Genomic DNA, 52,231 nt, shown 5'->3' on the forward strand with positions numbered 1-52,231 from the left:
CGCCCAGGTCTTCCTGCAGGTGGTCCAGGCGCGTGGTGCCGGGGATGGGCACGATGTCGTCGCCCTGGTGCAGCAGCCAGGCCAGCGCGAGTTGCGCCGGCGTGCAGCCGGCCTCGCGCGCCAGCGCCCCGAAGGGCGGCAGCAGCTGCAGGTTGCGTGCGTAGTTCCCGGGCGCGAAGCGCGGCATCGGCCGGCGGATGTCCTTGGCGTCCAGGCCGTCCACGTCGGTGAGCGTTCCCGTCAGGAAGGCGCGCGCCAGCGGGCTGAAGGCGACCAGGGCGGCGCCGATCTCGCGGCAGGCGGCCAGCACCGCGATCTCCGGGTTGCGCGTCCACAGCGAGTACTCGGTCTGCACGGCCGTGATCGGGTGCACGGCGTGCGCGCGGCGCAATGTGGCGGCCGAGACTTCCGACAGGCCGATGGTGCGCACCTTGCCCTGCTCGACCAGGCGCGACAGTTCGCCCACCGAGTCCTCGATGGGCACCTGCTTGTCCCAGCGGTGCAGGTAGTACAGGTCGATCACGTCGGTGCGCAGGCGGCGCAGGCTGTCCTCGCAGTTGCGGCGCAGCGCGGTGGGGCGGCCGTCGATCACGCGGCGGGTCACGCCGTCCTCGCCCTTCACGCCGGCCATGCCGCCCTTGCTGCACAGGGTGATCTGCTGGCGATGGGGCTGGAGCACGCGGCCCACCAGCTCCTCGTTGGCGCCGAAGCCGTAGAGCGCCGCGGTGTCGAACAGCGTCACGCCGGCATCGAGTGCCGCCAGCAGCAGGCGCTCGCCCTGCTCGGGCGGGGGCGGCGTGCCGTAGGCGTGGCTCAGGTTCATGCAGCCCAGGCCGATGGCCTGGACGGTGAAGGGTCCGATCTGGCGTTGTCGTTGCATGGCCGGCACTATAGGGCGGCAGGTGCCCGCGCGAGAGGTGCCGGCGCGGGAGGCCGTGCCGGCATTGGGGCGAACGTTCAGTCGTGCGCAGCGAACTCGCCGCGCCCCCCGTCCTGCAGGGCGCGCAGCGCGCTGTCGCGGAAGGCCGTGGGCGTCACGCCGGTGTGCTTGCGGAAGAAGCGCCCGAAGTAGGCTTCGTCCACGAAGCCCAGGCGCGCCGCCACCTGCTTGATGCTGCTCACGGTGTACACCAGCTCGCGCTGCGCCTCGTGCACCACGCGGGCGTTGATCACGTCCAGGCTGGACATGCCCAGCACCTCCTGGCACAGCCGCGTGAGCTGGCCGGCCGTGACGCCCAGCGCGGCTGCGTAGGCCGTCACCGGCAGGTGCTCCCGGAAGCGCTCGTCCACCGTGCGGCGGAAGGCCTCGATCTGCTCGGCCTTGCGCGTCAGCGGATGGCCCGGCGCGGCCGGGCCTTCGCGCTGCAGGCGCGCGATCTGCACGGCCAGCGCCGTCAGCAGCGCCAGGGCGGCGGCGACGTGGCCGGTGTCGCCCTGGCGGTGTTCGCGCTCGACCGCGAGGAACAGGGGCATCAGCTGCTCCAGCCCCTCGGGCGCCAGCGGCGTCACGCGCGGCGTGCGCACGGTCTGCACCAGTTCCGGCATGACCAGCGCGGCCAGCGACTCCAGCGGGCGCTGCGCGGCCGTGATCACCGGGCCGTTGGTGTCGGGCGTGAAGCGAAAGCCATGCACGGTTTGTGCGGGCACGACGATCAGGCAGGGCGAGGCCATCTCGATGCGCGCATGGTCCAGGTGCACGGTGCCGCCGCCGCTGGTGAGCATCAGCACCTGCACGAAGGCGTCGTGCGTGTGCGGCTGGATGTCCCAGTTGTAGGGCTTCGAGCGCTGGGGAATCCACTCGAAGTCGAAGGTCGACAGCCAGGCCGGCCGGGCCTGGTCGCCGTAGAGCGCGTAGTTGGGGATGGCGCGTGCCATGGGGTGTGCAAGGGCGCGGAAAAGGGCCGGACGCCCGGCCCGGGCTTCTTGCGCGAATTGTCCGGGCCTTGGCTGGAATCGTCAAAGGCCGGCGCGGCACCGGCCACCAGAATTTCGCCACACCACATTCCAAGCATCAGGAGACAGCTTTCATGACAGCCACCCCATCCTCCGGCGGGACGCACTGGCTCGGCCTGGCGGGCGAGGCCTGCGTGGTCAGCGGCGCGGGCAGCGGCATCGGCGCCGCGATCGCGCGCGGCCTGGCGCAGGCCGGCGCCCGCGTGGCGCTGCTCGACCGCGACGCCGAGGCCGGCGAGGCACAGGCGGCCGCGCTGCGCGCGCAGGGGGCCGCCGCGCTGGCCGTGCCTTGCGACATCGCCGACGCCGCGGCCGTCGCGGCGGCCGCGCGCACCGTCGAGGCCGAGTTCGGCACGCCGTCGGTGCTGGTCAACAACGCCGGCCTGTTGCGCGCGGGCGCGCTGGCCGAGGTGGACCTGGCGCAGTGGAACGAGGTGCTGTCGATCAACCTGACCGGCTACCTGCTGTGCGCGCGCGCCTTCGGCGCCGGCATGCGGGCGGCCGGGCGCGGCAGCATCGTGCACGTGGCCTCGATCGCGGGCCTGTTCCCGCAGACCGGCAGCGGCGCCTACAGCGCCAGCAAGGCGGGCGTGCTGCTGATGTCGCGCCAGCTCGCCGTCGAGTGGGGGCCGCAGGGCGTGCGCAGCAACGCCATCTGCCCCGGGATGATCCGCACGGCGCTGTCGGCGAAGTTCTACGAAGAGCCGGGCTTCGAGGCGCGCCGCGCGGCCGTCACCGCCAGCCGGCGCATCGGCGAGCCGCAGGACATCGCCGACGTGGCGCTGTTCCTGGCCAGCCCGCGCTCGGGTTACGTCAACGGCGCCGAGATCGTGGTCGACGGCGGCATGTCCAGCATGCTCATGGACATGGTGCCGCGCCCCGGCTTCAACTGAACACAAGGAGACACAACACATGGAACAGCAGCAAGAGCGCGATCTCATCGTCGTCGGCTCCGGCGCGGCCGGTCTGACCTGCGCCATCACCGCCCGCAAGCGCGGGCTCGACGTCGTGGTGCTGGAGAAGGAGCCGGTGTTCGGTGGCACCACCGCCCTGTCGGGCGGCGTGCTGTGGATCCCCATGGGCCCGCACGGCCGCCAGCAGAACCCGGCCGACACGCGCGAGGCGGTGCGCACCTACCTCATGCACGAGAGCGGGCGCTTCTACGACCAGGCCGCCGCCGATGCGCTGATCGACAAGGGCTCGGAGATGGTCGAGTTCCTGCAGCGCGAGACGCAGATGCAGTTCGTGCCCACGCTCTACCCCGACTACCACTGCGACGCCCCCGGCGGCGCGCAGGTGGGCCGCTCCATCCTGGCCGCGCCCTACGACATCCGCGGGCTGGGCCCGGACATGGCGCGCCTGAAGCCGCCGCTGGAGACCATCACCTTCATCGGGATGATGTTCAACTCGTCCAACGCGGACCTGAAGCACTTCTTCCGCGCGACCAAGTCGCTCACCTCCTTCCTGTACGTCGCCAGGCGCCTGGCCACGCACGTGAAGGAGCTGCTGCTCTACCGGCGCGGCGTGCAGGTGACCAGCGGCAACGCGCTGGCCGCGCGGCTGGCGCGCTCGGCGATGGACCTGGGCATTCCCATTGAGACCTCGACGCCGGTGCGCCAGCTGGTCGTCGAGGGCGGCCGCGTGGTCGGCGTGCGGGCCGAAGGGCCGGGCGGCACGCGGCGCCTGCGCGCGCGCCACGGCGTGGTGCTGGCCTGCGGCGGCTTCCCGCACGACCTGAAGCGCATCGCCCAGGCCTATCCGCACGTGGCGCGCGGCGGCGAGCATCTGTCGCCCACGCCGAAGAGCAACACCGGCGACGGCCTGGCCCTGGCCGAGTCCGCCGGCGGCGTGGCCGACATCCGCTATGCCGACAGCGCGGCCTGGATGCCGGTCTCGCGCGTGCCGCTGGGCAACGGCCGCGAGGGCGTCTTCCCGCACCTGCTCGACCGCTACAAGCCCGGCGTGATCGGCGTGCTGAAGAACGGCCGGCGTTTCACCAACGAGTCCGAGTCGTACCACGACGTGGGCGCCGCCCTGGTGCGCGCCTGCGAGGGCCAGGAGGAAACGGTCATGTGGCTGGTCTGCGACAAGGCCTGCCTGGCCAAGTACGGCCTGGGCTACGTCAAGCCCGCGCCGATGCCGCTGGGCCCGCACCTGCGCAGCGGCTACCTGCTGCGCGGCGCCACGCTGGCCGAGCTGGCGCGCAACGCCGGCATCGACCCGGCCGGCCTGGAGGCCACCGTGCGCGCCTACAACGAGCATGCCGTGCGCGGCGAGGACCCGGCCTTCGGCCGCGGCAAGAGCGCCTTCAACCGCTACCTGGCCGACCCCGAGCACGGCCCCAACCCCTGCGTGGCGCCCGTGCAGCAAGGCCCCTTCTACGCCGTGCGCGTGGTGATGGGCGACCTGGGCACCTTCGATGGCCTGCAGACCGGCCTGACGGGCGAGGTGCTGCGCCGCGACGGCTCCGCCATCGCCGGCCTGTACGCGGTGGGCAACGACCGCGCCAGCATGATGGGCGGCAGCTATCCTGGGGCCGGCATCACGCACGGGCCGAACATGGTGTTCGCCTACGTGACCGGCCAGCACATCGCCGACCGGGCCGCCGCACCCGGCACCGCCGCGTCCGCCATTCGCACCGAGCAAGGAGTCCCCGCATGACCGTCATCGCCACCGCCCCCGCCCGTCCCTGGGTGGACCACCGCGTCTACACCATCGCGCTGCGCAAGATGCCCGAGTTCCTGCAGGTGTTCAACGAGCTGGCCATGCCGGTGCTGCTGGAGACGCTGGGCCACCCGCTGGGCTTCTGGACCAGCGTGGTCGGGCCGCAGAACCAATTCACCCACCTGTGGGCCTACGAGGACCTGGCCGACTACGAGCGCCGCTGCCGGGCGCGCGACACGCACCCGGACTTCCCCAAGTACCTGGCCGCGTCCGGCCACCTGATCACGGCGCAGGAGACGCAGCTGATCCGCGCCGCCGCCATGCCGGCCTGGGTGGCGCCTTAAGCGGCCATCAGCGCGCGCAGCGCCGGCGTGACCTCGGGCGTGACGCCGAACCACGCCGCGAAGCCCGGCCGGGCCTGGCTCAGCAGCATGCCCAGGCCGTCGGCGGCCGGGTTGCCGCGCGAGCGTGCGGCCGCCAGCAGCGGCGTCTCCAGCGGCGTGTAGACCACGTCGGACACCATCGCCGTCCGCGGCAGGCGCGCCAGCGACAGTTCCAGCGAGGGCTTGCCCTGCATGCCCTGGCTGGTGGTGTTGACCAGCAGCGCTGCATCCTCCAGCAGGGCTTCGCGTTCGGACCAGTCGTGCACCGTCGCCACCGGCCCCAGGCTGGCCGCCAGCGCCTCCGCCCTGGCGCGCGTGCGGTTGGCGATGCGCAGCGCCGGCACGCCCTGCGCCACCAGCGCGGCGCCCACCGCGCGCGCCGCGCCGCCGGCGCCCAGCATCACGGCCGGGCCGGTGTCGGCGCGCCAGCCGGGGTGCGCGTCGCGCAGGCCCTGCAGCCAGCCCTCGCCGTCGGTGTTGCGGCCGAGCAGACGGCCGTCGGGCAGCACGACGATGGTGTTGACGGCGCCGATCAGCCGCGCCATCGGCTCCACCTCGTCCAGGTGCGCCATCACCGCCACCTTGTGCGGGATGGTCACGTTGCAGCCGGCGAAACCCAGCGCGCGCAGGCCGCGCACGGCCTCGCCCAGCCGCTCGGGCGGCACCGGCAGCGGCACGTACGCGCCCGCCAGGCCATGTTCGGCCAGCCAGTGGCCGTGCAGCCGCGGCGAGCGCGAATGCGCCACCGGCCAGCCCATGATGCCGGCCAGGCGGAACGTTGCGGTATCGCTCATGCCGCGTCCTCCGCAGCGGTGAAGTGGGCCGCGTCCATCACGCGCAGCGGCTCGGCCACGCGCGGCGCGAAATCCATCTGCGCCAGCACGTCGCGCGCCAGGTCGATGCCGGGCGCGATCTCGAACACCTCCACGCCCTCGGCCGTGAGCCGGAAGCTGGCGCGCTCGGTGAGGTACAGCACCTCCTGGCCGCGCCGCAGCGCCTGCGGGCCGCTGAAGGTGATCTGGTCCACCCGGCGCACCAGCTTCCGCACGCCGCCCTGCTGCAGCACGCGCATGCGGCCGTCGCCGGTGGCCAGCTTCACGCCCTTGGCCGCCAGCGTGCCGCAGAACACCACCTTGCGCGCGTTCTGCGCGATGTCGATGAAGCCGCCCGGGCCCACCGTCACGCCGCCCAGGCGCGAGACGTTGACGCTGCCTTCCTCGTCGAATTCGCCGAAGCCCAGGAAGGCCACGTCCAGTCCGCCGCCGCCGTAGAAGTCGAACTGCGTGGCGGCATCGAGCATGGCCGTCGCGTTGCGCGCGTAGCCGAACAGCACGCCGTCCATCAGCGTGCCGCCGTAGGTGCCGTGCTCGATGGTCTGGTAGATGCGGTGCTGTTCGTCGCGCGCCGCGATCAGCTTGGCCACGGCGTCGGGCACGCCCACGCCGTAGTTGATGACGGGCCGCGCCTTGCCGGTGTTGAACAGCTCCACGGCCGCGCGCCGCGCCACCGCCTGGCGCTCGCCAAAGGCTTCCTGCGCGGCGGCCCGCTCGCGGGCGTGGTCGGCCGCCTCGCTCTCGCGGCGGGCGGCGCCGGTCAGCTCGCCGCTGAAGGCCGGGTCGAAGGGGATGTCGTAGCTGGTGCGCTGCTGCGGATCGACCACGACCGCATCGACCCAGGCCGAGGGGATGCGCACCTCGCGCGCCTTGAGCGCGCCGCGCGGCAGCCGCTCGGCCACCTGCACGATGACGGTGCCGCCGCTGTTGCGCGCGGCCAGCGCGAGCGACTGCGCGTCGAGGTTGGCGGCCTCGTGCTCGAAGCTGATGTTGCCGTCCTCGTCGGCGGCGCTGGCGCGCACGATCGCCACGTGGATCGGGAAGGGCTTGTAGCGCAGCCACTCGCGCCCGTCGATGGTGACGACCTCGGCCAGGTCGTCCTTGGCCGCCGCGTTCATGCGCCCGCCGCCGTGGCGCGGGTCGCACACCGTGCCCAGGCCGACGTGCGAGACCAGGCCCGGCCGGCCGGCGCCGATCTCGCGCATGAGCTGGCTCGACACGCCGCCGGGCAGGATGTAGGCCTCGATCCTGTTCGCCAGCGCGAGCTGCTGCATCGCCGGCGACCAGACCCAGTGGCCGCCGATCACGCGCCTGACCAGCCCTTCGTGCGCGAAGCAGTTCATGCCCTTGGTCTTCTTGTCGCCGATGCCCAGAGCGTGGACCAGCGTGAGATTGCGCGGCTGCTGCGTGGCGAGGAAGCGCGCCTGCACCGCCTCGAACAGGTGCGTGGCCTCCATCAGCCCGCCGCCGCCGCCCATCAGGCCCACCGTGTCGCCGTCGCGGATGAGGGCCGCCGCCTCGGCGGCCGTCATGAACTTGCCGTCTGCCATGGACGCCTCCTCAGCGGTGGATGTCGAACAGCACGGCGCCCTTCTTCAGCGCCGCCTTGGCGATCACGCCGCGGTGGATTTCGCTGGTGCCGTCGAAGATGCGGAAGATGCGCGCGTCGCGGTAGTAGCGCTCGATGGGCAGCTCCTTGCAGAAGCCCATGCCGCCGAAGACCTGCACCGCGCGGTCGACCACGCGGCCCAGCGTCTCGGCCGCGTGCACCTTGACCATGGCGATCTGCTCGCGCGCGTCCAGGCCCTGGTCCAGCATCCAGGCGGCGTGGTAGACCATCCAGCGCGCCGCGTTGACTTCGATGACGCTGTCGGCCAGCATCTGCTGGACCATCTGGAAGTCGCCGATGCGGGTGTCGAACTGCCGGCGCTCGCCGGCGTACTGCAGCATCAGCTCGCACACGTGGCTGGCCTTGCCCACCGCGCGCGCGCCCACCTGCGCCAGGCGCACCACGTTGAGCGCGCCCATCGCCAGCTTGAAGCCCTGGCCGCGTTCGCCCAGCAGGGCCGCGTCGTCCAGCGGCACGTTGTCGAAGAACAGCTCGACGTGCGGTGTGCCGCGGATGCCCATCATCGGCTGGTCCTTGCCGACGGTGAAGCCGGGCAGGCCCTTGTCGACCATGAACATGGAGATTTCCTTCTCGCCCGTGCGGGCCGAGACCAGGAAGAAGTCGCTCCACTCGCCGTCGCTGATGAAGTGCTTGCTGCCGTTGAGCACCCAGCCCGTGTCGGTCTTCTTCGCGTGGGTCTTGATGCCGGCGGCGTCCGAGCCGGCGCCCGGCTCGGTGATGGCGATGGCGGCGGTGCGCTCGCCGCGCACGGAGGGGGCCAGCCAGCGCTCGATCTGCTCGCCGCGGCAGTGCAGCAGCGGTTCGTAGACGTTGCCGAAGGCGCGGCGGATCAGCTGGTCGCTGGTGTGGCCGAACTGCTCCTCGCACAGGATGCGGTCGAGGTTCGACAGGCCGCCGCCGCCCAGCTCGGCCGGCATGTTGAGGGCGTACAGGCCGAGGGCGAGGGCCTTGCCGTGGATCGCCTGCGCCGTCTCGCGCGCCAGCGCGCCGTCGGCCTCGAGGCGGTCTTCCAGCGGCCGCAGTTCCTCGGCGATGAAGCGACGCACCGTGTCGATCATCATCTTCTGTTCGTCATTGAGGGTGAAGTCCATGGGGTATCTCGATGAATGGTTCCGATCAGATGGCCGCGGAGCAGGCCATGCCAGCGCACCCGCGGAACTGGCTTTGCCAGGCCGCGGGGTGCGCCCCTTGGGGGGTATGGGCCGGCCACACGCAGTGAGGCCGGCCAAACGGCGGGAAGCCTGTTACGCGCTGCTGAACCAGCGGGCGCCGAAGAAGAAGGGCAGGCGGTCCATGCCTACGTCCCCAGGAACGGCCGGCTGGCCGCCAGGCATGCCGCGGCCCAGGCGTCGGGCGAGGCGTCGCGCTCGCGCTCCTCGTGGATCACCTCCACGCTCACCGGCAGGTCGGCCGGCAGCGCGGCGAACAGGCCGGCCAGGTCGATGCCGCCCTCGCCGGGCATCAGGCGGGCGCAGCGCGCGGTGTGGATCATCTCCTCGGTCGTGAAGTGCGTGCCGGGCGCGCCGTCGCAGATCTGCGCGTAGTGCAGCAGCTCGCGGGGGAGGGCGCGGATGTCCTCCAGCGAGGTGTGCGAGCGGCCGAAGTGCAGCGCGTCGACCAGGATGCCGGCGTTGCCCGGCGTGCCCGCGTTGCGCACGATCCGCAGCGCCGCCTGCGCGTCGGGCACGCCCGTCCAGGGCATGAACTCCAGGTCGGCCGTCATGCCGAAGGGGCGCATCGCTTCGCACAGGCGGGCGTAGTGCTGCGTCAGGCGGGCCTCGTCGGTGTCGTCACCGGCCACCAGGATGGCGCGCGCGCCCAGCGCCGCGCCGGCCTCGTACAGCGCGGCCCAGCGGCTGGCGTCGAAGTCCGCGCCGATGCGGATGAGTTCCAGGTCGAACACGCCGACGCCGGTGTCGCGCAACGCGGCCTGCGTCTCGCGCAGCACGTCGGGCCGGCCCAGCAGGTGCTGCTGCGGCCCGCCCGGCGCGTTGGGCCACAGGCGCAGGCCGACGAAGCCGTAGCCCTGGCGCGCGGCCAGCGCCACCGCCTCGGGCGGCGTGCAGCGGTGGGAGGTGAGGTAGGCGAGGGAGAGGGCGCGGGTCATGTCAGTGCCGCCCGGCCGCCCGAAGGCACTGACGCACCCCCTTGGGGGGCAGCGGACCGCGCGAAGCGGGGAAGCGTGGGGGTTGTTTCATGTCGGGCCTTTTCACTGCATCGGCGAGACGGAGGTGGGCAGGGCGATGGTCGAGACCATGTCCGTGGTCAGGTGCGAGGGGCCACCCTTGGGCGGCCAGAGGCCTTGCGCCACGGCGTCGGCGCGCGCTTGGCTGCGCGCGTCCAGGCTGGGGTAGGCCCAGATGTTGGTGAAGCGCGGCGCGCCGTCCAGGGCCACCATGGCGACGACGCAGGGCGAGATCGCCTCGCGCGCCGGCAGGTACTGCTGCCACAGGTCGATGGTGGGCTGCGTGCCGCCGGGCCGGATGCCGTAGGTGCGGATCTCGTAGACCGGCCCGGCGATGCCCGATTCGGCGCTGGGGCGCGCCGGCTTCATCCACGGGAAGCCGCGGTAGCTGGCCAGTTCAAGGTGCTGGTAGAGATCGCCGCAGCCGAAGGGACTGGCCGCGCGCTGCGTGCGCTCGCGCTCGGCCTGCAGCGCGGCCAGGTCGGCGAAGCCGCGCAGCACGATCATGCGGTTGAGCGCGCCGATGTCGGTGGACCAGCAGGCGAGCAATTCGCCCTGGGCCTCGGGCGCGGTGGCGAAGGCGTGGACCTGCGTCGCGGCCTGGGCCGTGGTGCCGAAGGGCAGGGTGAGGGTGGCGAGTTCGTAGTACATGGGTGCTTGTCCGGTTCAGTGCAGGTCGGCCCCGGCCGCGTGCCGCGCGGCCAGGTGGCCGAAGGTCATGGCGGGGCCCAGGGTGATGCCGCCGCTGGGGTAGCGTCCGCCCATCAGGCTGTTCATGTCGTTGCCGGCCGCGTACAGGCCGGGGATGGGCGCGCCGGACGCATCGAGCACGCGCGCGTCGGTGTCGGTCTTCAGGCCGGCGAAGGTGCCCAGGCTGCCGGGCACCACGCGCACGGCGTAGAAGGGGCCGCGTTCGACCGGCGCCATGCAGGGGTTGGCATGGCCGGCGGCGGCGTCGCCCTGCACGCGGTTGTAGGGCGTCTCGCCCTTCGCGAAATCGTCGTCGCGGCCGGCGGCGGCCATCGCGTTCCAGCGCGCCACGGTGGCTTGCAATCCGTCGGCGTCGATGCCGCAGGCGCCGGCCAGTTCGGCCAGCGTGCGGCCGCGCCGCAGGTAGCCGCCGGCCAGCCAGCCGCGCAGGGGCAGCGGCGCAGGCTTGGCGGCGCCCAGGCCGTAGCGGCGGATGAAGGCGTGGTCGCAGACCAGCCATGCCTGCACCGGCCGGCCGGCCGGCGTGGCCGCCAGCAGGGCTTGCATGAAGTCGTAGTAGGAGTCGGCTTCGTTGACGAAGCGCCGGCCGTCCTCGCGCACCGCGATCAGGCCGGGCTTGGCGCGCTCGATCAGGTGCGGGAAGTGCGCCACCGTGCCGTCGGCATGCGGCACCAGCGACACGGGGGCCAGCGCGGCCGCGCTCGTCTGCGAGGCATCGACGATGCCGCCGGCCGATTCGCCCAGGCGCAGGCCGTCGCCGGTGGCGGCCCAGACGGCGGCCGAGCAGTGTTCCGTGCCGCTCGGCGCGTGCGGCAGCAGCGCCTTCTTGCGCGCCGCGTCGTGCGGGAAGCCGCCGCAGGCCAGCACCACGCCGCGCGCCGCCTCGACGCGCAGTGGGCCGTCCGGGCCGTCGAGCACGGCGCCGTGCACGCGGGCGCCGTCGCGCAGCAGCCGGCGCGCGGCGTGGCGCGTGCGGACGTCGACGCCCGCCTCGAAGGCCGAGGCCGCCAGCGCACCGGCCAGCGCGTGCCCGTTGACCAGCCGCATGGCCTGCCGGTGCAGCAGCAGGTCGCGCCCGTAACCGAGCACGCGCCGCGCGACGTAGGCGAAGGAGGCGGGCTTGCGCAGCGCGTTCAGGAAGTGCCGCAGCTCCGCGCCCGACGCGATGCCCATGCCCCACAGCGTGGTCTCGGCCAGCGGCGGGCGCAGCAGGCCGCGGCGCGCGCCCAGCCGGCGCGCGTCGAAGGGTGCGGCGCAGACGGAGCGCCCGCCCGTCGCCGCGTCCGGCGTTCGGCCGTGGAAGTCGGGAATGGCGTTGCCGTCGATGAACTGCAGCGCGGTGTGGCGGCGGAAGAAGTCCACCATGCGCGGCGCCGCCTCCAGGTAGGCGCGGGCACGCGCCTCGTCGAAGCGCTCGCCCAGCTCGTGGCGCAGGTAGGCCAGCGGGCGCTCGATGTCTTCGCCGATGCCGGCTTCGCGCGCCAGCGGGTTGCGCGGCACCCACATCCAGCCGCCCGACCAGGCGGTGGTGCCGCCGATGAGCGGCTCCTTCTCGGCCAGCACCACCGCGAGGCCCAGGTGCGCGGCCGTGACGGCGGCGGCCAGCCCTCCGGCGCCGGAGCCCAGCACGAGCAGGTCGCAGGCGATCGACGGCGTGGTGGCGGGCTCGGGCATGGAGGCTATTCGGCGTAGATCGGCCGCCGCCCGGGCGCCGCCTGGCGCGCCTGCGACGAGCGCTGGAAGAAGGGCGAGGTGCCGCTGGCGGCGGCCATCTGTTCGGCGATGGCCAGCAGCTCGGGCGCCAGCGCGTGCATGCGCGCCTCGGTGAAGCGGGCGGTGGGCCCGGCGATGGTGATCACGCCGATGGCCGGCTGGCCGGCCAGCCGCACCGGCGCGGCCATGGCCGACAGGCCGGCGGAATAGGTGTCCACGGTGACGCTGTAGCCGCGCTCGCGCGCGGCGTGGACCATGGCCAGCATCTCCTGCAGCGTGCGCGGCGCATTCGGCCCGAAGTCCTCGGGCCGGCCCAGGCCCTGGCGCGAGGCCAGCGCGATCGCCTCCTCGTCGCTGAGCGAGGCCATCCACGCCAGCCCCGAGGAGGAGCAGGACAGGCGGGCATCGCTGCCCATGTCGGGGTCGTAGCGCAGGCCCCGGCGCGCGCCCTGCGCGCGCGCCACCCAGGTCAGCCGCTCGCCGTCGACCACGCCCAGGCGCACCAGCTCCCCCGAGATCTCGGCCAGCCGGTCCAGCAGCGGCTGCGAGAAATCGACGATGCCGCTGTGGCTGAGGAAGGACAGGCCCAGCGAGACCAGCTTGGTGGTCAGCATGTAGCTGCCCAGCTCGCGCGGCTGGCGCACGTAGCCGGTGCGCACCAGGTCGACCAGCAGGCGGTGCGCCGCGCTGCGCGGCATGTTGAGCTGGTCGGCGATGGAGGCCAGCTCCAGGCCCTCGCCGTGGCGTGACAGCAGTTCGAGGATGCCCAGGGTGCGGTCGAGGACGCTGCTCATGACGGGTCTTCCGTGTCGTTCGTGGAGCGGCGAGGGTACGGCATCGATTCAGGCGGCACGGGCCGCAGCAGCCAGCACGGCGCGGGTGGCCGCGAGGGTGCGCAGGCCGTCCTCGGCGCTGCACACGGGCTCGGCGGCATCGCCTTCGATCAGGGCGAGGAAGTGCGCGAGCTGGCGCGTGTACGGGTCGGCCGCGTGCACCACGGTCTGCTCGCGCGTCATCTCGGCGTGCCAGCTGCGCTCGCCGGCGTAGCGCCACAGCGTCAGGTCGGGCAGCGAGAGCGAGCCTTCGGTGCCCGACAGGTAGTGCGACTGCACGGCCTGGCGCGGGTACTGCGGCTGCTCGCCGGCGCAGAAGTCCCAGCACCACGGCGAGACGGCGGCGTCGGACGCCAGCACCGTGCCCAGCGCGCCGCCGGCGAAGCGCAGCACGGCGGCGGCCGTGTCCTCCACCGCGAAGCCGCGCACCGCGCTGCTGGTGGCCGAGATCACGTCCTCCACCTCGCCGGCCAGGAAGCGCAGCAGGTCGATGTCGTGGATCAGGTTGATCAGCACCGGGCCGCCGCCGGGCTCGCGCCGCCAGGCCACGTCGAAGTACGCGTCGGGCTTGAGGAAGGTGGCCTGCGCATGCACGGCGACCAGCCGGCCCAGGCGCCCCTCCTGCACCAGGGCGCGGGCGCGCTGAACGATGGGGTTGTGCCGCCGGTGGTGGCCGACCAGCACCGGCACGCCGCTGGCGGCCTGCGCCTCGACCAGCCGGCGTGCGTCCTCCACCGTGTCGGCCACGGGCTTCTCGACCAGCACCGGGATGCCACGGGCCAGGCAGTCCAGCGCCACCGGCACGTGCAGCGCGTTGGGCGTCGCCACGATCACGCCGGCCGGGCGCACGCGCGCCAGCATCTCGCGGTGGTCGGCGAAGCAGGGCACGCCGGCCGCCTCGGCCACGGCGCGGGCGCCGGGCGCGGGATCGGCGATCGCGGCCAGGACCGCGCCGTCGCTGTGCGCCAGGCGGTCGATGTGGGTGCGGGCGATGACACCCGCGCCGACCAGGGCAATGGGAGTGCGAACCACGGTGTCTCCTTGGAATGGAGGCGACTGTAGTCGAAAACTGAATCAAATTCAATTCTTGAACATGATTCCAGTTTTATGTAGGATCGCGCTCCATTCAAGGAGACAACAGCGTGGCGGACACCGACATCCGGCTGAGCGGGGCGACCCGCGTGCACTTCATCGTGGGCGACCCGATCGCGCAGGTGAAATCCCCCCAGGGCGTGACCCAGGCCTTCCAGGCGCGCGGCCTGCAGGCGGTGGTGGTGCCCGCGCATGTGGCGCCGGACGATCTCGCGGACTGGCTGCGCGGCGTCTCGCTGGCGCAGAACGTGGACGGCGTCATCGTCACCGTGCCGCACAAGTTCGCCAGCGCCGCGCTGTGCGCCACGCTGTCGGAGCAAGCCGCCTTCCTGGGCGCGGTGAACACCCTGCGCCGGAATGCCGACGGCCGCTGGCACGGCGACATGTTCGACGGGCTGGGCTGCGTGCAGGCGCTGCGCGCGCACGGCTGCGACCCGGCCGGCCGCCGCGCGCTGCTGGTGGGCGCCGGCGGCGCCGGCACCGCCATCGCGCATGCGCTGGTGCTGGCGGGCGTGGCGCAACTGGCGGTGCACGACGGCGACGCCGCGCGGCGCGACGCGCTGGTCGGGCGCCTCGCCGGCCTGGGCCGCTGCCCGGTGGCCGCCGGCTCGGCCGATCCGGCCGGCTTCGACCTGGTGGTCAACGCCTCGCCCGCCGGCATGCGCGAGGACGACCCGCTGCCGGTGCAGGTCGAAGGTCTGGCGCCCGGCACCTTTGTCGCCTGCGTGGTCACGCAGCCGGCCGTCACGCCGCTGATCGCCGCGGCCCGCGCGCGCGGCCTGGACACCAGCACCGGCAACGACATGTTCGCCTGCGTGCGCGACCTGATGGTGGACTTCCTGGCGGAGGCGGCGGCATGAAGCGGCTGGACACGCTCCAGGCCCTGCCCGGGGACGCGGCCTTCGACCTGCTGGTGGTGGGCGCCGGCGGCGCCGGCCTGGCCGCCGCGCTGTTCGCCGCGCTGCGCGGCGCCAGCGTGCTGCTGGTCGAGGCCACCGGCCACGTCGGCGGCACCACGGCGCTGTCGGCCGGCACCAGCTGGATTCCCGGCACGCGGCAGGGTGCGCAGGTCAATCCCGACGACACGCCGGCCGAGGCCGCCCGCTACCTCGACAACGCCATCGGCGAGCATGCCGGCCGCGCGCTGCGCGAGGTGCTGCTCGCGCAAGGGCCGGCCACGGTGGACGAGCTGGAGGCGAAGACGGAGATGCGGTTCCGCGCCTATCCGCGCCACCCCGACTACATCTCCGACCTGGGCGGCTCGACCCTGGCCGGCCGCGCGCTGGAGCCGCTGCCCTTCGACGGCCGCCGCCTGGGCGAGCTGTTCGCCCTGCTGCGCCCGCCCATCCCCGAGTTCACCGTGCTCGGCGGGATGATGGTGGACCGCACCGACATCAACCACCTGCTGGGCATGACGACGTCGTGGGCGTCGCTGCGCCACGCCGCCCGGCTGCTGGCGCGGCACGCGCGTGACCGGCTCGGCCACCCGCGCGGCACCCGCCTGGTGATGGGCAACGCCCACGTGGCGCGGCTGCTGTACTCGCTCGCGCAGCGCGCGGAAGCGACGCTGGCGCTGGACACCCGCCTCGTCGAACTCGAACGTGGCGCGGCGGGCGTCGATGCCGCCGTGCTGGAGCAGCGCGGCGAGCGCCGCCGGGTGCGCGTGCGCGGCGGCGTGGTGCTGGCCAGCGGCGGCTTCAACCGCCACCCCGAGCGGCGCCGCGCCCTGCTGCCGGGCATCGACATCGGCTGGTGCCCCGGCGCCCCGGGCCACACCGGCGAGGCGCATGCGCCGGCCGAGGCCGTCGGCGCGCGCTACGGCGAAGGTGCGATGAGCCCCGCCTTCTGGGCGCCGGTGTCGCGCCGCACGCGGCCCGACGGCAGCGCCGCCGTGTTCCCCCACTTCGTGATGGACCGCGCCAAGCCCGGCGTGCTGGCGGTCGACCCGGCCGGCGAGCGCTTCGTCAACGAGAGCACCTCCTACCACCTGTTCGGCCTGGCGATGCAGCGCGCCGGCGCCGTGCCGGCCTACCTCGTCTGCGATGCCGCCGCGCTGCGCAAGTACGGGTTGGGCATGGTGCGCCCGGGCGGCAGGGGGCTGGCACCCTTCCTGGCCGACGGCTACCTGGTGCGCGGCGAGACGCTGGCCGACCTGGCGCGCGCGCTGGCCATCGACCCGGCGCGCCTGGCCGCGACCGTCGAGCGCTTCAACGCCCACGCCGAGGCCGGCCACGACCCCGACTTCCATCGCGGCGAGACCGCCTACCAGCGCAACCTGGGCGACCCGGCCTGGCCCGGCCCCAACCCCAGCCTGGGGCCGCTGACGCAGGGGCCGTTCTACGCCGTGCGGCTGTATCCCGGCGACATCGGCGCGGCCCAGGGCTTCGCCACCGACACCGAGGCGCGCGTGCTCGATGCGTCCGGCACGCCCATCCCCGGCCTGTACGCGGCGGGCAACGACATGCATTCCGCCATGGGCGGCGTCTACATGGCGCCGGGCATCACGATCGGCCCCGGCCTGGTGTTCGCGCGGCAGGCCGCGCGCCACGCCGCGGCGCGCGCCCCGGCTTCGGGAAAGCCCTGAACGCGCATGCACGAAACGTCCGGTCATTGGCTGAAAACGTCAAGCCGCCAAGGCGGCCGACGGCCAAGAATCCGGCGCCATGCAAGCGCATCGCGCATGCGCGCCAGCAAGAGAGAAAAAGGAGACGACCGCCATGCCTTCCCCCTTCCCGCCCCCGTGCCGCCCGCGACCCGCGCGGCGGCCGTCGCGTGCCGTCCGGCATGCCGGAATCGGCCGGCATGGCGCCGTCGCCGCGCCGCCGCGATGAGCGCTGCGGCCATGGAAGGGCGCGTGGCCCTCGTCACCGGCGCGGCCGACGGCATCGGCTGGGCCGCCGCGCGCCGGCTCGCCGCGCAGGGCGGGCGGCTCGCGCTGCTGGACCTGCGCGCCGACGCCGCCCGCGCCCGTGCCGCCGAACTCGGCGCCGAGCACCTGGGCCTGGGCTGCGACGTGGCCGACGCCGATGCCGTGCGCGCGGCGGTGCAGGCCGCGCAGGCGCGCTTCGGCCGCATCGACGCGCTGGTCAACAACGCCGGCATCGCAGAGCAGGCCGGGTCCACGCTGGAACAGACGGCCGAGGGCTTCGACCGCGTGCTGGCGGTGCACCTGCGCGGCACCTTCCTCGTGACGCAGGCGGTGCTGGCCGTCATGCGCGGGCAGCCGCGCGACGCACGCGGATGCCGCGGCGCCATCGTCAACCTCGGTTCCATCGCCGGCCTGGGCGGCATCCCCGGGCGCAACGCCTACAGCGCCGCCAAGGCCGGCGTGCTCGGCCTGACGCGGGCACTGGCCGCCGAGTGGGCGCGCGAGGGCATCCGCGTCAACGCGGTGGCGCCCGGCTACGTGCGCACCGCACTGGTGGCGCAGCTGGTGGCGCGCGGCACGCTCGACGGCCGCGCCCTGGCCGCGCGCACGCCGCTGGGCCGCATGGCCGAGCCGGAGGAGATCGCCGACGCCATCGCCTTCCTGGCCTCGCCGGCGGCCAGCTACGTCACCGGCGCCACGCTGGCGGCCGACGGCGGCTGGTCGGCGCTGGGCGCGCCGGAAGCCGCCCTGGGCCCGCTGCCGGGCGACCTGCCAACGACTGGAGACAACCCCTCATGCTGACCATCAACCTCTTCAACGGCCTGGTCTACGGCGCCCTGCTGATCGTCATGTGCTCGGGCCTGGCGCTGATCTACGGCCTGCGCCGCGTCATCAACTTCGCGCACGGCTCGCTCTACATGCTGGGCGCCTACATCGGCTACACGATCGCGCTCAAGACCAACTTCTGGGTGGCGCTGGTGGGCGCGCCGGCGGTCATGGCGCTGTTCGGCGTGCTGCTGGACCGCTACGGCTTCCGCCTGCTGCAGGACCGCGACCCGCTCACGGTGGTGCTGGTCACCTTCGGCCTGCTGCTGGTGATCGAGGACTTCGTGCAGACCGTCTGGGGCAAGAGCAACCTGACGGTGGACGCACCGGCCGCGCTGTCGCGCTCGGTGGACTTCTTCGGCACGCCGCTGCCGGCCTACCGCCTCGCGGTGGTGGTCATCGGCGCACTGGTGGCGCTGGGCCTGACGGCCTGGCTGCGCTGGTCGAAGGCGGGGCTGTTCGTGCGGGCGGCCAGCACCGACCCCGTCACCACCGCCATGCAGGGCGTGAACACCGACGCGCTGTCGGCCGGCGTGGTCGGCCTGGGCACGGCGCTGGCCGGGCTGGCCGGCGTGGTGGCCGCGCCCTTCCTGTCGCTGTCGCCCTCGATGAGCAGCGACGTGATCATCGATTCCTTCGTCGTGGTGGTGATCGGCGGGCTGGGCTCGCTCGGCGGCGCCTTCGTCGCGGCGATGGTGCTGGGCATGGTGCAGGCGCTGGGCGCCGTCTACCTGCCCGACCTGTCGGCGGTGCTGCCCTTCGTGATCATGGTCGCGGTGCTGATCTGGAAGCCCGCGGGCTTCGCCGGCAGCCGCACCTGAGCGCCGCCGCTTCGGACCCTTCAGGAGACTTGGAATGACGATCGTTCGGATCGGGCTGGCCGCCGTGGGCGCGCTGGCCGTGGGGGGCGCGGTCGCCGCGCTGGTGGGCTCGGGCACGGTGCTGTCGCTGCTCACGCAGGCGGTGATCTACGCCGTGTTCGCCAGCGGCGTCGGGCTGCTGCTGCGGCAGAACGGCATGGTCAGCTTCGGCCACGCCCTGTACTTCGGCCTGTCCGGCTACGCGCTGGGCATCGTGCTGCAGCTCGGCTGGATGCCGGCCGAGCTGGCGCTCGTCGCGGTGCTGGCGGCCATCGGGGCGGTCGCCTTCGTCGTCGGCCTGGTCATCGTGCGCGTGCCCGGCGTGGCCTTCAGCATGATGACGCTGGCCATCGGCCAGATGCTGTTCCTCACCGCCTCGCGCTCGCGCGGGCTCACGGGCGGCGCCGACGGCATGAACATCAACTGGCCGTCCACGCTGTTCGGCGTGCCGCAGTCGCTGCTGCTCAAGCCGGCCGTGCTGTTCCTGGTGTGCTGGTGCGTCATGGTGCTGGTGGTGGCCGGCCTGGCGCTGCTGCTGCGCGGACGCTTCGGCGCCGTGACCGAGGCGGTGCGCGACAACGAGGAGCGCGCCCGCTTCATCGGCCTGCGCACGCTGGCGCCGCGCGCCGCCATCTACGCGCTGTCGGCCGTCATCGCGGCGCTGGGCGGTGCGCTCTCGGCGCTCAACACCGGCTTCGTCTCGCCCGAGGCGCTGCACTGGAGCGTCTCCGGCGTGGCGCTGATGATGGTGGTGGTGGGCGGCTACCGGGCGCTGTGGGGCCCGCCGCTGGGCGCCATCGTGTACTTCCTGTTCAAGGACGTGCTGGGCGACTGGGCCAGCCACTGGATGGCCATCTTCGGCATCGCGCTGATCACCGTGATCGTGTTCTCGCCCACCGGCCTGGCCGGCGCGCTGGAGCGCCTCGGGCCGGCGCGGCGCAAGCGGGCCGCCGCCGGCCGCCCGGCCTCGGCGCATTGAGCGCCGCTCTTTCCCGACGAGGACGCAGACCATGAGCGACTACGTATTGCAGGCCGAGGACGTGGCCATCCACTACGGCGGCGTGAAGGCGCTGGACGGCGTGGCCCTGACGCTGGAGCGCGGCCAGATCCGTGGGCTGATCGGCCCCAACGGCGCGGGCAAGTCGACGGTGATCGACGCCATCACCGGCCGGCGCCGGCTGACGCGCGGGCGCGTGCGCCTGGGCGGCGAGGACGTCACCACCCTGGGCCCGGTGGAGCGGCGCCGGCGCGGCCTGTCGCGCAGCTTCCAGCGCACCAGCGTCTTCGGCCAGATGCGCGTGCGCCGGCAGGTGGAGCTGGCCGCGCACAGCATGAACCCCGAGGGCAGCGAGGCCGACGCCGAGGCCTCGCTGCGCGAGCTGGACCTGCTGGCCCGCGCCGACGACGTGGCCGAGGACCTGGGCTACGGCGAGCAGCGCCGGCTCGACCTGGCGCTGGCCCTGGTGGGCCGGCCCACCGTGCTGCTGCTCGACGAGCCGATGGCCGGCCTGTCCGTCAAGGAATCGCTGGACCTGGCACAACACCTGAAGGCGCTGACCTCGCGCTGGAACGTCTCGGTGCTGCTGGTCGAGCACGACATGGACGTGGTGTTCGGCATCTCGGACGTCGTGACCGTCTTCGAACTCGGCCGCGTGATCGCCAGCGGCGAGCCGGCCGCGGTGCGCGCCGACCCGCGCGTGCGCGAGGCCTACCTGGGGAGTGCCGCATGAGCGCCGCCCGGCCGCCCGAAGGCGCTCGCACCGAAGCCCGGCAGGGCGAAGGTAGTCCAGTGAGCCGCACGGCCGCTCCGAAGGGGGCTCGCGCCGAAGCCCGCAGGGCGAAGGATTCTCAATGACCGATCTGCTCGAACTCGACAAGGTCGACGCCTACTACGGCGCCGCCCACATCCTGCATGGCCTGAGCCTGGCGGTGCGCGCCGGCGAGCGCGTGGCGCTGGTGGGCCGCAACGGCGTGGGCAAGACCACCGTGGTCAACACGCTGCTGGGCCTGGCCTCGCTGCGCGGCGGCACGGTGCGCGTGGGCGGCAAGGCGCTGCCGCGCCCGCGCACCTACCAGGCCGCGCAGCAGGGCGTGGTCGTCGTGCCGCAGGGCCGGCGCATCGTCGCCAACCTGACGGTGGAGGAGAACCTGCTGCTGGGCGCCGCCGTCGGCCGCAAGGGGCCGTGGAGCGTGCCCGAGGTCTACAGGCTGTTCCCGATCCTGCAGGAGCGGGCGCACACGCCGGGCACGGCGCTCTCGGGCGGCCAGCAGCAGATGCTGGCGGTCGGGCGTGCGCTGATGGCCAACCCCTCGCTGATCCTGCTGGACGAGCCCACCGAGGGCCTGGCGCCGGTCATCGTCGACCAGCTCGCCGACATCTTCAGCCGCGTGGCCGACCAGGGCACGGCGCTGCTGCTGATCGAACAGAACATGAGCCTCGTCGTGCGCGTGGCGCACCGCTACTACGCCATGGCCAAGGGCGCCGTCGTCGCGCAGGGCGAGGTGCAGAACAGCCGCGAGAGCCTGCACCAGCTCGAGGCCCACGTGATGGTCTGAGCCTGCTTTCGCGTTTCTTTTTTTCCGCCATCGGCCGCCGGACCGCCTCCGGCCTTGCATCCGTCATCACCAAGGAGACAGCCATGCTGAACAGAAAACAGTTTTCCGAACTCGCCCTGGCCGCCACGCTGGCGCTGGGCATGGGCCTGCCCGCCGCCGCCTGGGCGCAGGCCAAGGAGCCGGTGAAGATCGGCCTGGTGTCGTCCAAGTCCGGCGTCGCCGCGCAGCAGGGCGAGGAGGCGATGCGCGGCGTGCGCTTCGCGGCCGAGGAGGCCAATGCCGCCGGCGGCGTCGACGGCCGCAAGGTCGAGATCGCCGAGGGCGACGACGAGGGCACGCCCGACGCCGGCCGCCGCGTGGCCGAGAAGCTGGCGCGCGACGGCAACAACCTGCTCATCGGCCCCATCCTGTCGTCGATCTCGCTGGCCATCGCGCAGAACCTCGACCGCTGGGACGCCGCCTACTTCAACATCGTCAGCAAGTCCGACAAGCTGACGGGCGACACCTGCCGCGCGCGCAGTTTCTTCACCAACCACTCGGACCGGATCGACATCGCGATGATCAACCAGTGGGCCAAGGAGCTGAAGGAAAGCTCCTTCGCCGTGCTGGCCGCCGACTACGCCTGGGGCCGCGACTCGGGCGAGTCGTTCAAGAAGGCGGTCGAGGCGAACGGCAAGAAGGTGCCGCTGTCGCTCTACGTGCCGCTGGGCACCAAGGACTTCTCGCCCTACATCGCGCAGCTCAAGGCCGCCAACGTCGAGGCCGTCTGGGTCGCCGAGACCGGCCGCGATGCCATCGCCTTCGTCAAGCAGGCCGAGGAGTTCGGCCTCATCCCGAAGACCAGGCTGATCGGCCACGCGCTGATCCTGAACTTCATCATCAACGCCACCGGCAAGGCGCTGGAGGGCACGCCGGGCACCACCGAGTACACCGCCGGCATCGACAACCCGCGCAACAAGGCCTTCGTGGCCGCGTGGCAGGCCAAGTTCAACCGCCTGCCCACCGACAACGAGGCCCTGGGCTACCACGGCACGCAGGTCATGTTCGCGGGCGTGAAGAAGGCCGGCAGCGTCAAGCCGGAGGCGGTGTCCAAGGCCCTGCGCGGCGCGCAGATCGAGACCATCTACGGCCCGGCGACGATGCGCGCGGCCGACAACCAACTGCTGCTGCCCAGCTACGTGGCCCGCGCCAAGTCCGTCAACGGCACGATCGTGCCGGTGATCGAGGAAGTGTTCCCGTCGTCGATCATTCCCGCCCCGCAGTCCCAGTGCAAGATGTGAGCGGCGGTGCGCCGCGCATCCTGCTGACCGGCGCGGCCGGCTTCCTCGGGGCGCGCATCGCGCGGCGGCTCGCCGCGCGCGGGCTGGCCCTGCGCCTGTTCGACGTGCCGGCGGCGCAGCCTGCGCTGCAAGACCTGGCCGCCGAACTGGGCGACGCGCAGGCCGTGGCCGGCGACATCCGCGTGGGCCATGACGTGCGCGAGGCGCTGCACGGCTGCAGCGGCGTGGCGCACCTGGCCGGCGTGCTGACGCCGGTGTGCAGCGCCGACCCGGTGCTCGGCGCCGAGGTCAACCTCATCGGCACCCTGCACGTGTTCGAGGCCGCGCGTGCGCAGGGGCTGGACCGCGTGGTCTACGCCAGCAGCGCCGGCGTGCACGGCCCCGACGGCTTCGAGCCGCGGCCGGTGACGCACTACGGCGCCTTCAAGCTCGCCACCGAGGGCGCGGCGCGCGCGAGCTGGCGCGAGCATGGCCTCGCCAGCGTCGGGCTGCGGCCCTTCGTCGTGTACGGCCCCGAGCGCCTGAGCGGTGTCAGCGCCGGCCCCAGCCTGGCCTGCCGCGCGGCGGCGCTGGGCGAAGCCTGCACCATCGGCTACACCGGCGCCGCGGGCCTGGTCTACGTCGACGACGCGGCCGGCGCCTTCGAGCACGCGCTGCTGGACGCGCCGGCCCGCGGCGCCGAGGTGTTCAACCTGGCCGGCACCGTGCACACCGTGGACGAGGTCATCGCCGAGATCCGCCGCCAGGTGCCCGATGCGCGCATCGGCGCCAGCGGCCCGCCGCTGGGCATCGCGGCCGGCATCGGCGAGGACGGGCTGGACGCATGGTTCCCGCATCGTCCGCGCACCTCGTTGGCCGAAGGCATCGCCGCCACGCTGGCCCACTACCGCCGGCAGGCGCAAACCGCGCAGAAAGAGCCCGCATGACGCGCACCGTGCACGCCCTGGTCACCGGCGCCACCGGCGGCATCGGCCGTGCGATCTGCCTGGCCCTGGCCGCGCAGGCGCGCCGCGACGGCCACGCGCTGCATCTCAGCGCCGCCGCCTCGCGGCCCGGCGAGAAGCTGGACCGCCTGGTCGCAGAACTGCGCGACGCCGGCGCCGAGGCCACGGGCCTGGCCGCCGACCTGACGCAGCCGCCCGACTGCGCCCGCCTGGTCGACGAAGCCCAGCGCGCCGGCGGCGACCTGGACGTGCTGGTGTGCAACGCCGGCGCCTCCGGCCCCGGCCGGCTGGCCGACCTGCCGCTGGCGCAGTGGGAACGCAGCTTCGCGCTGAACACCCGCAGCGCCTGGCTGCTGGCCCAGGCCGCGCGGCCGGGCCTGGTGCGCACGCGCGGCAACATCGTCGCCATCGCCTCCATGTCCGGCCTGGCGCCACACCCCGGCTACGGCGCGTACGCGGCCACCAAGGCCGCGCTGATCATGCTGTGCCGGCAGATGGCGCACGAGTGGGCCGCCGACGGCATCCGCGTGAACACCGTGAGCCCCGGCATGATCCGCACCCCGCTGACCGAGGCGGTGTACCAGGACGAGGCCGTGCGCGCGCAGCGCGAGGCCCTGGTGCCGCTGGGCCGCATCGGCCGCGGCGAGGACGTGGGCGAGGCGGTGGCCTGGCTGTCCAGCCCGGCGGCCGGCTACGTGACGGGGCAGAACCTGACGGTCGACGGCGGCGTGGCGGACCACATGCTGGCCATGATTCCGGGACGGCCGGGCAAGGCGCCGGTGCAGGGCTAGGAACACGGGCCGCGGCCGCGAAGCCGCCATCTTGTGCGGGTAAGCTCGCGGGCCATGAAGCGCAGCAGCACCCCCAGGTCGTCCGGCGGCAAGGCATCGGCGCCGGGCCCCGAAGGTGCGGGCGGACCGGCCTTCGCCGTACTGGCGCGCATCGAGGCGCTGTGGTCCTCGCTCGGCCCGGTGGGCCAGCGCATCGCGGACTTCATCGTGAAGCACCCGCGCGAGGTGGTCCACATGTCGGTCAGCGAGGTGGCCGAGCGCACCGGCTCGAGCGAGGGCAGCATCGTCGGGCTGTGCAAGAACCTCGGCGCCACCGGCTTCCAGCAGGTCAAGATCGCGCTGGCGCAGGAGATCGTGCGGCCGGTGCAGTTCATCCACGAGGACCTCGATCCGCAGGACACGGCCGGCGCCGTGATCCGCAAGATCTTCCAGAGCAACGTCCAGACCCTGCATGACACCCAGGCCACGCTGGACGCCGCCGCGATGGAGCGCGCCGTCAGGCTGCTGCGCGAGGCCGAGCGCATCGAGATCTACGGCATCGGCAGCTCGGCCACCATCGCCGAGGACGCGCACTACCGCATGCTGCGCATCGGCCTGAACGCCAACGTGGTGGTCGACTCGCACGTGCAGGCGATCAGCGCCTCGCTCACCGGCCCGAAGGTCGCGGTGCTGACCATCTCGCACACGGGCAGTTCGCACGAGACCGTGACCGCCACGCGGCTGGCCAAGGAGGCGGGCGCCTCCACCGTGTGCATCACCAACTTCGGCAAGTCGCCGCTGCAGGCCTTCGCCGACGTGGTGCTGTTCACCATGGCGCGCGAGACCCACTTCCGCACCGAGGCGATGACCAGCCGGCTGGCGCAGCTCGCGATCATCGACGTGCTGATCGCCTGCCTGGCGCTGGCGGACTACGACACCGCGGTGCGCACGCTGCGCCAGACCTTCGACGTGCTGTCGCTCAAGCGGTACTGAGGCTGGCGGCGCCGGCCGGCGCGAAGGGCGCGTGCACCGGACCGCCGGACGCGAGCAGCCCCGCCACCGAGGGCGCCAGCGCCCCGGGCGCATCGCCCACCAGCACGCAGGCCAGCCCCAGGCGCGCCGCGCCGGCGGCGTCGGTGGCCGGGTTGTCGCCCACCACCACCGTGCTCGCGGGATCGGCGCCCAGGCAGCGCAGGCCCTCCTCGAACAGCAGCGGCTCGGGCTTGCCGACGATGCGCCAGGGCTGCACGCCGCTGGCGGCGGTCACGGCCGCCAGCAGCGCGCCGGTCTCGGGCACCACCCGGCCCCGCAGGCCCGGGTGGGTGGCGTCGGCGTTCGCCACCAGCAGCCGCGCGCCGCGCAGCAGCTCGTTCGCCACGGCCGCCAGCCGCGCATGGCTGAAGCGCACGTCGAGCGCGAGCAGCACCACCTCGGCATCGGCTGCGACGAGCTGCAGGCCCAGCGCGCGCGCATGGCGCTGCAGGGCGGCGCTGCCGAACACCATCACGCGGGCGGCCGGCCGCTGCCGCGCGAGCAGGCCGGCGGCACGCTCGCCCGCGAGCACGATGCGCTCGGCCGGCACGCGCAGGCCCAGGCGGCGCAGGCGCAGCGACAGCCCCTGCGCGGTGTGGGTGGAGTTGTTCGAGACGATCGCGAAGCGGCCCGCGAAGCGCTCGAGCAGCCGGGCCGCGCCGTCGATGGCCTCGTTCTGGCGCACCAGCGTGCCGTCGAGATCGAGCAGGAGGTGGCGCGCATGCGCCAGCGGATCGCCGCCGGGCGGCCCGCCCGGGCGCTGCGGCAGGCGGGTGGAATGGGCAAGGTGGTTCATGGATCGTCGGATGCGGGCCGCAGCGCAGGCGCGCGTCAGCCGTGGGCCGCGATTGTATTGAACAATGCTCAGTCAATTTGGGAATATGAAATGAATTAATTTCATTTGCCTGTCATCTTCGCTTCCTAAGCTCAGCGGCATTCGAGCGGTGCATCCGCTCGCGAACGTCCCCCGCAACGAAGGAACCGATCATGAAGAACCTCCTGGCCATCGCCGCTGCCGCCGTCTCGCTCACCGCGGCACTGGCTTTCCCCTCGCATGCGCAGTCCGTGGCCGACGGCTCGCGCGAGCACCCGCTGCGGGTGCTGCTGATCCCCGCCGACGGCGGCACCGAGACCGGCACCAAGGCCGACTACGCGCCGGTGTTCAACGCGGTGAGCCGCGCCACCGGCCTGCACTTCGACCTCAAGGTCGGCCAGTCCTACGGCGCGGTGGTCGAGGGCATGTGCAACCAGCTCGCCGACATCGCCTTCTTCGGCCCGGTGTCGTACGTGCAGGCCCACAAGCGCGGCTGCGCGCAGCTGCTGGCTGTGGGCGTGGAGAAGGGCGCTTCGGTCTACTACGCCGGCATGTTCGCCAAGGCCGATGCGCCGATCGCCTCGATCGCGGACGTGAAGGGCAAGCGCGTGGCCTTCGGCGACGTGAACTCGGCATCGAGCTTCACCTTCCAGGTCGCGATGCTGCTGGACGCCGGCATCGACCCGGCGCGCGATCTCACCGCCATCCGCATGACCGGCAGCCATGCCAGCAGCCTGGCGGCGCTGGTGCAGGGCCAGGTCGACGTGGCCTCGCTGTCCTTCGACTCCTACGAGAAGGCGGTGAAGCAGGGCGCGGCCGATCCGAAGGCGATCAAGGTGATCGCCAGGAGCATGGCCATCCCGTACCCGCCGCTGGCGCTGAACTCGAAGCTGCCGGAGGCGCTGAAAGCCCAACTCAAGGACGCCTTCCAGACGGTGAACAAGGCACCCGGCGTGACGCCCGAGATGATCCGCGGCTACGGCGGCGCCAGGATCGACGGCTACGACACGAAGTTCTCGGAGGCGGAGTTCAACGTCGCCGCCGAAAAGCTGGCGCTGCTGACCGACGAGCTGAAGGGGCGCATCCTGTCGAAGGCGGCCGAGCGTTGAGCGATCGTCCCGCCGCCGGAGACCCGCCCATGCTGCGCTTCGAATCGGTCGCCCTGCGCCATGCCGACGGCACGCGCGCGCTCGGCGGCGTGTCGCTCGAGGTGCCCGCCGGCCAGTTCTGCGTGGTGCTGGGCGCCTCGGGCGCCGGCAAGTCCACGCTGCTGCGCACCGTCAACGGGCTGGCCAGGCCGACCGGGGGCACGGTGCGGGTGGAGGGCACGGCGATCGGGCCGAAGACGCTGTCGCGCATCCGCCCGCGCATCGGCATGATCCACCAGCAGTTCAACCTCGTGGCGCGCTCGACGGTGGCCGAGAACGTGCTGTGCGGCGCCCTGCCCGCGATGCCGCTGTGGCGTGCGCTGCCGGGGCTGTTCACCGAGGCGGCGCGGCGCAAGGCCTGCGCGCTGGTCGAGGCCGTGGGCCTGGGCGAGGAGCACCTGCTGCGGCGCGTGAGCGAACTCTCGGGCGGGCAGCAGCAGCGCGTGGGCATCGCGCGCGCCTTCATGCTCGACCCGCCGCTGGTGCTGGCCGACGAGCCGGTGGCCAGTCTCGATCCGCAGACCAGCCACGACGTGCTGTCGCTGCTGCGCCGCCAGGCGCGCGAGCGCGGCGCGACCGTGCTGTGCAGCCTGCACCAGCTCGAGCTGGCGCGCGAATTCGCCGACCGCATCGTCGCGCTGCGCCGCGGCGTGGTGGTGTTCGACGGGGCGCCGAGGGCCTTCGGCGCGCAGGCGTTCGATGCGGTCTACGGACGGCATGCCGATGCACCCCCTGCCGATGCCGCCGATCCCGCGCCCGCATGGCAGCCGCCACCTTCGTCGCCACCGCAGCCGCTGCCCGGCGGCCTGCTGGAGCTCGCACCATGAACGCACCCGCCACCCTCGCCGCCGGCACGCGGCCGTCCTCGGACTGGACGCTGCCGCGGCCCTTCGGCCTGCGCACGCTGCTCGTCCTGTGCGCGCTATTGGCGGCCGGCCTGTTCGCAGGCCAGCGCGTCGAACTCGGCCGCATGCTCTCGCTCACCGGCGAAGGCGTGCTCGCGGCCGTCGGCCTGCGCGAGCAGTCGCAGGTGCTCTCGGGGCTGGGCACCATCGCTCGCTCGCTCTTTCCGCCGCAGGTCTCGGAGCGCACCGAGGTCGCGCGCATCGAGGGCTTCGACCGCGAGCGCCTGCCCTGGTTCTCGCACCTCGAGACGGTCGAGACGCGCGAGCCGCGGCTGAACCCGCAGACCCTGGCGATGGAGGAGCGCGTCGAACGCCGCGAGGTGCTGGTCCAGCCGCTGGGCTACCTGTGGCACGTGGCGGCGAAGATGCTGGAGACCTTCGAGATCGCGGTGTGGGCCACGCTGATCGCGATCGTGCTGAGCGCGCCGCTGGCCTGGTGCAGCGCGCGCAACTACGCGCCGAACCGGCTCGTCTACGGCGCGGCGCGCGCCGTGGTGGGGCTGCTGCGCGCGGTGCCCGAACTGGTGAGCGCGCTGTTCCTCGTGCTGGCCTACGGCTTCGGCCCGATCGCCGGCGTGCTCGCGCTGGCGCTGCATTCGGCGGGCTTCCTCGGCAAGTTCTACGCGGAGGACATCGAGACCGCCGACGACCGGCCGCAGGAGGCGCTGCGCGCCATCGGCGCCGGCAAGCTGGAGGTGATGCGCTTCGCCGTGCTGCCGCAGGTGATGCCGGGCTTCATCGCCTACACGCTCTACGTGCTCGACCGCAACGTGCGCATGGCCACCGTGGTGGGGCTGGTGGGCGCGGGCGGCATCGGCCAGGAGCTGAAAGGGCGCTACGACATGTACAACTACGCGCACGTCGGCACGATCCTCATCGCGATCTTCCTGACCGTGCTCCTGCTCGACCGCGTGGCCGCCCGGCTGCGCCGCCGCTATGGCTGAGCCCTGACGCCTGCGGGCGCCGCCTTCGCGGCCTCCGTCCTCAAGCCCCTTTCTGCCCGGACTCCCCGCGCGGCCTGCCGCCGCGCGGAGCGGCTTCGGCCGCGCCTTCTTCCTCTTCTTCTCCCTCACGTCCCCCCGATCCGAAAAGGAACCCTCATGAAGACAGCATCCTCCCGGTACGGCCTCGCTGCGGCGGGCCTTCTCCTGTGCCTGGGCCTGGCCGCCTGCGGTGGCGGCGGCGGTGGTGGCGGCGGCGGCCTGCCGATCCTGCCGCCGGGGCAGACCCCGCCGCCCGGCGACGGCGGCGGCAATCCCCCGCCTTCCGGCGGCGGCGACAACCCGCCGGCCCAGCCCACGCTCAAGTGCGCGCCCTGAGCGGCCGCCGGACCCCTCCGCAGCCTTCCTTCCGCCCCCCTTCGTCTTTGCGTTGAAAGACCCCCATGAAGAACACTTCCCGTCGCGATTTCTTCCGCACGTCGGCCGGCGCCCTCGGCGCGGCCTCGGCCCTCGGCATGATCCCGCCCTCGATCCGCAAGGCGCTCGCCGTCGAGGCGGCGGTCGACACCGGCACCATCGAGGACGTCAAGCACATCGTGATCCTGATGCAGGAGAACCGCAGCTTCGACCACTACTTCGGCACCCTGCGCGGCGTGCGCGGCTTCGGCGACCGCTTCCCGATCCCGCTGGCCAGCGGCAAGCCGGTGTTCTACCAGCCCAACCCCAGCGGCGGCGCGGAGATCCCGCCCTTCCGCCGCGACTCCAGGGTCGCCAACGCGCTGATCGGCTCCGGCACGCCGCACAACTTCCCCGACCAGCAGGCCGCGTGGAACCAGGGGAAGATGGACCGCTGGATCCAGTTCAAGAACCAGGCGACGATGGGCTTCTACCTGCGCGAGGACATCCCGTTCCAGTTCGCGCTCGCCGACGCCTTCACGCTCTGCGACGGCTACCACTGCTCCATCCTCACCGGCACCGACCCGAACCGCATCATTTTCTGGTCGGGCTCCAACTTCAATCCTGAACTGCGCCAGCGGGGCATCAACAGCACGGACACCGACTCCGAGCCCGTCAACTCGCGCTGCTGGCCCAACCCGTCCAGGTGGGTCGCGGGCCGGGAGCAGCAGGCCGACGGCTCGGGCCAGATCGATCCCGCCACGGGCGCCTACAACTACAAGTACACCAACAACGCCTTCAAGTGGGACACGTTGCCGGACGTCCTGCAGAAGGCGGGCATCAGCTGGCACATCTACCAGAACATGAACAACAACTGGACGGGCGCCATGCACGGCTGCCTGGCCTTCGAGAGCTTCCGCACCGCGCAGCCGGGTTCGCCGATCTACGAGCACGGCCTGACCGGTGGCCCCGAGGCGGCCGACGGCGCCGTCAACTTCCTGGCCCAGCTCAAGCACGACGTGATCAACGGCACGCTGCCGCAGGTGTCGTGGGTGCTGCCCACGCAGGCCCTGGCCGAGCATCCCGGCAGCAGCGAGGGCGTGGCCGGCGCCGCCGACTTCATCGCGGACGTGCTGGACGCGCTGACGGCCAATCCCGCGGTCTGGAGCAGGACGGTGCTGTTCGTGACCTTCGACGAGAACGACGGCTTCTTCGACCACCTGGCGATGCCGGCCGTGCCGTCGTACGACGCCGGCGGCAACCTGATGGGCAAGTCCACCGTGCCGCTGGACGGCGAGTACTTCGACGCCTCGGTGGGCAGCTACCTCAACGCCAACGACACCACCAGCGGCAAGATCCGCCCCTGGGGCCTGAGCTCGCGCGTGCCGATGTACGTGGTGTCGCCGTGGAGCAAGGGCGGCTGGGTCAACTCGCAGGTGTTCGACCACACCTCGGTGGGCCGCTTCCTGGAAAAGCGCTTCGGCATCACCGTGGAGGCCATCAGCCCGTGGCATCGCGCGGTCTGCGGCGACCTCACCTCCTGCCTCGACTTCGCCACCCCGAACGATCCGGTCTTCCCCGCGCTGCCCGACACCAGCAACTTCCCCGCGATCAACGCGGCGCAGCGGCTGCTGCCCACGGCCCCCGTGACCACCGCGCCCGCCACGCCGCAGCCGCTGTACCAGGAGACCGGCACACGCCTGTCACGCGCGCTGCCCTACGAGCTGCACACGAGCGCGCGCATCGAGCCGCGCGGCCTGGTGTCGCTGATCTTCAGCAACACCGGCGAGCAGGGCGCGGTGTTCCACGTCTACGACAAGCTGCACCTCGACCGCATCCCGCGCCGCTACACGGTGGAGGCCGGCAAGCAGCTCCAGGACTACTGGAACACCGACGCCGGCGACGGCGGGAAGTACGAGCTCTGGGTCTACAGCACCAACGGCTTCGTGCGCAGCTTCCAGGGCGATGCGCTGGCCCACGACGCGGCCGGCTTCAAGCCCGAGGTGCAGGTGTGCTACGAGCCCGCGAACGGGCAGGTCTACCTCAAGGTGCACAACGGCGGCACGGCCGCCGGCAGCGTCACGGTGACGGCCAACGCCTACCGCACCGACGGCCCCTGGGCGCTGGACGTGGCGGCCGGCGAGACCGGCACGCTGCACTGGAACCTCGACGACAGCGGCCGCTGGTACGACTTCACCGTGACCGCGGGCGCCGTCGAGCGCCGCTTCGCCGGCCGCGTCGAGACCGGCAAGCCGGGCGTGAGCGATCCCGCGATGGCGCTGCACCTGACGGCCTGAGCGCCGCATCCGCGCAAGGGCAACGGAAACAAAGACCATGAACGCAAGAAAGAACACGCGGCGCGCACCGCGCCGCGCGGCCCTGCTCGGGCTGGCGGTCGCACTCGGCACCGGCGCCGGCCTCGCCGCCGCGCAGCCGGTGGCCTGGGACCCCGCCAAGGGCAACCTCGGCATCGGCGAGGGCGCCGGCAACACCGGCGTCACCGGCAACAACAACCAGGCGGTCGGCAAGAACGCCGGCAACAACGTCGGCACCAACTGGAACCTGGCCATCGGCGAGGCGGCCGGCACCAACGTGAGCGGCGGCAACGCCAACGTGGCGGTCGGCTTCAACGCGGGCCAGAACGTGCAGGGCGGCTGGAACCAGGCGATCGGCCGCAGCGCCGGCCAGAACGTGACCGGCAACTACAACAACGCCACCGGCTTCTGGGCCGGCACCGGCGTGACCGGCTCGTACAACAACGCCTACGGCAACAACGCCGGGCGCACCGTCACCGGCAGCAACAACCAGGCCTTCGGCAACGGCGCGGGCAACAACGTGGGCACCAACTGGAACCTCGCCATCGGCGAGGGCGCCGGCTCCAACGTGTCGGGCAAGAACGCGAACCAGGCGATCGGCTACTACGCGGGCACCAACGTCGAGGGCGGCTGGAACCAGTCGATGGGCCGCAGCGCCGGCCAGGACGTGACGGGCGACTACAACAACGCGGTCGGCTTCTGGGCCGGCACCAACGTCACCGGCAGCAACAACGAGGCCTACGGCAGCAACGCCGGGCGCGACGTGGTCGGCAGCGGCAACCAGGCCTACGGCGCCGGCGCCGGCCAGGGCGTGAACGGCAGCAACAACCTCTCGACGGGGCTGGGCGCGGGCGTCGGCGTCAGCGGCTCGGGCAACCAGGCCTCGGGGACGATGGCCGGCGCGCAGGTCTCGGGCAACAACAACCTGGCGATGGGGCAGGCCGCCGGCGGCGGGGTGCAGGGCAGCCGGAACCAGGCCTTCGGCGACGCCGCCGGGCAGGGTGTGGCGGGCGACGGCAACATCGCGCAGGGCAGCGGCGCGGGGCGCAACGTCGTCGGCAGCAACAACATCGCGATCGGCGCCGAGGCGGGTGTGTACGTCAACGCGAGCCAGGCGGTCTCGCTCGGCACCGCGGCGCGTGCCAGCGCCGACGACGCCATCGCGCTCGGCACCAACGCCACCGCCGCGCATGCCGGCAGCGTGGCGCTGGGGGCGGGCAGCGCGACCACGCGCGGCGCGCAGGCCGCCTACACCGCGATCGGCCTGGCGGGCGTGCAGTCCTCGGCGGGCGAGGTGGCGCTGGGCCAACGGCAGATCACCGGCGTGGCGCCGGGCAGTGCGCCCACCGACGCCACCAACGTCGGCCAGGTGCAGGGCATGGTGCAGGAGGGCGTGGCATCGGCCAACGCCTACACCGACACGGTGGCGGCGCAGGGCCTGCCCATCGGCAAGGCCTACACCGACATGACGGCCAACCGCCTGCAGGGCCAGATCGACGAGACCGCCCGGCGCGCCTACGCCGGCATCGCCAGCGTGGCGGCGCTGGAGGCCGCGCCGCTGGTGCCCGGCAAGCTCAGCTACGCCGTGGGCCTGGGCAACTACCGCAGCGAGAGCGCGATCGGCGGCTCGGTCCGCCACACCACGCAGGACGGCCGCTACAGCTTCACGCTCGGCCTGGGCGCGAGCAGTTCGGGCGTGGTGACGCGGGTGGCGCTGACCGGCGTGTTCGACTGAGCATCGTTATCGGCTTCGGCAGGAAAAAGCCGCCCGCTCGGTAACGAGGGGCGGCTTTTTTCGTGCGCGGGAAGCGGCTCCCGAGAAGCGAGGACTCAGCCCTTGTCGAGCTGCTGCTCCAGCTGATCCAGCACCTGGTAGCAGGGCAGCACCTGCGCGATGCTCGAATTCGGCTCGCGCCCTTCGCGGATGGCGGCGAAGAACTCGCGGTCCTGCAGCTCGATGCCGTTCATCGACACGTCCACCTTGCTCACGTCCACCGGCGTCTCGGGGCCCTTGCTGTGCGACTGCACCAGGTCATCGTAGCGCGCGATATAGGTGGCGGTGTCGCCGATGTAGCGGAAGAAAGTGCCCAGCGGGCCGTCGTTGTTGAACGAGAGGCTCAGCGTGCAGATGGCGCCGTTGGCGGCCTGCAGCTGGATGCTCATGTCCATCGCGATGCCCAGGTCCTTGTGGATCGGGCCCTGCACGGCGTTGGCCTTCACGATCGGGCTGCCGGCCTGGTAGGCGAACAGGTCCACCGTGTGCGCGGCGTGGTGCCACAGAAGGTGGTCGGTCCAGCTGCGCGGCTGGCCCAGCGCGTTCATGTTGGTGCGGCGGAAGAAGTATGTCTGCACGTCCATCTGCTGGATGTTGAACTCGCCCGCGGCGATCTTCTTGTGCACGTACTGGTGGCTGGGGTTGAAGCGGCGCGTGTGGCCGACCATGGCGACCTTGCCCGTCTTCTTCTGCAGGGCCAGCACTTCCTCGCCTTCCTTGAGCACGTCGCACAGCGGGATCTCCACCTGCACGTGCTTGCCGGCCTCCAGGCAGGCCCTGGTCTGCGCGGCGTGCATCTGCGTGGGGGTGCAGAGGATGACGGCGTCCACCTCCTTGAGCGCCAGGCTCTCGGCCAGGTCGGTCGTCACGTGCCTGATGCCGTACTGGTCCGCGACCTCCTTGGTCTTGCCCAGGTCGCGGCTGATCAGCGAGACGACCTCGACGCCGTCGATGTTCTTGATGCCGTCCAGGTGCTTGATGCCGAAGGCGCCGGCGCCGGCCAGGGCTACTTTGATGGTCATGTCGGGTTCCTTTTCCGGATTCAGGTGGATTCTTCGAGGATCAAGTGGCCCACGGCCGTGTTGGAGGCGGGCACGTGGAAGAAGCGGTGCGCCACCTTCGGCGGCGGGCCCTCGCCGTTCACGTCGGCCATGGCGCCGCGGGCGATCAGCCACATCACCAGCTCGATGCCCTCGCTGCCGGCCTCGCGCACGTACTCGATGTGCGGCACCTTGGCGAGTTCCGCCGGCTCGGCGATCAGGCGGTCGAGGAAGCGGTTGTCCCAGTCGGCGTTGATCAGGCCGGCGCGCGCGCCCTGGAGCTGGTGGCTCATGCCGCCGGTGCCCCAGATGTGCACGTTCAGGTCCTCGTCGTAGCTCTCGACGGCCTTGCGGATCGCGCGGCCCAGGTTGAAGCAGCGCTGGCCGCTGGGCACCGGGTACTGCACCACGTTGACGGCGAAGGGGATCACCGGGCAGGGCCAGGCGCCTTCCTTCGGGTCCTTCTCGCCGCACATCAGCGACAGCGGCACGGTCAGGCCGTGGTCCACGTCCATCCGGTTGACGAGGGTGAGGTCGAAGTCCTGCTGGATCACGCTCTGCGCGATGTGGCTGGCCAGCTCGGGGTGGCCGACCACCTTGGGCACGGGGCGCGGGCCCCAGCCTTCGTCGGCGGGCTGGTACTCGGCGGCGGTGCCGATGGCGAAGGTCGGGATCATCTCCAGGCTGAACGCGGTCGCGTGGTCGTTGAAGACCAGGAAGACCACGTCCGGCTTGTTGTCCTTCATCCACTGCCTGGAGAACTCGTAGCCCGCGAACAGGGGCTTCCAGTAGTCCTCCTGGGTCTTGCCCAGGTCCATGGCTGCGCCGATGGCCGGCACGTGCGAGGTGTAGACGGATGCGGTGATGCGGGCCATGTCAGTCTTTCCGGTGGTGGTGGGCCGCGCCCTGCGGCTGGTTCTGCGGCTGCGCGTCGCCGCTCTCGCCCAGGTGGCGGTTGCCCTCGACCGAGCGGCCGCCGCGGATCATCATGTCGCGGTACTCCAGCTCGGTCATGCCGGTCATGCTGCCGGCCATCTGCTGGAAGCTCTTGCCGTCGGTGGCGCCGATCTTGGCCAGGAAGTAGATGTTGCCGCCGGTGCGCATGCACCAGTTGAGGTCGCGCGCCAGCACGGCCTGCTTCTGCTCCTCGGTCATCGGCCACTCGTCGAGGTAGGCACGCTCGTCGGCCTTGAAGCGTTCGCGGTTCTCGGCCTTCATCAGGCTCATGCAGAACTGGTTGAGCCAGTAGCCTTTGCGGCTCTGCTCGGCGTCGAAGATGATCGTGCCGGGCACGTCGAGGTAGGGTTTGTCGAGGGACATCGGGGCCTCCTGCTTACTTCGTTTCTTCGGGCCAGTACAGGCGCATCGGGTTGTCCACCAGCAGCTTCTTCTGCAGCTCGGCCGTCGGCGCGATGTGCGGGATGAAGTCCACCAGCAGGCCGTCGTCGGGCATGTGGCCCTTGAGGTTGGGGTGCGGCCAGTCGGTGCCCCACAGCACGCGGTCGGGGAACAGCTCCACCACCTTGCGCGCGAAGGGCACCACGTCGCGGTAGGCATTGCGTTCACCGTCCAGCGCCGGCGGGCCGGCGACGGACAGGCGCTCGGGGCAGCTCACCTTGCTCCATACGTTGGGGTGCTCGCGCATGAACTTCAGGAACAGCTCGAACTCCGGGCCGTCGATGGGCTTGGTCACGTCGGGGCGGCCCATGTGGTCGACCACCACCGTGGTCGGCAGCGCGGTGAAGAAGTCCCACAGCTCGGGCAGGTCCACCGCCTCGAAGTAGATGACGACGTGCCAGCCGAGCTTGCCGATGCGGCCGGCGATCTCCATCAGCTCGTCCTTGGGCGTGAAGTCCACGAGGCGCTTGACGAAGTTGAAGCGCACGCCGCGCACGCCGGCCTCGTGCAGGGCCTGCAGCTCGGCGTCGCTGACGCTGCGCCTGACGGTGGCGACGCCGCGCGCCTTGCCCTCCGACGACTGCAGCGCATCGACCAGCGCGCGGTTGTCGGCGCCGTGGCAGGTGGCCTGCACGATCACGTTGCGGGCGAAGCCCAGGTGGTCGCGCAGCGCGAAGAGCTGCGCCTTGCTCGCGTCGCAGGGCGTGTACTTGCGCTCGGGCGCGTAGGGGAACTGCTCGCCGGGGCCGAACACGTGGCAGTGGGCGTCGACGCTGCCCGGCGGGACCTGGAATGCCGGCTTGCTCGGGCCGGTGTACCAGTCGAGCCAGCCGGGCGTCTTCTCGAAGGGGCCGGAGGTGGGTTTGCTCATGTCGTCTCCTTCAGTCCAGCGAGATGTCGGCCTTGCGGATGACGTCGCCGAAGCGCTGCGTCTCCGTCTTCAGGGTGGCCTGGAACTGCTGCGGCGTGGCCGGGAAGGGCTCGTAGCCGAAGGTCTTGAACTTCTCGGCGAAGTCCTTGTCCTTGAGCACCTCCACCAGGTCCTTGCGGATCTTGTCGGTCACCGCGGCGGGCAGGCCCGGCGGGACGGCCACCACGTTCCAGCCCGTGACCTCGAAGTCCTTCGGGCCGCCCGACTCGCCCACCGTCGGGATGTCGGGGAAGTCCGGCGACCGCTGCGGTGCGGTGAAGGCCAGCAGCCGCAGCTTGCCGGCGCGGTACATCGGGCCGGCCGTGCCGGCGCTGCCCAGCGCGAAGTCGATCTCGCCCGTGGCCACCGAGGTGTAGAGCTGCGTGGTCTCCTTGAAGATCACGTGCTCCATCTGGGTGCCGGTCATGCTCTCGAACAGCTCGGAGCCCAGGTGCACGGGGTTGCCCACCGACCAGGAGCCGTAGTTCAGCTTGCCCGGATGGGCCTTGGCGTCGGCAATGATGTCGCCCACGCTCTTGTACTTGCTGTTGGTCGGCACGGTGAAGAAGAAGTGCGTCTTGAACAGCGGCTGGGCGATGGTGAAGTCCTTCACCGGGTCGTAGGGCAGCTTCTTGAACAGCGTGGGGTAGGCGGCCAGGTGCACGTTGTCGAGGATCAGCAGGTCCGTGCCGTCCTTGGCGCCGCGCTTCCAGGCGTCGATGGCGATGAAGCCGTTGCCGCCGGGGCGGTTGTCCACCGTCACCGGCTGGCCCCACAGGCGCGAGAGCTTGTCGGCCGCCAGGCGGGCCACGCCGTCGGGGCCGCCGCCCACGGGGAAGGGCGTGATGATGCGCACCGGCTTCGTCGGGTAGGCGCCCTGGGCGGCGGCGCCGAAGGGCAGGGCGGCCGCGAGGGCGGTGCCGGCCAGGGCCAGCAGGCCGCGGCGGATCGGGGATGTCATGGGATGGAGGCTCCTGGGTTCGGGAAATCGGTGGTGGGCGCTCAGTCGATGTACTTCAGCCCCGCGGCCGCCAGCGGCTCGCGCATCTTGTAGTAGTCCAGGCCCAGGGTGCCGCCGGCGAAGATGTCGCGCTTGCCGCCTTCGTTGGCCTCGCGCTTGCGGGCGGCTTCCAGCGTCCGGGCGGCGATGGCGCGCGGCACGCAGACCACGCCGTCGTCGTCGGCCACGATCACGTCGCCGGGCGTGACGAAGGCGCCCGCGCAGACGATGGGGATGTTCACCGAGCCCGGCGTGGCCTTGATGGTGCCCTTGGACGACACGTAGCGGCTCCAGACCGGGAAGTGCATCTCGCGCAGCACCTTGGTGTCGCGCACGCCGGCCTCGATGACCAGCGCGCGGGCGCCGCGGGCCTGGAAGCTGGTGGCCAGCAGGTCGCCGAAGTAGCCGTCGCTGCATTCCGCCGTGACGGTGGCGACCACGATGTCGCCGGGCCGGATCTGCTCGGCCGCGACGTGCATCATCCAGTTGTCGCCGGGCTGCAGCAGCACCGTGACGGCCGTGCCGGACACCGCCACGTCCTGCTGGATCGGGCGCATGTAGGGCTTCATCAGCCCCACGCGGCCCATGGCCTCGTGCACGGTGGCCGAGCCGAAGGCGGCCAGCGCGTCGGCCGTCTCGCGGTCGGTGCGCTCAATGTTGCGGTAGACAACGCCGAGTTCATACATGTCTTATCTCCTTGGGATCACTTGTTCTTCGCCTTGAGGGCGGCGTCCAGGCGCGGGAAGACGCGGCGCGCGTTGCCCTCGAACACCTGGTAGCGCTCCTCGTCCGTGAGGTTGGCCGTGGCGTTCACGTAGCGCTTGGTGTCGTCGTAGTAGTGGCCGGTGGTCGGGTCGATGCCGCGCACCGCGCCGATCATCTCGCTGGCGAAAAGAATGTTCTTGACCGGGATCACCTTCGTCAGCAGGTCGATGCCCGGCTGGTGGTAGACGCAGGTGTCGAAGAAGATGTTGTTGAGGATGTGATCATGAAGCAGCGGCTTCTTCATCTCCTGCGCCAGCCCGCGGAAGCGGCCCCAGTGGTAGGGCACCGCGCCGCCGCCGTGCGGGATCACGAACTTCAGCGTCGGGAAGTCCTTGAACAGGTCGCCCTGGATGCACTGCATCACCGCGGTGGTGTCGGCGTTGAGGTAGTGCGCGCCGGTGGTGTGGAAGCACGCGTTGCAGCTCGTGCTCACGTGGATCATCGCGGGGATGTCGTACTCCACCATCTTCTCGTAGATGGGGTACCAGTGGCGGTCGGTCAGCGGCGGGCTGGTCCAGTGGCCGCCGCTCGGGTCGGGGTTGAGGTTGATGCCGACGTTGCCGTACTGCTCCACGCACTTCACCAGCTCGGGGATGCAGGTCTTCGGGTCGACGCCGGGGCTCTGCGGCAGCATCGCGGCCGGGATGAAGTTGTCGGGGAAGAGCTGGCTGACGCGGTAGCACAGCTCGTTGCAGATCGCCGCCCAGGTGCTGGAAACCTCGAAGTCGCCGATGTGGTGCGCCATGAAGCTGGCGCGCGGGCTGAAGATGGTCAGGTCGGAGCCGCGCTCCTTCATCAGGCGCAGCTGGTTGCTCTCGATCGATTCGCGCAGCTCGTCGTCGGAGATCTTCAGGTCCGAGACCCTGGGCTTGGCCGACGGGTCCTTGATGCCGGCGATCTGGGCGTTGCGCCAGTTCTCCAGCGCCTTGGGCGCGGTGGTGTAGTGGCCGTGGCAGTCGATGATCATGCGGGTCCTTCGTGCGATGTGAGGGGTGAATCAGGCGGGTTCCATGCCCTGGCGGCGCTTGGCGCCGGCGGCGTCGGGCGAGGCCATGAAGGCCAGCAGGCGGCGCACCGTGTCGGCGTGCGGCGTGCCGGCCACCACGCCGCCCGAGAACACGGTGTCGATGGCGATGTCCGCCGGCAGCGGGCCGAGGATGTCGATGCCTTCCACGTGGATCAGCTCGGAGCGCTGCTGGAAGCCCAGCGCCACCTCGCCGCGGGCGATCAGCGTGCCCACCGGCACGCCGGGCGGCGCCTGCACGGTGCGCTGCTTCACCTCGTCGGCGATGCCCCAGCGCGCGAAGAGCGCCTGCAGCGCCACGCCGCTCGGGCCGGTGGAGTAGCCGATGCTCGGCGCGGCCAGCACGGCCGCGCGCAGCGCGTCGCCGGTGCCGATGTCCGGGCGCGGCGCGCCCGCGCGCACCGCCGCGACGGTGCTGGAGCGCACCAGGTCCACCTTGCTGCCCGCGGCCACGCGGCCGGCGGCCTGCAGCCTGTCGATGGCGTCAGAGGCGAGGAAGACCACGTCGAAGGCTTCCTCGCCGGCCTGCACGCGCCGGGCCGCGTCCACGCCGCCGACGGATTCGATGGCCACCGCCGCGCCGCCCTGCGCCTGCCAGGCGGCGGCCAGGTCGGCCAGCACCTGGCGCGTGGCCATGGACGAGATGCCTTGGAGGGGATGGGTCATGCCGGGTGTCTCCGAAGGGCCTGTGCGCGAGAGAGGGCGGCCCGTTGCTCGAGGAGGCATTCTGCGAAGCGCCGGGCCCGGCGGGAAGTCGCCGCCGCCGCTATCAGCTAGAACAAATCGGCATATCCAGTGGTATGGTTCGCTTTTCTGCGATACCTCTTGTCACCGTTCGTGGACCTCAAGCAACTCGAATACTTCGTGCGCGTGGCCGAGCTGGGCAGCTTCACCCGTGCCTCGCAGGCGCTGGACGTGGCCCAGCCCGCGTTGTCGCGCCAGGTGCGGCTGCTGGAGGTGGAGCTGCGCCAGAACCTGCTGGTGCGCAACGGCCGCGGCGTCACGCTGACCGACGCCGGGGCGCTGCTGCTGGAGCACGGGCGCGGCATCCTGCACCAGGTGGCGCGCGCGCAGGAGGAGCTGGCCGGCGCCCGCGGCGGCCTGGCCGGCCGGGTGGCGCTGGGCCTGCCGCCCAGCGTGGCGCGGGCCTACGCCGTGCCCCTGACGCGCGCCTTCCGCCAGCGGCTGCCGCAGGCGCAGCTGTCGATCACCGAGGGCCTGTCCGTCGGCATGCAGGAGGCGCTGACGGCGGGCCGGCTGGACATCGCCGTGCTCTACAACGCCCGCCCCGCCGCCGGCCTGGACATCCTGCCGCTGATGGCCGAGGCGCTGGTGCTGGTGCAGCCGCGGCCGCCCGGCCTGGCGGAAGACCCGCCCCCCGCGCCGCTGCCGCTGGCGGCGCTGGCCGGCCTGCCGCTGATCATTCCCAGCCGGCCGAACGCGATCCGCATGCAGGTGGAGTCCGAGCTGGCCGCGCTGGGCCTGCGCCCGCAGGTGGCGCTGGAGATCGACGGCGTGCCGGCCATCCTCGAACTGGTGGCCGAGGGCCTGGGCAGCGCCGTGCTCACGCCGCATGCGGTGGCCAGCTCGGTGCGGCCCTCGGCCTTCACCGTGCGCGCCATCGGCCAGCCGCCGCTGACGGTGCAGGCCTGGCTGGCCACCAGCGCGCAGCGGCCGGTCACGCACACGCAGCAGGCGGCGCTGGACCTGCTGCGCAAAGTGGTGGGCGCGCCGGCGGCCGGCTGAATCCCGCTACAGCTTCTGCAGCTTCGCCTTCGCGATCACCTCGTCCCAGCGCCGGATGTCCGCGGCCAGGAAGTCGCGCAGTGCGGCGGGGCTGCTGCCCCTGGCCGTCATGTTCAGCGCCTGCAGCTGCTGCTTCACGTCGGCCTGCGCGACGGCGTCCTGCACCGCGCGGCTGAGGCGCTCGACCACCGCGGGCGGCGTCTTCGCCGGGGCGGCCAGGCCGTTCCACGAACTGACGTCGAAGCCCGCCAGCGGGCCGCCGCTCTCGCGCACGGCGGGCACGTCGGGCAACTCGGGCGCCCGCTCGCGGCCCAGCACCGCCAGGGGGCGCAGGACCTTGCCCTGGATGTGCGGCATCAGCGGGCCGAGGATGTCGACCAGCACGTCGATCTCGCCGCCGCGCACGGCCGTCACCACCGGCGGCGTGCCGTTGAAGGGCACCACCTGCGCATCGATGCCGGCCGAGAGCTTGAACAGCTCGGCCGCCAGGTTCTGCGTGGTGCCGATCTGCGGCGTGCCCACGTTGAGCTTGCCCGGGTTGGCGCGGGCCCAGGCCAGCAGTTCGCCCAGCGTCTTGAAGCGGCCGTTCGCGGCGACGGCGATCGCCAGGTCGAAGCGCGCCATCTGCGAGACGGGCGCGAAGTCGGCCAGCGTGTCGAAGGGCAGCTTCTTGAACAGGGCCGCGCTGACAGCACTGCCGCTGGAGATCAGCAGCAGCGTGTGGCCGTCGGGCTCGGCGCGCGCCACCTGCTCGCCGGCCACCACGCCGCCGGCGCTGGGCTTGTTGTCGATCACCACCGGCTGGCCGAGCGCGGCGGCCATCTTCTGGCCGACCGCGCGCGCCGTCAGGTCGGCGGCGCCGCCGGCGGCGTTGGGCACCACGATGCGGATGGGCCGCGAGGGAAAGGCCGGCTGGGCGGTTGCGATGCCGGCGGCCGTGCCCAGGGCCAGCGCCCCGGCGCCCTGCAGCAGGCGGCGTCGTTCGAGGGTCATGCTTTGTCTCGGTTCATTGCAAAGGTTCGCAAGGCCGCGAAGCGGCTTGGGGGGTGCTTCATTCTCGTGTTGCGTGCCGCTGCACGCAGTCGACATAGGCGTCGCCGTCGGGCGGGCGGCCGGCGCGCTGCGCCTCCCACATCATCCGGCCCAGGCACTCCATCGCCTCGTGGTGCGCCTCCAGCAGCGAGCCGCGCCGGGCGGCCAGCAGCTCCACCGCCTGGCGGATGCCGCGCGGCTGGTCGATCGAGCACTGCTCGCTGATCGACAGGTGCATCGACAGGTGCAGGAAGGGGTTCTCGCGGCCGTCCTGGCCGTCGTAGACGCGGGCCGCCGCCGCGTCGGCGTCGGCCAGGTCGGCGTGGTACTCGGGGTGCTGGTCGATCCACTCGCTGGCGATGATCTCCAGCGCCTCCATCGGCTGGCCGGCGCGGTGCTTGGCGTAGCAGCGGCAGAAGAAGCGCCGCACGTCTTCCTGGGTCGGGTTGAACATGGTGCGGCGAGGGTAGCACCGGCCCGCCGATGCCGCCGGCGCGCAGGGCGCGTCACTCGGCTCGGGCAAGATGGCGGGTTTGGCGCTTGTCCGCCCGGCCCCGCTGCATGACCGACCACCCTCCCGCTCCGCTCTCCTGGACCCGCGACCTGCGCCAGCGCGCGCGCGAACACTTCTGGCTCAAGTTCATCGGCACCGTGGTGTGGGTGTGGGTCTTCTTCATCGGCTATTTCCACCTCCTGCGCAACCCCGTGTACCCCGTCACGGTGATGCCGCTGACGGCGGTGGACCGGTGGATGCCCTTCCAGCCGGGCTGGCTGGCGGCCTACCTGTCGCTATGGGTGTACGTGGGCATCGCGCCGGGGCTGCAGCGCGGCTTCGCGTCGCTGCTCGCCTACGGCTTCTGGTCGGCGGCGCTGTGCGCCACGGGGCTGGGCATCTTCTGGCTGTGGCCCACGCAGATCCCGCCGATGGACGTGCCGGCCGGCGCGCCGGGCTTCGCGCTGCTGCAGGGCATCGACGCGGCCGGCAACGCCTGCCCGTCGATGCACGTCGCCATCTCGATGTTCACGGCGGTCTGGCTGGAGAGCATCTTCCGCCGGGCTGGCGCGCCGGCGGCGCTGCGGGTGCTGAACCTCGCCTGGTTCGCCGCCATCGCCTGGTCGACGATGGCGGTGCGCCAGCACGTGCTGTGGGACGTGCTGGCCGGTGCCGCGCTGGGCGCCGTGTTCGCCTGGGCCTCGCTGCGCTGGCGGCCCGCGGAGCCGCAGGTCGAGCGGCTATCATGACCCGACACCGACGAAGACGACAACACAGCCGCCCATGAGTTCTTCGCTGAAGGAATTGCAGGACCTGATCCAGGAGAAGTACGGCATCGATCCCGCCACGCTCGACCCGAACGAGTCCATGCGCGACAAGGGCTTCGATTCGCTGGCGCTGGTGGAATTCCTGTTCGAGATCGAGGACCGCCTGAAGATCTCGCTGCCCGACCCCGACCCGAGCATCGAGACGCTGGCCGGCCTGGCCGCCGTGGTGGACCGCGTGCGCGCCCAGCAGGCCGACGCCGGCGAGCCGGCCGCCGACGCCTCCGCCGCCTCGTGAGCGCGGTCGCCGTCACCGGGCTGGGCGTGGTCTCGCCGCACGGCGAGGACCCGCAGGCCCTGTTCGACGCCCTGCTGCGCGGCGAGTCAGCCGTGCGGCCCATCTTCCCCGAACTGGCGAAGCCTGCCGCCGCCGCGACCGTGGCCTTCGACGAATCGCGCTGGTTCACCAGGCTGCAGCTCGCGGGCGTGGACCGCGTGAGCCAGATGGCCGTGGCCGCCGCCGACCTGGCCGTGAAGGACGCCGGCGGCCTGCACGGCGCCGCGCCGGAGCGCGTCGGCGTCTTCGGCGGCTGCGGCATGGGCGGCGCCGTGGCGCTGGAGGCCGCCTACCGCAGCGGCATGGCCACCGGCGCCGGCCGCGTGCCGCCGCTGACGGTGCCGGCCTTCATGCCCAACGCGCCGGCCTCGCACGTCGCCATGCGGCAGCAGGCGCGGGGGCCGGTGTTCACCTACTCGGTGGCCTGCGCCTCCTCGGCCGTGGCCATCGCCGAGGCGGCCAAGGCGGTGCAGCGCGGAGAGGTGGACGTCGCCATCGCCGGCGGCAGCGAGGCACTGATCGTGCCCGGCGTGGTGATGGCCTGGCAGGCCATGCAGACGCTGGCGGCCTTTCCGGCCGGCGACGCGCAGGCCGCGGCCACCGCCGTCAGGCCCTTCGCGGCCGACCGCAGCGGCTTCGCGCTGGGGGAGGGCGCGGCCTTCCTGGTGCTCGAATCCGAGGCCCGGGCGAAGGCGCGCGGCGCCCGCGCCCACGCGCTGCTGGCCGGCTGGGGCCACAGCTGCGACGCCACCCACCTGACCAAGCCCGAGGCCGCCGGCCAGGCGCGCGCGCTGCGCATGGCGCTGGATGCCGCGGGGCTGGCGCCGGCCGAGGTCGGCTACTGCAATGCGCACGGCACCGCCACCAAGATCGGCGACCCGATCGAGCGCGACGCCCTCGCGCTGGCGTGGGGCGGCGACCTGGACCGGCTGAAGGTCAGCTCCACCAAGGCGCTGCACGGCCACCTGCTGGGCGCCGCCGGCGCGCTGGAGGCGGTGATCACCGTGCTGGCGCTGGCGAAGCGCCGACTGCCGCCCAACGCGCACTGCGACGCGCCCGACGCCGCCTGCGCGCTGAACCTGGTGCGGCCCGGCGCCGTCGGCGCGCCGGACCTGGAGGCGGCCGTGAGCAGCTCCTTCGCCTTCGGCGGCAGCAACGCCGTGCTCGTCTTCCGGCGGGCGTGATGCGAAGCCGCCTGCTGCTCGGCACATGCGCGGCGGCCCTGGGCGCCGCCGCCTTCGCCGCCGCTGCGCAGCAGCCGAGCTGGGGCGCCATCGCCAGCGCCTATCCGGCCTGGGGCTATGCCTACGAGCACCCCACGCGCGAGGCCGCCGAGCGCGAGGCGCGCGCCCAGTGCGAGCGCGCCGGCCGGCGGCGCGGCGCCTCGTGCGAGGTGCGCGTGACCTTCGAGCGGACCTGCGGCGCCATGGCGCAGGGCAACTACGGCGAGTGGGGCGTGGCGACCGCGTCCACCGCGGCCGAGGCCGCTCGCGCTGCCGCGCGGCAGTGCGACAACCACCTGCCCACCGAGCCCTGCCGGGTCGTGGTGCGGGCCTGCTCGCCGGGTGGATGATCGAGCCCTGGCCGGCGCGTGCCGCCAGAACACCGAATTTCAAGGAGAGCTTCCATGACCACCCTCGACGCCTTCATCTGCGACGCCGTTCGCACCCCCTTCGGCCGCTACGGCGGGGCGCTTGCCAGCGTGCGCACCGACGACCTGGGCGCCGTGCCGATCAAGGCGCTGATGGAGCGCAACAAGGAGGTGGACTGGCAGGCCGTGACCGACGTGATCTACGGCTGCGCCAACCAGGCCGGCGAAGACAACCGCAACGTGGCGCGCATGGCCGCGCTGCTGGCCGGGTTGCCCATCGAGGTGCCCGGCGCCACCGTCAACCGCCTGTGCGGCTCGGGCCTGGACGCCGTGGGCAGCGCCGCGCGGGCCATCAAGGCCGGCGAGGCGCAGCTGATGATCGCCGGCGGCGTCGAGAGCATGAGCCGCGCGCCCTTCGTCATGCCCAAGGCCGAGAGCGCCTTCAGCCGCGCCAACGCCGTGTACGACACCACCATCGGCTGGCGTTTCGTCAACAAGCGGATGTTGGCGCAGTACGGCGTCGATTCGATGCCCGAGACGGCGGAGAACGTGGCCACCGACCACAAGATCGAGCGCGAGGCGCAGGACCGCATGGCCCTGGCCAGCCAGCAGCGGGCGGTGGCGGCGCAAAAGCGCGGCTTCTTCGACGCCGAGATCGTGCCGGTGAGCATCCCGCAGAAGAAGGGCGACCCGGTGGTGGTGAGCAAGGACGAGCACCCGCGCGACACCAGCCTGGAGGCGCTGGCCAGGCTCAAGGGCGTGGTGCGCCCGGACGGCACGGTGACGGCGGGCAACGCCAGCGGGGTGAACGACGGGGCCTGCGCGCTCTTGATCGCCGGGGAGCAGGCGGCGACGAAGCACGGCCTGAAGCCCAGGGCCCGCATCGTGGGCATGGCCACGGCGGGCGTGGCGCCGCGGGTGATGGGCATCGGGCCGGCGCCGGCGACCGAGAAGGTGCTGGCGCTCACGGGGCTGAAGCTGGAGCAGATCGACGTGATCGAGCTGAACGAGGCGTTCGCGGCGCAGGGGCTGGCGGTGCTGCGGATGCTGGGGCTGAAGGACGAGGACCCGCGGGTGAACATCAACGGCGGGGCCATCGCGCTGGGGCATCCGCTGGGCGCCAGCGGGGCGCGGCTGGCGACCACGGCGGTGAACCAGCTGCACAGCGGCGGCGGGCGCTACGCGCTGTGCACCATGTGCATCGGGGTGGGGCAGGGCATCGCGCTGATCCTCGAGAAGGTCTGAGTTTTCTTCCCCTTCCCGTCGGCCGCAGCGTCCCGAGGCGCTGCGGCCGATGTCTTTTCCGCGGCGGTCAGGCCTCCTCGGCTTCCACGCCCTCGCCGCCGCCCTGCGCCTCGTCCACCTTCTGCATGTTCTCCAGCAGCTTGAGCAGGTAGTGCAGGCTGTGCGTGGTGTCGTTGATCGAGAAGCCCTCCAGCACCTGCGCGTAGTAGGCGTGGATCTTGGGCAGCGCCTGCTGCTGCCATAGCTGCCGCCCCTCGGGCGTCATCGAGACGATGCGCGCGCGCCGGTCGCGTGCGTCCTGCGCCATGCGCACCCGGCCGTCGCGCTCCATGCGGCCGATCAGCCCCGAGAGGTTCTGCCGGCTCACCTTCAGGTAGCGCGCCAGCTCGCCCACGCTCATCCCCGCGCCGGCCTCTTCCCGCGAGAGCGCGCCCAGCACCGCCCACTGCTGCGTGGTCAGCCCTTCGGCTTCCACGGCGCGCGTCCCGGTTTTATGCAACATATTTGCACATTGGTACAGCCTGAAGAACAGGCGGTTGGCGAGTGCCATGCGCGCTTTTTCATCGTTTTCATTAGGGAAAACCATAAAAGTATCCGTTCACGAAGCAGAGGGTCGAAGGCTTGCGAAAAGCCATTTAAGACAATATATTGTCATATATCGGATCGGCGGAGGCCGCCGATCCATGGACGATAGCAAGCACGCCAGGAGAGATTTGCATGCAGCGATTTGAAGACAGGACCGTGGTCGTCACCGGCGGCGGCGGCGGCATCGGCGGCGCAGCCTGCCGGCGCTTCGCCCGCGAGGGCGCGAAGGTGGCGGTGTTCGACCTGAACGAGGAGGCCGCCGCGCAGGTGGCCGGGCAGATCCGCGAAGCGGGCGGCCGCGCCGAGGCCGTGCGCTGCGACATCACCGACCGCGCCAGCGTCGATGCCGCGGTGGCGCAGGCGCAGGCCCGGCTCGGCGCCATCGACGTGCTGGTCAACAACGCCGGCTGGGACGTGTTCAAGCCGTTCACCAGGACCACGTCCGCCGACTGGGAGCGGCTCGTCGCCGTCAACCTGACCGGCGCCCTGCACATGCATCACGCGGTGCTGCCGGGCATGGCGGCGCGCAAGGCGGGCCGCATCGTCAACATCGCCTCCGACGCGGCGCGCGTGGGCTCCTCGGGCGAGGCGGTGTACGCCGCCTGCAAGGGCGGGCTGGTGGCGCTGTCGAAGACGCTGGCGCGCGAGCACGCGCGCCACGGCATCACCGTCAACGTGGTGTGCCCCGGCCCCACCGACACGGCCCTGTTCGCCGACTACAGGGAAGGCGCGGGCAACCCCGAGAAGCTGATGGAGGCCTTCACCCGCTCCATCCCGCTGGGCCGCATCGGCCAGCCGGAGGACCTGCCGGGCGCCATCGCCTTCTTCGCCAGCGACGACGCGGCCTTCGTCACCGGGCAGGTGCTGTCCGTGTCGGGCGGCCTGACGATGGCCGGCTGACCTTCCCCGCATCGACATCCAAGGAGAGATCGACATGGACTTCGAGGACATCCTCTACGAGGTGCGCAACCGCGTGGCCTGGATCACCATCAACCGGCCCGAGAAGCTGAACGCCTTCCGCGGCACGACCTGCGACGAGCTGATCAAGGCGCTGAACCGGGCCGGCTACGACCGCGAGGTGGGCTGCATCGTGCTGGCCGGCGCCGGCGACAGGGCCTTCTGCACCGGCGGCGACCAGTCGGCGCACGACGGCAACTACGACGGCCGCGGCACCATCGGCCTGCCGATGGAGGAGCTGCACACCGCCATCCGCGACGTGCCCAAGCCGGTCATCGCCCGCGTGCAGGGCTACGCCATCGGCGGCGGCAACGTGCTGTGCACGATCTGCGACCTGACCATCTGCTCCGAGAAGGCCGTCTTCGGCCAGGCCGGGCCGAAGATGGGATCGGTGGACCCCGGCTACGGCACCGCCTTCCTGGCCCGCGTGGTCGGCGAGAAGAAGGCGCGCGAGATCTGGTACCTGTGCCGCCGCTACAGCGGCCAGGAAGCGGTGGCGATGGGGCTGGCCAACGTCTGCGTGCCGCCCGAGAAGCTGGACGAGACGGTGCAGCAGTGGGCCGAGGAGATCTGCGAGAAGAGCCCCACCGCCATCGCCATCGCCAAGCGCAGCTTCAACATGGACACGGCGCACCAGTCGGGCATCGCCGGCATGGGCATGTACGCGCTCAAGCTGTTCTACGACACCGACGAGTCGCGCGAGGGCGTGAATGCGCTCAAGGACAAGCGCAAGCCCGAGTTCCGCAAGTACGCGAAGTAGGGGCCGGGCATGAACCCGTACATCGACGAGGACCTCGCAGCCATCGGCGAGCAGGCCCGCCGCTTCGCCGCCGCCCGGGTGGCGCCCGGCTTCCAGGAACGCGACCGCAGCCGTGTGCTGGACCGCGCGCTGATGCGCGAGATGGGCGAGATGGGCTTCATCGCGCCCGAACTGCCCGAGGACGCGGGCGGCCAGGGCCTGGGCTGCCTGGCGGCCGGCGTGATCCACGAGGAGATCGCGCGCGCGGACCTGTCGATCAGCTACATCAACCTGCTGGCCTCGCTGAACGGGCAGATCCTCGCCGAGCACGGCCGGCCCGAGGTGGCGCGCCCGTGGCTGAACAGGCTCACCCGCGGCGAGGCGCTGCTGGCCATCGCCCTGACCGAGCCGCGCGGCGGCTCCGACGCCGCCAACCTGCGCTTGAAGGTCGAGCGCGTGGGCGGCCACTACGTGCTCAACGGCGAGAAGACCTCGATCTCTGCGGCAGACCAGTGCGACGCGGCGGTGGTGTTCGGGCGCACCGGTCCGATCGAGTCGCAGGCGCACGGCGTCACCGCGCTGCTGGTGCCGATGGACCTGCCCGGCATCACACGCAACCGCTTCGACTGCCACGGCCAGCGCGCCATCGGCCGCGGCTCGCTGTTCTTCGAGAACGTCAGGGTGCCGGTGGACCACCGCCTGGGCGACGAGAACAAGGGCTTCGTGCAGGTGATGCAGGGCTTCGACTTCTCGCGCGCGCTGATCGGGCTGCAGGTGCTGGCGGTGGCGCGCGTGGCGTTGGAGGAGACGTGGGCGCACGTCGCCCAGCGCGAGGCCTTCGGCCGGCCGCTGTCGGCCTTCCAGGGCGTGTCGCATCCGCTGGCCGACTTCGATACGCAGGTCGAGGCGGCACGCCTGCTGTGCCTGCAGGCGCTGTGGCTGAAGGACCGCGGCCTGCCGCACAGCGCCGAGGCCGCCATGTGCAAGTGGTGGGCGCCGAAGCTGGCCTACGACACGGTGCACCAGTGCCTGCTGATGTTCGGCCACGGCGGCTACGACCGCGGGCCGATGGAGCAGCGCCTGCGCGACGTGCTGGGCTTCCAGATCGGCGACGGCACGGCCCAGATCATGAAGACCGTCATCGCCCGCGCGCGCGCGGGGCGCGAGGCGGTGCCGATCTGAACGACACACCAACGAGAGGAGACGAGACACCATGGACTTCGATGCCATCCTGCTGCCACCCCGCCGCGCCGCCAGCGTCGCGCAGGGGCTGTGGGCCGACCGCACCATCAACGACGAGCTCGACGCCTGCGTCGCCTCGTGTCCGGACAGGATGGCGCTCGCGGCGCTGCGCGCCGAAGGCGGCGAGGACCGCCGCTTCACCTACCGCGAACTCGCTGCCATGGCCGACCGCGTGGCCGTGGGCCTGCATCGCCTGGGCGTGCGCCGGGGCGACGTGGTCGCCATGCAGCTGCCCAACGGCTGGCGCTTCACGGCGCTGTACCTGGCCTGTTCGCGCATCGGCGCGGTGCTCAACCCGCTGATGCCGATCTTCCGCGAGCGCGAACTGGGCTTCATGCTGCGCCACGGTGAGGCCAGGGTGCTGGTGGTGCCCAAGGTCTTCCGCGGCTTCGACCACGAGGCGATGGCGCGCGGCCTGCAGAAGGAGCTTCCGCTGCTGCAGCACGTGCTGGTGGTCGGCGGCGGTGGCGCCGACGACTTCGACGCACTGCTCGCCGCGCCGGCGTGGGAGAAGGAGGCCGACGCGGCCGCCATCCTCGCCGGCAGCCGCCCCGGGCCGGACGACGTCACGCAGCTCATCTACACCTCGGGCACCACCGGCGAGCCCAAGGGCGTGATGCACAGCGCCAACACGCTGATGGCCAACATCGTCCCCTACGCCGAGCGGCTGCACCTGGGCGCCGGCGACGTGATCCTGATGGCCTCGCCGATGGCGCACCAGACCGGCTTCATGTATGGCCTGATGATGCCGGTCATGCTGCGCGCGCCGGCCGTGCTGCTGGACCTGTGGGACCCGGCACGCGCCGCGCAGGCGGTGCGCGAGGAGGGCGTCACCTTCACCATGGCCTCCACGCCCTTCCTGACCGACCTCACGCGGCAGGTGCGCGAGAGCGGCCGGCCGGTGCCCACGCTGCGCACCTTCCTGTGTGCCGGCGCACCCATCCCCGGGCCGCTGGTGGAACAGGCGCGCGAGGTGCTGGGCACCAAGATCGTCTCCGCCTGGGGCATGACGGAGAACGGCGCCGTCACGCTGATCCGGCCCGAGGACGACGACGAGCGCGCCTTCACCACCGACGGCTGCCCGCTGCGCGGCGTGGCGCTGAAGGTGGCCGACGAGGCGGGCGCCGAGCTGCCGCGCGGCGAGGTGGGTCGGCTGCTGGTGCGCGCCGCCTCCAACTTCGGCGGCTACCTCAAGCGCCCGCAGTGGAACGGCACCGACGCCGAAGGCTGGTTCGACACCGGCGACCTGGCGCGCATGGACGAGGCGGGCTACATCCGCATCAGCGGGCGCAGCAAGGACGTGATCATCCGCGGCGGCGAGAACATCCCGGTCTTCGAGATCGAGTCGCTGCTGTACCGGCACCCGGCGGTGGCGCAGGTGGCCATCGTCGCCTATCCCGACGAGCGCCTGGGCGAGCGCGCCTGCGCCGTGGTGGTGCCCAGGGCCGGCCAGGCCATCGACCTGCCGGAGGTGGTGCGCTTCCTCAAGGAGCAGAAGGTGGCGGTGCAGTACATCCCCGAGCGGCTCGAGCTGCGCGAGGCGATGCCGGCCACGCCCTCCGGAAAGATCCAGAAGTTCAGGCTGCGCGAGGAGCTGAAGGCCTGAGCAACCGTCTTGCTCGTCAAGCGCAATGCATAGTCGAATCCCACATCGAGCCATGTTTGGCGATGGCGTTGAGCATCGTCAGCAGCTTGCGCATGCAGGCGACCAGGGCGACCTTCTTGCGCTTGCCGGCCATCAGCAGGCGCTCGTAGCACGCCTTGAGCGCCGGGTTGTACCGCACTGCCGTGAGGGTGGCCATGTACAGCGTTCGTCGCACATCGGCGCGCCCACCCCAGATGCAACGCTGCCCGCGCATCTGGCCGGAGTCGCGATTCAAAGGCGCCACGCCCACCAGCGCGGCGATGCGGCGCCGGTCGAGCTTGCCCAACTCGGG

53 protein-coding genes (1 of these 53 running past the window's edge) are annotated in these 52,231 nt (G+C 72.2%); 30 read left to right on the top strand and 23 right to left on the bottom strand.

Annotated elements, in window-relative coordinates:
* Together Q392_RS13250 and Q392_RS13255 are read right to left on the bottom strand one after the other, a co-directional pair.
* Positions 1 to 880, bottom strand: partial view of an aldo/keto reductase gene (locus Q392_RS13250; RefSeq protein WP_038208159.1) — the 5' portion only. The gene continues 131 nt to the left of window position 1, outside the view; 880 of the gene's 1,011 nt are visible here — the first part of the coding sequence; it begins with the start codon at positions 878 to 880; the stop codon falls past the left edge of the window.
* A 77-nt stretch (positions 881 to 957) separates the two neighbouring features.
* Complete coding sequence (locus tag Q392_RS13255) at positions 958 to 1,875, bottom strand: helix-turn-helix domain-containing protein (protein ID WP_038207964.1); 918 nt, start codon at positions 1,873 to 1,875, stop codon at positions 958 to 960.
* Positions 1,876 to 2,027: 152 nt separating this feature from the next.
* On the opposite strand from Q392_RS13255, the gene Q392_RS13260 reads away from it, so the two are divergent.
* From Q392_RS13260 to Q392_RS13270, 3 genes are read left to right on the top strand one after another with little or no spacing between them, the layout of a single operon-like run.
* Positions 2,028 to 2,846, top strand: a complete 819-nt coding sequence (locus tag Q392_RS13260; RefSeq protein WP_038207966.1) for an SDR family NAD(P)-dependent oxidoreductase — start codon at positions 2,028 to 2,030, stop codon at positions 2,844 to 2,846.
* A gap of 19 nt (positions 2,847 to 2,865) precedes the next feature.
* Positions 2,866 to 4,614, top strand: coding sequence for an FAD-dependent oxidoreductase (locus tag Q392_RS13265; protein ID WP_051953418.1), 1,749 nt, complete (start codon positions 2,866 to 2,868; stop codon positions 4,612 to 4,614).
* A complete protein-coding gene (locus tag Q392_RS13270; protein WP_038207980.1) occupies positions 4,611 to 4,961 on the top strand; it encodes an NIPSNAP family protein in 351 nt (116 codons plus the stop codon). Before Q392_RS13265 ends, Q392_RS13270 begins: the two co-directional genes overlap by 4 nt.
* Here the strand turns inward: Q392_RS13270 and Q392_RS13275 are convergent.
* The 8 genes from Q392_RS13275 to Q392_RS13310 all read right to left on the bottom strand — a co-directional run bounded on the left by Q392_RS13275 (position 4,958) and on the right by Q392_RS13310 (position 13,937).
* Complete coding sequence (locus Q392_RS13275; RefSeq protein ID WP_038207982.1) at positions 4,958 to 5,794, bottom strand: shikimate dehydrogenase; 837 nt, start codon at positions 5,792 to 5,794, stop codon at positions 4,958 to 4,960. The two genes, Q392_RS13270 and Q392_RS13275, sit on opposite strands and share 4 nt — an antisense overlap.
* A complete protein-coding gene (locus Q392_RS13280) occupies positions 5,791 to 7,383 on the bottom strand; it encodes an acyl CoA:acetate/3-ketoacid CoA transferase (protein ID WP_038207985.1) in 1,593 nt (530 codons plus the stop codon). The genes Q392_RS13275 and Q392_RS13280 overlap by 4 nt, the downstream gene beginning before the upstream one ends.
* 10 nt (positions 7,384 to 7,393) lie before the next feature.
* The gene (locus tag Q392_RS13285; protein ID WP_038207988.1) at positions 7,394 to 8,554 is read right to left on the bottom strand and encodes an acyl-CoA dehydrogenase family protein; all 1,161 of its coding nucleotides are present in this window, start codon (positions 8,552 to 8,554) and stop codon (positions 7,394 to 7,396) included.
* 206 nt (positions 8,555 to 8,760) lie between these two features.
* Positions 8,761 to 9,570 carry a sugar phosphate isomerase/epimerase family protein gene (locus Q392_RS13290; protein WP_038207991.1) on the bottom strand — a complete coding sequence of 270 codons (810 nt, stop codon included), beginning with the start codon at positions 9,568 to 9,570 and terminating at the stop codon, positions 8,761 to 8,763.
* Positions 9,571 to 9,672: 102 nt separating this feature from the next.
* On the bottom strand, positions 9,673 to 10,299 hold the full coding sequence (locus tag Q392_RS13295) for an NIPSNAP family protein (RefSeq protein WP_038207994.1): 627 nt from the start codon (positions 10,297 to 10,299) through the stop codon (positions 9,673 to 9,675).
* Positions 10,300 to 10,314: 15 nt separating this feature from the next.
* The gene (locus tag Q392_RS13300) at positions 10,315 to 12,033 is read right to left on the bottom strand and encodes an FAD-dependent oxidoreductase (RefSeq protein ID WP_038207996.1); all 1,719 of its coding nucleotides are present in this window, start codon (positions 12,031 to 12,033) and stop codon (positions 10,315 to 10,317) included.
* A gap of 5 nt (positions 12,034 to 12,038) precedes the next feature.
* Entirely contained in the window at positions 12,039 to 12,866 is an 828-nt protein-coding gene (locus Q392_RS13305; RefSeq protein WP_038207999.1) for an IclR family transcriptional regulator, read from the bottom strand.
* A gap of 48 nt (positions 12,867 to 12,914) precedes the next feature.
* Entirely contained in the window at positions 12,915 to 13,937 is a 1,023-nt protein-coding gene (locus Q392_RS13310) for a Gfo/Idh/MocA family protein (protein ID WP_038208002.1), read from the bottom strand.
* 110 nt (positions 13,938 to 14,047) lie between these two features.
* On the opposite strand from Q392_RS13310, the gene Q392_RS13315 reads away from it, so the two are divergent.
* The 11 genes from Q392_RS13315 (at position 14,048) to Q392_RS13365 (ending at position 25,094) form a co-directional block, all read left to right on the top strand.
* On the top strand, positions 14,048 to 14,857 hold the full coding sequence (locus tag Q392_RS13315; RefSeq protein ID WP_038208005.1) for a shikimate dehydrogenase family protein: 810 nt from the start codon (positions 14,048 to 14,050) through the stop codon (positions 14,855 to 14,857).
* Positions 14,854 to 16,581: an FAD-dependent oxidoreductase gene (locus tag Q392_RS13320; RefSeq protein WP_038208008.1), complete on the top strand. Its 1,728-nt coding sequence runs from the start codon at positions 14,854 to 14,856 to the stop codon at positions 16,579 to 16,581. Before Q392_RS13315 ends, Q392_RS13320 begins: the two co-directional genes overlap by 4 nt.
* Before the next feature lie 243 nt (positions 16,582 to 16,824).
* Positions 16,825 to 17,667, top strand: coding sequence for an SDR family NAD(P)-dependent oxidoreductase (locus Q392_RS13325; protein WP_245610711.1), 843 nt, complete (start codon positions 16,825 to 16,827; stop codon positions 17,665 to 17,667).
* The gene (locus Q392_RS13330; RefSeq protein WP_038208011.1) at positions 17,661 to 18,512 is read left to right on the top strand and encodes a branched-chain amino acid ABC transporter permease; all 852 of its coding nucleotides are present in this window, start codon (positions 17,661 to 17,663) and stop codon (positions 18,510 to 18,512) included. The genes Q392_RS13325 and Q392_RS13330 overlap by 7 nt, the downstream gene beginning before the upstream one ends.
* Before the next feature lie 34 nt (positions 18,513 to 18,546).
* Complete coding sequence (locus Q392_RS13335) at positions 18,547 to 19,530, top strand: branched-chain amino acid ABC transporter permease (protein ID WP_038208039.1); 984 nt, start codon at positions 18,547 to 18,549, stop codon at positions 19,528 to 19,530.
* Between the two features lie 31 nt (positions 19,531 to 19,561).
* Complete coding sequence (locus Q392_RS13340; protein WP_038208041.1) at positions 19,562 to 20,281, top strand: ABC transporter ATP-binding protein; 720 nt, start codon at positions 19,562 to 19,564, stop codon at positions 20,279 to 20,281.
* Positions 20,282 to 20,402: 121 nt separating this feature from the next.
* Positions 20,403 to 21,107, top strand: coding sequence for an ABC transporter ATP-binding protein (locus tag Q392_RS13345; protein ID WP_038208043.1), 705 nt, complete (start codon positions 20,403 to 20,405; stop codon positions 21,105 to 21,107).
* Between the two features lie 83 nt (positions 21,108 to 21,190).
* On the top strand, positions 21,191 to 22,387 hold the full coding sequence (locus Q392_RS13350) for an ABC transporter substrate-binding protein (protein ID WP_038208046.1): 1,197 nt from the start codon (positions 21,191 to 21,193) through the stop codon (positions 22,385 to 22,387).
* Entirely contained in the window at positions 22,375 to 23,313 is a 939-nt protein-coding gene (locus Q392_RS13355; protein WP_245610712.1) for an NAD-dependent epimerase/dehydratase family protein, read from the top strand. Before Q392_RS13350 ends, Q392_RS13355 begins: the two co-directional genes overlap by 13 nt.
* Positions 23,310 to 24,122: an SDR family NAD(P)-dependent oxidoreductase gene (locus tag Q392_RS13360; protein WP_051953422.1), complete on the top strand. Its 813-nt coding sequence runs from the start codon at positions 23,310 to 23,312 to the stop codon at positions 24,120 to 24,122. The genes Q392_RS13355 and Q392_RS13360 overlap by 4 nt, the downstream gene beginning before the upstream one ends.
* A 54-nt stretch (positions 24,123 to 24,176) precedes the next feature.
* Positions 24,177 to 25,094 carry a MurR/RpiR family transcriptional regulator gene (locus Q392_RS13365; RefSeq protein ID WP_084217046.1) on the top strand — a complete coding sequence of 306 codons (918 nt, stop codon included), beginning with the start codon at positions 24,177 to 24,179 and terminating at the stop codon, positions 25,092 to 25,094.
* Here Q392_RS13365 and Q392_RS13370 read toward each other — a convergent pair.
* Positions 25,081 to 25,929, bottom strand: coding sequence for an HAD-IIA family hydrolase (locus tag Q392_RS13370; protein WP_051953424.1), 849 nt, complete (start codon positions 25,927 to 25,929; stop codon positions 25,081 to 25,083). The two genes, Q392_RS13365 and Q392_RS13370, sit on opposite strands and share 14 nt — an antisense overlap.
* Before the next feature lie 191 nt (positions 25,930 to 26,120).
* On the opposite strand from Q392_RS13370, the gene Q392_RS13375 reads away from it, so the two are divergent.
* The 6 genes from Q392_RS13375 (at position 26,121) to Q392_RS13400 (ending at position 33,387) form a co-directional block, all read left to right on the top strand.
* Complete coding sequence (locus Q392_RS13375) at positions 26,121 to 27,056, top strand: phosphate/phosphite/phosphonate ABC transporter substrate-binding protein (protein ID WP_038208049.1); 936 nt, start codon at positions 26,121 to 26,123, stop codon at positions 27,054 to 27,056.
* Positions 27,057 to 27,085: 29 nt separating this feature from the next.
* Positions 27,086 to 27,922 carry a phosphonate ABC transporter ATP-binding protein gene (locus Q392_RS13380; RefSeq protein WP_084217047.1) on the top strand — a complete coding sequence of 279 codons (837 nt, stop codon included), beginning with the start codon at positions 27,086 to 27,088 and terminating at the stop codon, positions 27,920 to 27,922.
* Entirely contained in the window at positions 27,919 to 28,944 is a 1,026-nt protein-coding gene (gene phnE, locus Q392_RS13385) for a phosphonate ABC transporter, permease protein PhnE (protein WP_051953426.1), read from the top strand. Before Q392_RS13380 ends, phnE begins: the two co-directional genes overlap by 4 nt.
* A 156-nt stretch (positions 28,945 to 29,100) precedes the next feature.
* Complete coding sequence (locus tag Q392_RS13390; protein WP_038208051.1) at positions 29,101 to 29,319, top strand: hypothetical protein; 219 nt, start codon at positions 29,101 to 29,103, stop codon at positions 29,317 to 29,319.
* A gap of 65 nt (positions 29,320 to 29,384) precedes the next feature.
* Positions 29,385 to 31,634 carry a phosphocholine-specific phospholipase C gene (locus Q392_RS13395; protein WP_038208053.1) on the top strand — a complete coding sequence of 750 codons (2,250 nt, stop codon included), beginning with the start codon at positions 29,385 to 29,387 and terminating at the stop codon, positions 31,632 to 31,634.
* 37 nt (positions 31,635 to 31,671) lie between these two features.
* Positions 31,672 to 33,387: a YadA family autotransporter adhesin gene (locus tag Q392_RS13400; protein WP_038208056.1), complete on the top strand. Its 1,716-nt coding sequence runs from the start codon at positions 31,672 to 31,674 to the stop codon at positions 33,385 to 33,387.
* 95 nt (positions 33,388 to 33,482) lie between these two features.
* Here the strand turns inward: Q392_RS13400 and Q392_RS13405 are convergent, their stop codons facing one another.
* The 8 genes from Q392_RS13405 to Q392_RS13440 are packed head-to-tail and all read right to left on the bottom strand — an operon-like array spanning position 33,483 to position 40,229.
* Positions 33,483 to 34,448, bottom strand: a complete 966-nt coding sequence (locus Q392_RS13405; RefSeq protein ID WP_038208059.1) for a Gfo/Idh/MocA family oxidoreductase — start codon at positions 34,446 to 34,448, stop codon at positions 33,483 to 33,485.
* 20 nt (positions 34,449 to 34,468) lie between these two features.
* Complete coding sequence (locus Q392_RS13410; RefSeq protein ID WP_038208062.1) at positions 34,469 to 35,341, bottom strand: class III extradiol dioxygenase subunit beta; 873 nt, start codon at positions 35,339 to 35,341, stop codon at positions 34,469 to 34,471.
* 1 nt (position 35,342) lies between these two features.
* Positions 35,343 to 35,786, bottom strand: coding sequence for a protocatechuate 4,5-dioxygenase subunit alpha (gene ligA, locus Q392_RS13415; protein ID WP_038208064.1), 444 nt, complete (start codon positions 35,784 to 35,786; stop codon positions 35,343 to 35,345).
* Between the two features lie 13 nt (positions 35,787 to 35,799).
* On the bottom strand, positions 35,800 to 36,735 hold the full coding sequence (locus tag Q392_RS13420) for an amidohydrolase family protein (RefSeq protein WP_038208067.1): 936 nt from the start codon (positions 36,733 to 36,735) through the stop codon (positions 35,800 to 35,802).
* A gap of 10 nt (positions 36,736 to 36,745) precedes the next feature.
* Positions 36,746 to 37,735 carry a Bug family tripartite tricarboxylate transporter substrate binding protein gene (locus tag Q392_RS13425; RefSeq protein WP_038208070.1) on the bottom strand — a complete coding sequence of 330 codons (990 nt, stop codon included), beginning with the start codon at positions 37,733 to 37,735 and terminating at the stop codon, positions 36,746 to 36,748.
* Between the two features lie 41 nt (positions 37,736 to 37,776).
* Positions 37,777 to 38,460 (bottom strand): 4-carboxy-4-hydroxy-2-oxoadipate aldolase/oxaloacetate decarboxylase, encoded by a 684-nt coding sequence (ligK, locus tag Q392_RS13430; RefSeq protein ID WP_038208073.1) that lies wholly within the window; start codon positions 38,458 to 38,460, stop codon positions 37,777 to 37,779.
* 17 nt (positions 38,461 to 38,477) lie between these two features.
* A complete protein-coding gene (locus Q392_RS13435; protein WP_038208075.1) occupies positions 38,478 to 39,506 on the bottom strand; it encodes an amidohydrolase family protein in 1,029 nt (342 codons plus the stop codon).
* Positions 39,507 to 39,536: 30 nt separating this feature from the next.
* Positions 39,537 to 40,229 carry a substrate-binding domain-containing protein gene (locus Q392_RS13440; RefSeq protein ID WP_084217048.1) on the bottom strand — a complete coding sequence of 231 codons (693 nt, stop codon included), beginning with the start codon at positions 40,227 to 40,229 and terminating at the stop codon, positions 39,537 to 39,539.
* A gap of 171 nt (positions 40,230 to 40,400) precedes the next feature.
* Between Q392_RS13440 and Q392_RS13445 the strand changes: the two genes are divergently transcribed.
* The gene (locus Q392_RS13445; RefSeq protein WP_038208180.1) at positions 40,401 to 41,309 is read left to right on the top strand and encodes a LysR substrate-binding domain-containing protein; all 909 of its coding nucleotides are present in this window, start codon (positions 40,401 to 40,403) and stop codon (positions 41,307 to 41,309) included.
* A 6-nt stretch (positions 41,310 to 41,315) separates the two neighbouring features.
* Here Q392_RS13445 and Q392_RS13450 read toward each other — a convergent pair whose 3' ends face one another.
* A complete protein-coding gene (locus Q392_RS13450; RefSeq protein ID WP_051953428.1) occupies positions 41,316 to 42,302 on the bottom strand; it encodes a Bug family tripartite tricarboxylate transporter substrate binding protein in 987 nt (328 codons plus the stop codon).
* A gap of 58 nt (positions 42,303 to 42,360) precedes the next feature.
* The gene (locus tag Q392_RS13455) at positions 42,361 to 42,795 is read right to left on the bottom strand and encodes a DUF1841 family protein (RefSeq protein WP_038208094.1); all 435 of its coding nucleotides are present in this window, start codon (positions 42,793 to 42,795) and stop codon (positions 42,361 to 42,363) included.
* 107 nt (positions 42,796 to 42,902) lie between these two features.
* Between Q392_RS13455 and Q392_RS13460 the strand changes: the two genes are divergently transcribed.
* Genes Q392_RS13460 through pcaF form a run of 5 tightly spaced genes read left to right on the top strand, consistent with a single transcriptional unit; the run spans position 42,903 to position 46,771 of the window.
* Positions 42,903 to 43,583 carry a phosphatase PAP2 family protein gene (locus Q392_RS13460; RefSeq protein WP_038208095.1) on the top strand — a complete coding sequence of 227 codons (681 nt, stop codon included), beginning with the start codon at positions 42,903 to 42,905 and terminating at the stop codon, positions 43,581 to 43,583.
* Between the two features lie 34 nt (positions 43,584 to 43,617).
* Positions 43,618 to 43,896, top strand: a complete 279-nt coding sequence (locus tag Q392_RS13465; protein WP_038208105.1) for an acyl carrier protein — start codon at positions 43,618 to 43,620, stop codon at positions 43,894 to 43,896.
* The gene (locus tag Q392_RS13470) at positions 43,893 to 45,119 is read left to right on the top strand and encodes a beta-ketoacyl-[acyl-carrier-protein] synthase family protein (RefSeq protein ID WP_038208108.1); all 1,227 of its coding nucleotides are present in this window, start codon (positions 43,893 to 43,895) and stop codon (positions 45,117 to 45,119) included. Before Q392_RS13465 ends, Q392_RS13470 begins: the two co-directional genes overlap by 4 nt.
* On the top strand, positions 45,119 to 45,508 hold the full coding sequence (locus Q392_RS13475) for a DUF4189 domain-containing protein (protein ID WP_038208111.1): 390 nt from the start codon (positions 45,119 to 45,121) through the stop codon (positions 45,506 to 45,508). The genes Q392_RS13470 and Q392_RS13475 overlap by 1 nt, the downstream gene beginning before the upstream one ends.
* Positions 45,509 to 45,562: 54 nt before the next feature.
* The gene (gene pcaF / locus Q392_RS13480; protein WP_038208114.1) at positions 45,563 to 46,771 is read left to right on the top strand and encodes a 3-oxoadipyl-CoA thiolase; all 1,209 of its coding nucleotides are present in this window, start codon (positions 45,563 to 45,565) and stop codon (positions 46,769 to 46,771) included.
* A 67-nt stretch (positions 46,772 to 46,838) separates the two neighbouring features.
* Here pcaF and Q392_RS13485 read toward each other — a convergent pair whose 3' ends face one another.
* Positions 46,839 to 47,357 (bottom strand): MarR family transcriptional regulator, encoded by a 519-nt coding sequence (locus tag Q392_RS13485; RefSeq protein WP_038208116.1) that lies wholly within the window; start codon positions 47,355 to 47,357, stop codon positions 46,839 to 46,841.
* Between the two features lie 131 nt (positions 47,358 to 47,488).
* Between Q392_RS13485 and badH the strand changes: the two genes are divergently transcribed.
* The 4 genes from badH to aliA are packed head-to-tail and all read left to right on the top strand — an operon-like array spanning position 47,489 to position 51,900.
* Positions 47,489 to 48,256 (top strand): 2-hydroxycyclohexanecarboxyl-CoA dehydrogenase, encoded by a 768-nt coding sequence (gene badH, locus Q392_RS13490; RefSeq protein ID WP_038208119.1) that lies wholly within the window; start codon positions 47,489 to 47,491, stop codon positions 48,254 to 48,256.
* Between the two features lie 34 nt (positions 48,257 to 48,290).
* A complete protein-coding gene (gene badI / locus Q392_RS13495) occupies positions 48,291 to 49,073 on the top strand; it encodes a 2-ketocyclohexanecarboxyl-CoA hydrolase (RefSeq protein ID WP_038208122.1) in 783 nt (260 codons plus the stop codon).
* Between the two features lie 9 nt (positions 49,074 to 49,082).
* Positions 49,083 to 50,234, top strand: coding sequence for a cyclohexanecarboxyl-CoA dehydrogenase (aliB, locus tag Q392_RS13500; protein ID WP_038208125.1), 1,152 nt, complete (start codon positions 49,083 to 49,085; stop codon positions 50,232 to 50,234).
* A gap of 31 nt (positions 50,235 to 50,265) precedes the next feature.
* On the top strand, positions 50,266 to 51,900 hold the full coding sequence (aliA, locus tag Q392_RS13505) for a cyclohexanecarboxylate-CoA ligase (protein WP_038208128.1): 1,635 nt from the start codon (positions 50,266 to 50,268) through the stop codon (positions 51,898 to 51,900).
* Positions 51,901 to 51,916: 16 nt separating this feature from the next.
* Here aliA and Q392_RS13510 read toward each other — a convergent pair.
* The coding region (locus Q392_RS13510; protein ID WP_157007989.1) for a transposase at positions 51,917 to 52,231 on the bottom strand (315 nt) is incomplete at its 5' end.

Origin of the sequence: Xenophilus azovorans DSM 13620, from assembly GCF_000745855.1 — a bacterium.
GTDB lineage: Bacteria > Pseudomonadota > Gammaproteobacteria > Burkholderiales > Burkholderiaceae_C > Xenophilus > Xenophilus azovorans.

Coding starts and splice junctions, on each gene's coding strand:
- Q392_RS13255 (WP_038207964.1), bottom strand. CDS start 1,875: ATGGCACGCGCCATCCCCAACTACGCGCTCTACGGCGACCAGGCCCGG.
- Q392_RS13260 (WP_038207966.1), top strand. CDS start 2,028: ATGACAGCCACCCCATCCTCCGGCGGGACGCACTGGCTCGGCCTGGCG.
- Q392_RS13265 (WP_051953418.1), top strand. CDS start 2,866: ATGGAACAGCAGCAAGAGCGCGATCTCATCGTCGTCGGCTCCGGCGCG.
- Q392_RS13270 (WP_038207980.1), top strand. CDS start 4,611: ATGACCGTCATCGCCACCGCCCCCGCCCGTCCCTGGGTGGACCACCGC.
- Q392_RS13275 (WP_038207982.1), bottom strand. CDS start 5,794: ATGAGCGATACCGCAACGTTCCGCCTGGCCGGCATCATGGGCTGGCCG.
- Q392_RS13280 (WP_038207985.1), bottom strand. CDS start 7,383: ATGGCAGACGGCAAGTTCATGACGGCCGCCGAGGCGGCGGCCCTCATC.
- Q392_RS13285 (WP_038207988.1), bottom strand. CDS start 8,554: ATGGACTTCACCCTCAATGACGAACAGAAGATGATGATCGACACGGTG.
- Q392_RS13290 (WP_038207991.1), bottom strand. CDS start 9,570: ATGACCCGCGCCCTCTCCCTCGCCTACCTCACCTCCCACCGCTGCACG.
- Q392_RS13295 (WP_038207994.1), bottom strand. CDS start 10,299: ATGTACTACGAACTCGCCACCCTCACCCTGCCCTTCGGCACCACGGCC.
- Q392_RS13300 (WP_038207996.1), bottom strand. CDS start 12,033: ATGCCCGAGCCCGCCACCACGCCGTCGATCGCCTGCGACCTGCTCGTG.
- Q392_RS13305 (WP_038207999.1), bottom strand. CDS start 12,866: ATGAGCAGCGTCCTCGACCGCACCCTGGGCATCCTCGAACTGCTGTCA.
- Q392_RS13320 (WP_038208008.1), top strand. CDS start 14,854: ATGAAGCGGCTGGACACGCTCCAGGCCCTGCCCGGGGACGCGGCCTTC.
- Q392_RS13325 (WP_245610711.1), top strand. CDS start 16,825: ATGAGCGCTGCGGCCATGGAAGGGCGCGTGGCCCTCGTCACCGGCGCG.
- Q392_RS13330 (WP_038208011.1), top strand. CDS start 17,661: ATGCTGACCATCAACCTCTTCAACGGCCTGGTCTACGGCGCCCTGCTG.
- Q392_RS13335 (WP_038208039.1), top strand. CDS start 18,547: ATGACGATCGTTCGGATCGGGCTGGCCGCCGTGGGCGCGCTGGCCGTG.
- Q392_RS13340 (WP_038208041.1), top strand. CDS start 19,562: ATGAGCGACTACGTATTGCAGGCCGAGGACGTGGCCATCCACTACGGC.
- Q392_RS13345 (WP_038208043.1), top strand. CDS start 20,403: ATGACCGATCTGCTCGAACTCGACAAGGTCGACGCCTACTACGGCGCC.
- Q392_RS13350 (WP_038208046.1), top strand. CDS start 21,191: ATGCTGAACAGAAAACAGTTTTCCGAACTCGCCCTGGCCGCCACGCTG.
- Q392_RS13360 (WP_051953422.1), top strand. CDS start 23,310: ATGACGCGCACCGTGCACGCCCTGGTCACCGGCGCCACCGGCGGCATC.
- Q392_RS13365 (WP_084217046.1), top strand. CDS start 24,177: ATGAAGCGCAGCAGCACCCCCAGGTCGTCCGGCGGCAAGGCATCGGCG.
- Q392_RS13370 (WP_051953424.1), bottom strand. CDS start 25,929: ATGAACCACCTTGCCCATTCCACCCGCCTGCCGCAGCGCCCGGGCGGG.
- Q392_RS13375 (WP_038208049.1), top strand. CDS start 26,121: ATGAAGAACCTCCTGGCCATCGCCGCTGCCGCCGTCTCGCTCACCGCG.
- Q392_RS13380 (WP_084217047.1), top strand. CDS start 27,086: ATGCTGCGCTTCGAATCGGTCGCCCTGCGCCATGCCGACGGCACGCGC.
- phnE (WP_051953426.1), top strand. CDS start 27,919: ATGAACGCACCCGCCACCCTCGCCGCCGGCACGCGGCCGTCCTCGGAC.
- Q392_RS13390 (WP_038208051.1), top strand. CDS start 29,101: ATGAAGACAGCATCCTCCCGGTACGGCCTCGCTGCGGCGGGCCTTCTC.
- Q392_RS13395 (WP_038208053.1), top strand. CDS start 29,385: ATGAAGAACACTTCCCGTCGCGATTTCTTCCGCACGTCGGCCGGCGCC.
- Q392_RS13400 (WP_038208056.1), top strand. CDS start 31,672: ATGAACGCAAGAAAGAACACGCGGCGCGCACCGCGCCGCGCGGCCCTG.
- Q392_RS13405 (WP_038208059.1), bottom strand. CDS start 34,448: ATGACCATCAAAGTAGCCCTGGCCGGCGCCGGCGCCTTCGGCATCAAG.
- Q392_RS13410 (WP_038208062.1), bottom strand. CDS start 35,341: ATGGCCCGCATCACCGCATCCGTCTACACCTCGCACGTGCCGGCCATC.
- ligA (WP_038208064.1), bottom strand. CDS start 35,786: ATGTCCCTCGACAAACCCTACCTCGACGTGCCCGGCACGATCATCTTC.
- Q392_RS13420 (WP_038208067.1), bottom strand. CDS start 36,735: ATGAGCAAACCCACCTCCGGCCCCTTCGAGAAGACGCCCGGCTGGCTC.
- Q392_RS13425 (WP_038208070.1), bottom strand. CDS start 37,735: ATGACATCCCCGATCCGCCGCGGCCTGCTGGCCCTGGCCGGCACCGCC.
- ligK (WP_038208073.1), bottom strand. CDS start 38,460: ATGTATGAACTCGGCGTTGTCTACCGCAACATTGAGCGCACCGACCGC.
- Q392_RS13435 (WP_038208075.1), bottom strand. CDS start 39,506: ATGATCATCGACTGCCACGGCCACTACACCACCGCGCCCAAGGCGCTG.
- Q392_RS13440 (WP_084217048.1), bottom strand. CDS start 40,229: ATGACCCATCCCCTCCAAGGCATCTCGTCCATGGCCACGCGCCAGGTG.
- Q392_RS13450 (WP_051953428.1), bottom strand. CDS start 42,302: ATGACCCTCGAACGACGCCGCCTGCTGCAGGGCGCCGGGGCGCTGGCC.
- Q392_RS13455 (WP_038208094.1), bottom strand. CDS start 42,795: ATGTTCAACCCGACCCAGGAAGACGTGCGGCGCTTCTTCTGCCGCTGC.
- Q392_RS13460 (WP_038208095.1), top strand. CDS start 42,903: ATGACCGACCACCCTCCCGCTCCGCTCTCCTGGACCCGCGACCTGCGC.
- Q392_RS13465 (WP_038208105.1), top strand. CDS start 43,618: ATGAGTTCTTCGCTGAAGGAATTGCAGGACCTGATCCAGGAGAAGTAC.
- Q392_RS13475 (WP_038208111.1), top strand. CDS start 45,119: ATGCGAAGCCGCCTGCTGCTCGGCACATGCGCGGCGGCCCTGGGCGCC.
- pcaF (WP_038208114.1), top strand. CDS start 45,563: ATGACCACCCTCGACGCCTTCATCTGCGACGCCGTTCGCACCCCCTTC.
- Q392_RS13485 (WP_038208116.1), bottom strand. CDS start 47,357: ATGGTTTTCCCTAATGAAAACGATGAAAAAGCGCGCATGGCACTCGCC.
- badH (WP_038208119.1), top strand. CDS start 47,489: ATGCAGCGATTTGAAGACAGGACCGTGGTCGTCACCGGCGGCGGCGGC.
- badI (WP_038208122.1), top strand. CDS start 48,291: ATGGACTTCGAGGACATCCTCTACGAGGTGCGCAACCGCGTGGCCTGG.
- aliB (WP_038208125.1), top strand. CDS start 49,083: ATGAACCCGTACATCGACGAGGACCTCGCAGCCATCGGCGAGCAGGCC.
- aliA (WP_038208128.1), top strand. CDS start 50,266: ATGGACTTCGATGCCATCCTGCTGCCACCCCGCCGCGCCGCCAGCGTC.